This is a genomic window from Pirellulales bacterium (assembly GCA_035533075.1).
GTDB lineage: Bacteria > Planctomycetota > Planctomycetia > Pirellulales > JAICIG01 > DASSFG01.
Window position 1 is genome coordinate 115,344 of sequence record DATLUO010000193.1, and the last position, 56,177, is coordinate 171,520.

Consider the following 56,177-nt stretch of genomic DNA (forward strand, 5'->3'; position numbering starts at 1 on the left):
TCCCATGCCACTGGAGCAGACGCTCGACGTCGTGCTGCAGACGGCCCGCGGACTGGAATATGCCCATGCCCACGGCGTGGTGCATCGCAATATCAAGCCCGGAAACCTGCTGTTGAGCATCGACGGAGTCGTGAAGGTGCTCGACATGGGTCTGGCGCGCTACGACGACGCGGAGGGCGGCCCGCAGCTTACGCAAGCCGGCCAGACCATGGGAACGGTCGACTACATGTCGCCGGAGCAGGCCGCCGACGCGCGACTGGCCGACCCGCGTTCCGACGTCTACAGCCTCGGCTATACGATGTACCGGCTGCTGACGGGTCAGGTGCCCTACGCCGCCAAAAACGTGGTGATGAAAGCGCTGGCGCACGCCCAGTCGCCGATTCCGGCGTTGAGGGCCGCCCGGCCCGATCTTCCGGAATGGCTGGAAGCGGTTTATCAGCGGATGGTGGCAAAAACGCCGGGCGACCGATATGCCGGCATGAGCGAATTCATCGCGGCGGTCGAGGCCTGCCGCTGGGGCCGGAATTCGAGCGCAGCCGTCGCTGTGTCGACACCGCCCGCGGCCGCGGCTTCTCGTCCGTCCGCGGTCCCGGACAAGCCCCCCTATCGCAGGCGCCGCAACGATGCGACGGCGATTGTCGCCATCGGCGCGGCGCTGGTGATCGTCGTGGGCGGGCTGCTGGCGTTGTGGCTGAGCTAATTAGGGCCGCTTCCGGAGATAAATGAGCAGACGGCCCGCCTGGCGGTGCGCGGGCCACAAAGGGATTGGCGCAGCGGCGCCGAGACAGTCGGCGCCTCCGGCAGCCCCGTCGTCGAGAAGGCCCTCGATCAAAAGGTCATGCTGCGGTTACGCGAAACCCCGCTCCGCGATTTTTTGGAAACGGTCAGGCGTGCGCATAGTCTTCGAGTGGACATCGACGCCGAGGCATTTCGGGATGCAGACGTTACCGCCGATGCGCCGATCACCCGTGACCTTGATCCTCTTCACAATCCTAGGCGAAGAAGCGGCGAAGTTCAAACGTGTCCCGGCAAATCGAGGAGGCATCTTCATTTCCCTGTGGCCGCGACGATATACTGACCCGCATGCGAAGCCCGTCCGCCACCGTTCGCCTGCTCTTGGTCAGCGTGGTTTTGCCCGCCGTGTTCGTCGCGCTCGATCAGGCCGCCCTGCGATTCGGGGCCGCCCATCGTTGGTCGCCTGCGACCGGCGTGGCCGTGGGCAGTTGGTTCGTCGTGCAGACGGCTCTGCTCAGCTTTCTCGCCGGCTTGAAGCTGCCGCATTGGGGCTGGCGGTTGTTGCTGCTCGGCTGGAGCCTGGTGCTGGTCAACCTGCTGTTGGCCACCGGCGCGATGGATGATCGGTGGAACCAAAGGCTGCTGGCTTTGGCGTTTTTATCGGCCGAGTTTGGCGCCTCGGCGGCATGGCTGATTCTCGGAAGCGCGTCGTTTCCCAGCCGTCTGTGCCTCGTTGCCCTGGCCGGGGTACCCGTTATGTATCTCACCAATGTGCTGCACTTCGATCTGGCTCACATTCATTGGGGAGATGCCTGGGCGATCATTGTGGCGGCGCAAATCGCGGGCGCTTCAGGTTTGGTCGCGCTATTGAGAGTGGCCGGCTACCGGATCGAACGCGAGATTCAAGATCCCGCGGACACCAGCGGCGTGCCGGTGCAGTTTTCGATCCGGCACCTGCTCGTGGTCACGACCGTGGTCGCGATTCTGGTGCCCATCGTCAAGGGTTCGCTCCAGTCGTCGTCTCGTTGGATGGACACCCGGCAATGGCTGCACGCCGCGGCAGATGGCGGTGTGCTGGCGCTGATTTCACTGGCGGCGCTCTGGGCCGCCTTGGGCAGTGGCAACTGGCTGATCAAGATCGGCTTTTTCGCGCTCTTGGCGGTCGCCGCCGGTGGCGGCTTGTATTGGCTGGAACTGACGGCTTTATACCGCCAGCCCTATTCGCTTGCTCCGGTTCCGCTGACCCATGCGGGTTGGCGCTGGATCGCATGGACGTTGCTCACCGGTTCGTTCCTGGCCGGCATGCTGCTGGTGCTGCGTCCTACCGGCTTCCGGCTCGTGCGGCGGCGACGATGACCGGGAGCCATGTCGTGCGATTCCGACTCAAAACACTGTTCCTCCTCACCTTTCTGGTCGCTGTCGTTTGCGCGGTGCTGTTCACGCTGCCCGACGGGCTGGCGCTGATCGTGCTGGCGACGTTGGGAATGGCGACGCCGGGAGCATTGATCGCCGGCATCATCTATGGCCGCGGCGCGAAGCGGGCCTTCGCCATCGGCAGCCTCGCTGCGGGCGGGTGGGCGCTGTGGATCGCGCCGTACTTTTTCTACGCGGCCATCAGCGGCGAATGGGACGGTGCCGACATTACGCTCGTCAAATGGATGTTCGCCGGATTCTACGTCGCGCTCGCGGTGGCGGGACTGGCCAGCGTCGGCGTGCGACGGCTCTGCTATCAGGGCCGCAACGGCATCCGGCCGCCCCGCGACTGCTGCTAGCGCGCCTGGCCTCCGGAAAAGGGACCGCGGCAGATCGACGATACAATGGCAGTATGCTCTTGAACCGCGAACCGCCCGATCGAACTCGCCGCAACCGCTGGGCCATCGCTTGGACCGTGGCCGTGACGCTGGTCGTCGAGGCGACCACGCTTTATTTGCGGTTTGCGGCCGGCCGAACGGCCGGCGAGTTCAACCAGACCGCTCCCCTGCTGCTGCAAATCCACCACATGTTCTGGGGCCTGCCGCTTCTGGCCGCCTTGCCGTTTTGCTGGCGGCGACCGAAACTGAGCGGCGCGATGCTGGGGACGGCGCTCGGCTTTCTGCTTAGCGACCTCGCCTACCATTTTATCATTCTGCCGCTCGCGGTCGGCAACACGGGCTGGCATTGGCCGTAGTCCGGATGATCAACCATGCGAATAAAGAATCGCGACCGCGGGCAACGCGCGCCGCAGATCGTCAAGCCCGGCATCCGTCACGTGCGTGCCGTCGAGAATCAGCATTTGCAGCCGCGTCAGCCGCTTGAGGTGCTCAAGACCCGCGTCGCTGACCTTCGTGCCCGATAGATCGAGCACATCGACATCGGTCAGATCCTCCAACTCCGCCAAATCATCATCACTAATGCGAGTGCTGCTCAGGTTGACGTAAGACATGATGCTTCACCTTCAACGGACTTCAAGGGGCAAGGGAAACTCGACCAATTCCTCCCGCAGCGAATGTTGTTCGACCGTGGCGTCGAACCACTCGCACAACACCCGCAGGCAATCGGCCACCAAATCCTCCGGAGCGCTGGCGCCGGCCGTCACGACGAGCGTTTGCTTGCCCGCGAACCAATCGGCGTCCAGTTCCGCGGCGCCGTCGACCAGCCAGGCGGGGCAGCCGAATTCGCGGGCCACTTCGACCAAACGGTTGCTGTTCGAGCTGTTGCGGCTTCCCACCACCAGCACGGCGTCGGCTTCGGGCAACAGCCGCTTGAGCGACTCTTGACGGTTTTGGGTGGCGTAGCAAATGTCTTCTTTGGGCGCTCCGACGCACTGGGGAAACCGCCGTCGCAGCCGCTCGACGATGATTTGGACTTCGTCCACGCTCAAGGTGGTTTGCGTCAGATAGGCGATCTTGTCGGAGGCGGCGAATTCGAGTCGGTCGACGTCGTCCGGCGAAGAAACGAGGCGTATGCGCTCGGGAGCGTATCCCAACGTGCCGACCACCTCGTCGTGACCGTCGTGCCCGACGAGCACGATCGTATATCCCTGCTCGGCGAACCGCAGCGCCTCCAGGTGTACCTTGCGAACGAGCGGGCAAGTGGCGTCGATGACGTTCAACCCGCGGTCGCGCGCGGCCCGCTGCACGGCGGGCGAAACGCCGTGAGCGCTGTACATCAGGTTGGCCCCCTGCGGCACTTCGGCGAGATCGTCGACGAACACGGCGCCTTTGCCGCGAAAGCGTTCGACGACGTGGCGGTTATGCACGATCTCGTGGAACACGTACAGCGGAGTGCCGAACAGCGCCAGGGCGCGGTCGAGCGCGTCGACCGCCATGTGGACTCCGGCGCAAAAGCCTCGTGGTGCGGCCAGCAAGATTCTCATCAGCAGCGTTCTCCTGTGTATTACAAGGCGTTAGGCAGTAGGCGTTGGGCGTTAGGGCCTTGTTAGAGGACCGCGCCTAATGCCTAACGCCCAACGCCTAACTCCTCCTATACGGTGGGCCGGCGCTCGCAAGCTCGCTGGTCCCACCCTACGATGATTGGCCTAACTCACACACTCATAAAGGGCAACTAAACCTGGGTCATTGGAGGTACTGATCGGGGTGGCGGGCCGTGAGGCAGTTTCCTCGGGCATGACGAGGGGCAACCGCACGGTAAACGTCGTTCCACGGCCGACCGCCGTTTCGCAAGCGATCCTTCCGCCGTGCGCCTCGATGATGCCCTTCACGATGTCGAGCCCCAGACCGTTCCCTTCGTCGCCTTTCGTCGTAAAAAACGGCTCCCAGATGCGCTCCGCAACGTCGGGCGCCATACCGCAGCCGTTGTCGCGCACGGTGATGACGGCGTCGGAGCGGTTGGCATCGAGTTGAAGCACGATCTGGCCGTCCGCCCGCTCGCGAATCGCGTAGGCCGCGTTCTTCAGCAAGTTGACGAGCACTTGCTGCAGCTTGACGGCGTGCCCCTTGACCGACGGCTCGGCGTGGATGCGCAGCGAAAGCCGGCTGTGCGGCAACGTGTTGTCGTAGCGCAGGAAAGCCAGCAGCTCGTGCAGCACGCCGGCCAGCGAGAGCGGTTGCAGCTCGATCCCCGTCTGCTCGAACCGCACGAACGACTTCACTTCGTCGACAAGCTGCACCAGGCGGTCGTAGGTCTGCCGGGCAAGAGCCGCCGTTTGCACCAGCTCGTCGTGTTCCGCATAGCGCTCCTCGATCAGCTCCAGCAGCGGCAGCATGCAGAGTTGGTTGCCCATCTCGTGAGCGATTCTAGCGGCGGAGCGGCCCAGCGCGGCGCAGCGGTCGATGGCCACCAGCCGCTCGGTGAGCGCCATGTTGGCCACCGACAAGTCGTAGGCCTCGATGGCCCGCGAGAGCACCGACAAGATATCGTGCCGTTCCCAGGGCTTCTTCAGGAAGTAATACACCTGCCCTTGGTTGATGGCGTCGAGCATCGCTTTCGAGTCGGCGTAGCCCGTAAGCATCACGCGCTTGCTGAGCGGGTGCTGGCGGCGCAGGATCTCGAACAGCTCGGCGCCGGTCATGCCGGGCATCCGCTGATCGGCCACGATGACGGGGAACGATTGCCGCCCGAGCAGGTCGAGGGCCTTCGCCGCGCTGCTGGCCGTATGCACGTTGTACGTCGACTCGAACGTCGCCTCGAAGACGACGAGATTGTCGACTTCATCGTCAACATACAAGATGTCTCGTTTCATAATCGGCTCCTACCGTAGGAAAAAGGGCCCCGGCCGGTCGGCAGCCAAGGCCCGGGTCGCCGCCATGCACGCCGGCCTGGCGAGGAAAAGTGACAATGAATTCGGCACCGTCGCCGGGCGAGCTCTGGCAGGCGATCGTGCCGCCGAGCTTGTGCATGATGCCGTAGCTGATCGACAGGCCCAGTCCCGTGCCCAGGCCCGGTTCTTTGGTCGTGAAAAAAGGATCGAAAATGCGGCCCTTGACGTCGTCGGGAATGCCGGGGCCGTTGTCGCGGATGGAAACCCGGATCATCTCGCCGTCGCCGCGGGTCGTCACCAGGATGCGGCCTTCGCCTTCGATCGCCTGTTCGGCGTTGCTCAGAATGTTCATGAACACCTGATTGAGATGGCCGTGCGGCCCGTGGACCGTGTCGATCTGGCCATAGTCGCGCTCCAGCACGATGCGGTGCTTGACCTGGCTGAACAACAGGTTGAGGCACATGTCGAGCGATTCGTGCAAGTCGAAATCGTCGAAGTCTTCTTTGCCGGGGTGCGAGAAGGTTTTTAGATCGGCGATGATGCGGGCGGTGCGCGTGGCGCCGTTTTCGATGACCGTGGCCAGCGAAAACAGCCGCCGAAACAGCCGGTCGATCTCGTCGCGCGACTCCGGGCCGCACTCGAAAGGCTGGCCGGCCAGCAGCGGGGCGAGCGCGCCTTGCAAGCGGTGGGTGCTTTGGGTCAGCGGTTGGATGCCGTTGTAAACCGCGTTGATCGAGTTGTTGATCTCGTGGGCCAGCCCGGCCACGAGCTGGCCGAGCGAGCTCATCTTTTCGGAATGGATCAATTGCCCCTGCATCGCCGCCAGATCGTGGTAGGCCGCTTCCAGCTCGGCCAGCGACCGCTTCAGCGAGCGGCGGCTCTTGGAGAGTTGCCGCGTGCGCGTGCGGACCTTCGCCTCCAAATTGACGTTCAAGTCGCGGATCGTATGGTCGTTGGTCTGCAGCCGCTCGACCATCGCGTTGAACTGTCGGGCCAGCGAGTCGATTTCGTCGGTGGTGGTGGTTTGCAGCCGCTCGCTGAGCAACCCTTGTTGCACCCGTTTCATGGCGTCGACCATCAGCCGCACGCGCGAAGCGATGGAAGTGGCCAAAAGCCGCGAAAGCACCAGGCCGGTGACCGCCGCCGCCAGGGTCATGATGACCGTGTGCTGCCGCAGGTTGGCCACCGCCTGGGCCTGGTTGCTCGGATTGTTGATGATGTCCAGTGCCCGCTGGTTGGCCAGTCCGCCAATCATCACCGCGGTCAGCACCACGGCTCCGCCGACGCAGATATTGAGCCGCACGTGCAGCCGGCCGGCGGGCATGGCCTCGAAATCGACCGGCACGCCGCGCTCGACCAGGTAGCGCACCAACGGCGCCAGCCAGCGCTCTTCCATAAAGAACGCGATCAGCAACACCGCGGCGATGCCCAAGCAGCCGGCGATGCCCGTTTGCACCAGCGGGCCGATGGAAACACCGTCGAGGGCCCGCAGGGTGGCGCAGATCGGCAAAACGATGGCGATGGGATCGATCAGGCTCTCACGCCAACATTGTCGACCCGGAAAGAGGACGACTTCGGCTCCGACTTTTGCCGCCAGTTCGGCGTCGACGGGCTGGCCGTCGCGCAGCAAGTCGAGCGCGCGGCGTGCATGAGGCGTGTAATACAGACCCAGCAAGGCGCTGAGCACGATGCCCCACGACACAAACCACGCCGCGGCCACGAAAAAGTGCCGTTCGACGTCGGCCGGAAAGGAGAGCATCAGGGTCACGTAGTAGACGCTCAGCAGGCCGCCCAGCGAGGCCAGCAGGCGCGTGGAGAGCATCATCGCCAGGATGTAGGCGCCTCCGAGACGTTCAGGTTGAAAACGCTGCTGGAACATGATTCTGTTTCGCCGCGGCGACCCATCGCCGCCTTACTTCGCGCCTCGGCTGACCAGTTCGGTCTGTAAAAGTCGATCCAGGCCGCGTAGAGTGACTGCCAGGTCGACGGAGGTCACCTGCGGCAGCAGCCGTTGAAATTGGATTCTGTGCTCTCGCCAGCGGCGGTGAAAATAGGCTTCGTGGCCGCCGCGCGTGATGGCGGCCGTGATTTGCGCGGGCGATCCGTGCATCAACTGGTCCACCGTCAGGTCGTGGTTGGCCACGGCATGGGCAAAAACTCCGCTGCTGTAATCGCGGTCGTGGATTTCGCGCTGCCAGGTGGTCATCAGGTTGCCGATGCGGGCCATCCATTGCGCGTGCCACATCGCCTCACGCAGCCGGCCGAGCTCGGTCACGCTGAAATCGGGGCTGCACATCAAGTCGATCATCGCAAAGCCCAGCAGGCCCATGCCCTGTGGCGAATAACCATCATGTTCTACGACGTTAAGAATGTATGGGTTACTGTTGACCAGATGGGAATAGTGAACGGTGTTGAAGAGTTGCGTCAGGTCGAATTGCAGAAGCATCGTGTAGGGGTCGTAGCAAGGGTATCGCTTGGCGCGACGCCAGACCACGTCCCACACCTCGCAGGTAAATTCGCCGTAGCGCCGGTCGGCGGCCCCCAGACCCTGCAATTGGGGCCTCTCGTGGTGGGTCAGTTTCAATAGTTCATCGAGCAAATCCCCGCGGCCCTGCTGATCGGCCACGTCGTCGACCAGCACGTTGACCATGCCGGCCAGAACTTTCGTATCGCAGACGTCGGCCCGCAGCGCCGGCCGCACACAGTCGAGCGTCGTCAGCTCGACGCCCTGCAGGCACCACTTCCAGAGATAGCCACCGCGCTCCCCCACTTGCTCGTAAGCGGCGATCCACGACGCCAACTCGGCGCTGAATTGCTTGGCCAGAATCTCCTCGCGTTCCGCCTGGGCGGCCTCGGGCTGCCGCTGGGCGCCAAGCGGTTCCGCCCGATCGAAGCGCAACTGCCCGCCGGTAGCCGACGCATCGAGCGGTGTTTCGATGACCGTCAGCCCGTCTCGCCCCAGAGAAAGGGCCAGCAAGTCTTCGAAGTGCCGCAGGTCACGGGCGGCGACCGTGGTCTCGGTCGGCGACAGCGCCGGCAACAGGTGAGATTTCGCCGGCGAGCGTGGGTCTCGAAACACCACCGCCGTCGCAATCAGCTCGACCTCTTCGGGCAACGTCCCAAGAGCGGTTGCCGCAGCGGCCCATTGGCGTTCGGTCAGCAGCAGCACTGGCCGGCAGCCGCCGGCCGCCAGGCCGATCGAACGCTGCCAAACGTAAGCGTCGCCGGCGCCGGAGGCCACGTAACGCTGGGCAAGACGGCGCGCGAAGTCGGCCGTTGCCGCCGGGCGGAGGTCGACCATGACCACCTGCGGTTCGCCGAGCGCCATCGCGACCAGTGCCGATTCGACCGCGGCCGACGTCGCTTTTTCCGACAACGAGTCGGCGGCCGTGCCGGCCGCTTCCGGCGGCGCCGAGCGCTCCGCGAAGAGACGGCCTGGATTGGCCGTCGGCAAATCATCGTCGCCGCGCGTCGCTTCCGCGGAGCGCAGCCGCAGCATGACCGATGAGGCATGCCCCATGACTTTCAGCGCGTGAAAAATAGAAACCAGATCGTCGCCCGTGACGCCGCTCAGCAGTCCGACGTGAGGCAGGTCCGATCGCGAAAGAAGTTCTTCCAGCGTCTTGCGGCTCTGCGCCGCGTCGTACAACGGACCGGCGTCGTCGACCTCGCACCAGACGACGAGCAGCCGCTTGGCGCGGGCCAACAGCCGGATCTGCTCTTGGCACGCCGGCGACAACGACGAACGCGCGTCGGCGACGAGTACGATCCAATGATCGGCAAGCAGTACGTCGCGGGCCTGGACCACTCCCAAGGCGGTGGACAGAATCTCGGCGGCGCACGGTGCGTCGGCATCGCTGGCTTTTGGCCCTGGGTCGTTGAGCGGCGGAAAGTGGCCGCCCGAAGTCGCGCGATCGTGGGCCGGATCGAGCCGCAGGCCGCGGCCGGTGGGCACGGTGGGCAGATCGAGCATTTGGGCCGAATCGGCCACAATCCGGTCGCGGTCCAGATCGAAGGCGCGGCGCAGGGCGACGGCCAAGTCGGCCGCGGTGATCAGGCTGCCGCCGGCCGCCCCTTTTGCTTCGAGCAACGACGCCAGCCGGTCGTTCGACAGCGCGGCCGGCGCCGTGGCGGGCGCAAGGGGCGCGAAGTGCGCGCCGCGCAACGACTGCATCGCGTTAAACAGATGACTTACCGAAAGCTTACTCATAGCTGCACCTCCAGGCCATCGTGGCTGGTTGAGAACGGTTGCCAAGGGTCCGATTATCGAAGAAGACCCCGGCGTGCATCAACGAACAAACCCTTACAACCGGAAAAGGCTGCCAAGAATTTGCTCGGCGGGTTGCGATTATATCAGAAATGCGGAAGACAACAAATTATCCGATCGTATGAATAATCGCCAACGATCAAAAAAACAGTCATAAATTATTGACAAATGTTTCAATTCATGGCCTTTGGGGGGATTCGAAGGCGTTTTGTCGGCCCAATGGGGTGGGTCGGCTTGGGCGTGGCCAATTAATGGCCACACGGGGCATCGGCTCGCTGCAGCGCGTTTGGGCCGGATTATTGATGGCCCCCACTAACCCGAAGCGCAAGCGAGGCCGGGCAACGAACTTACCTCGCTTGCGCTTTGGGTTGGTGTGCCGGAGTTTCGGTCCGATCCCGAACCTACACTTGTACTGGAACCACGATCGCCGGTGGCCTATCTTGTCTCAAATGCGGACCACAGAGAACCGATGGATCCCCGAGCGCTGGGCCGCGCCCCTGGCCTACGCGCTGATGCTGGCCGCCGCGGTGATGGCCTTACTGTTGATCGTCCAATCGGGCGAGACGCTCACGGCGCCGGCCGCCGGGTATGCGGTACGCGCTCCCGCGGCGCCGGTCGCGGCCACCAGCAAAATCAGCCCCTTGGTCCACGTGCTGCTTCTGCTGGCTGTCGTGGTGGCCTTGGGCCGATTGATGAGCCGGCTGCTCGCCCGCTGGCGGCAGCCGCCGGTGATCGGCGAAATACTGGCCGGAATCGCCTTGGGGCCGTCGCTGCTGGGACACTTTTGGCCAGGTGCGTCGGAGTTTTTATTGCCGGCCGACGTGGCGCCGTACCTGAACGTGCTGGCGCAGCTCGGCGTGGTGCTCTATATGTTCGTGGTGGGCCTGGAACTGAACGCCGGTTTGCTGCGCGATCGCGCGCACGCCACGATCGCCATTTCGCACGCCAGCATTCTCGCGCCGTTCTTGCTTGGCGCGTTGCTGGCTCTGTGGCTCTATCCGCGGCTATCGAGTCAGGACGTTCGCTTCACGAGCTTCGCGCTGTTTCTGGGCGCGGCCATGTCGGTGACAGCGTTCCCCGTGCTGGCCCGCATCCTCAGCGATCGCGGGCTGACGAAGACGGGCCTGGGCGTGCTGGCTCTGTCGTGCGCGGCCGCCGATGATGTGACGGCCTGGTGCCTGCTGGCCTTGGTGGTGGGAGTCGCGCAGGCCAATGTGGCGGTCGCCATGTGGGTCATCGCGGGCACCGTGGGCTATCTGGCCGCCATGTTCGTCGTCGCGCGGCCGCTCGTCGGACGATGGCTGCGGCAACATGACGGGCCGCTCACTCCCACAAAAATGGCGCTCGTGTTCGTGGCGGTCCTGGCCTCGGCGATTACCACGGAGTTGATCGGCGTGCATGCCATCTTCGGCGCTTTCCTGCTAGGCGCCGTGATTCCACACGACTCGCGTCTGGCGAAGGAGATTGCGTTCAAACTGGAAGACGTTGTCACCATCTTGCTCTTGCCCGCGTTCTTCGCTCTCACCGGCATGCGCACGCGCATCGGCCTGGTGAGCGGCCTCGATGCCTGGCTGATCTGCGGCCTGGTGTTGCTGGTGGCCACCTGCGGCAAGTTCGGCGGAACGCTGGGGGCGGCGCGGCTGGCGGGCCTTTCATGGCGCGATAGCGCCGCACTCGGCGTGTTGATGAACACGCGCGGTTTGATGGAGTTGGTGGTGCTGAATATCGGGCTCGATTTGCACGTCATCTCGCCGACGCTGTTCGCCATGATGGTCGTCATGGCCGTCGTGACCACGATGGCCACCACACCCATCCTCACGGCCCAAAAAGTTGAAGCGAATTGGCGGTAAGACAGCTTCTTGGGCATCGGCCGGGGGGGTGACGGTGCAACGAGGCACCGAGGCGGCGGCCTAGGCTGCCTCGTTGTGCTTGCTCGCCGTGAGGGGCTAGCTCAATTCAACCAGCGAAGCGAGTTGTGCCTCGTCGGCCAAAACGGTGCGGACCTGCTCGCAACCAAAATACAGGCGCAAGAGCCGATCGAGTGCGCGTTGCTGAATCTGGCCGCCGGTTTCCCAGCGAGACAGGCTCGCCACGGCCACACCGAGATTCTTCGCGAGCTGCTCTTGTAAGCCCCAACCTCTCGCGGCTTTGGCGAATCCGTGCCGGCGTCAAGAGCCCCAATTGCGCGCGGAACGTCTCGCTGATGCGCCGGTTGGCATCGTCATCGAGCACGATCTCACCGCACGTTTGGCAACGGGCCACGGGCAATTCAAGTACGCTGACCTCGTAGGCACGACCGTCATGCTCAATCGTTGTCGAATAGTCAACCGTTGCTGGTTCGACGGTTCGTTCTCGGCACTTGCCGCATTTCCAAGGAAATGGCTTTTCTTCGGACATTTTTTTCACCCTCTCGGACATTTTTTTCACCCTCGCTGCTCATGTGCGCTCACGATCAAAACCGCCGGACAGTCGGGGGCATCATCAACTACGACTTCCAGGAGCGCGCGACCAACAAGCCCCCGCGCGCCACCACGCCCCGTGGTAAAAACGATGGCCTGACTATATCATACGTGTGACGAGCAGCTTCGAGCTCGCTGGTTCCGTGAGCGGAGCATGTTTAGCATCGAATATGCCGAAAGCGTTGCCGACGACTTGAATGACTTGCGGGCGTTTGACCGAACAAGGCTTCTCGACCGCATCGACCGGCAATTAAGTAGCGAACCCACACGCCAAACGCGAAACCAAAAGATCGTCATCGGCCTGCAGGCCCCTTGGGACCATGAAGAGCCGCTTTGGCAATTGCGGATCGACGAATTCCGCGTGTTCTACGACGTAGATGAAGCGGGTAAGCGGGTTATCGTACGAGCGATTCGCCGAAAACCGCCCCACAAGACGACCGAGGAAATCCTATGAAGACCGTCAACCTTAATCAGACGAACCTTGAGGCTTGCATCGAGGAAGCCCAGCGAGGCAGTCTGCTTATCCTGCGCAACGGCGCGCCCGCCGCGGTGCTGCTCGGCGTCGAGGGAATGGACCAAGAGCAAGTTGAATTGGGCCTGAGTGATCGTTTCTGGAAGCTTATCGCCGAGCGCCGGCAAGAGCGCACCCTCAGTCGCGCGCAATTGGAAGAAAAAATGAGTGGCCAAAGTTGATAGCCAGACTCGCTTCCACCATCGCCTGACTTCTCACGAAGTCAGCTACGGTGTCAAGGTGCCGCCGCAGGTTCTTCGATGCGCTCGAAGGTGAACTCGCCGCCGCGATAGTCGACGCGCACGCCCGTCTCGGGGCCCAACGTTCCCTTCAACATCTCCGTCGCCAGCGGGTTTTGAATCTGCTGCTGCACCACGCGCTTCAGCGGACGGGCACCATAGGTCGGGTCGTAACCGAGCTTGGCGATCTCGTCGAGCGCCGCTTCCGTCACCTCCAACTGAATTTCGTGCTGGGCGAGCTGCTTCTGCAATCGCCCGATCTGAATCTGTACGATCCGGTGCAGGTGCTTTCGGTCGAGCGGATGGAATACGATCGTCTCGTCGATGCGGTTCAGGAACTCCGGTAAAAAGCTGGCCTGCAAGGCGTTTTTTACCGCTTCGTCGATGTCTTCCTGACGACCGCCGGCGCGGGTAATCTCCTGGATCGCTTGGCTGCCGATGTTCGAGGTCATGACGATGATCGTGTTCGTGAAGTCGACCGTGTGGCCCTGATTGTCGCTCAATCGCCCGTCGTCGAGCACCTGCAACAGGATGTTGAACACGTCGCGGTGGGCCTTCTCGATCTCATCCAAAAGCACGACGGAGTAAGGCCGCCGCCGGACCGCTTCCGTCAGCCGGCCGCCTTCTTCGTAACCGACGTAGCCCGGAGGAGCGCCGATCAGACGGCTGACGGTATGCCGCTCCATGAACTCGCTCATGTCGAGACGGACCATCGCGTTCTCGTCGTCGAAAAGCACCTCGGCCAGCGCCTTGCAAAGCTCCGTCTTGCCCACGCCCGTCGGTCCCAGGAAGATGAACGAGCCGATCGGCCGGTTCGGATCTTGCAGGCCTGAACGACTGCGGCGGACCGCATTCGACACCGCCTCGACCGCTTCGTCTTGCCCGACCACGCGCTGATGGAGCCGCTCTTCCAGCACCAACAGCTTGGCGCGCTCGGTCTCCATCATGCGGCTCAGGGGGATGCCGGTCCAGGCGCTGACGATCTCGGCGATTTCTTCGGGGCCGACCTCCCGGCGCAGCAACCGCCGGCCGGTGGTCGCCGTATCGCGGCCGTCGCGGTCGGCGGGCGTCAATTCTTCCAGGTGCTTGAGCAGCTTCTTGCGTTCGACGTCAAGCTGATAGAGCCGCTGATAGAGCGACTCTTCGATCGGCATGCCGGCGGCCTGCTTCTCTTTGATCTGCGAGTTGAGCTGCTGGAACTCCAGCTCGACCTTGTCGAGTTGATTGCGGGTCTGTTGCACGTCGCCCAGGCCCATTTTCTCGGCTTCCCATTGCTCGCGCAGGCTGGCCAGCTTCCGCTTCAACTCCTGCATCTCGTCTTCGATCTCCGCCCGACGCTCGACGGCGTGCTCTTCGGTTTCTTCGGCCAACTGCCGGGCAGCCAATTCAAGCTGCGTGATCCGCCGCTGCACTTCGTCGATTTCCGAGGGGACGCTTTGCAGCTCCATCGCCAGCCGGCTGGCCGCTTCGTCGACCAGGTCGATCGCTTTGTCGGGCAAGAAGCGGTCGGTGATATAGCGGTGCGAGAGGTTGGCCGCGGCCACCAGCGCCGAATCGCGAATCTTTACGCCTTTGTGATGGGCCTCGTAGCGGCCTTTCAGCCCGCGCAGGATGGCGATAGTGTCTTCCACGTTCGGCTCGCCAACGTAGACCGGTTGAAAGCGCCGCTCCAGCGCCGCGTCTTTCTCAATGTGCTTGCGATATTCGTCGAGCGTGGTGGCGCCGACGCAGCGCAGCTCGCCGCGGGCCAAAGCCGGTTTGAGCAGGTTGGCGGCGTCGGCCGCGCCCTCGGCGGCGCCGGCGCCGATGACCGTGTGCAGCTCGTCGATGAACAGTACGATTTGGCCGCCGGCTGTCTGGACTTCTTTGAGCACCGCTTTCAGCCGCTCTTCGAACTCGCCGCGGAACTTGGTGCCGGCGATCAGGGCGCCCATGTCGAGCGCCACGACCCGCCGGTTTTTGAGCGTTTCGGGCACGTCGCCCTGCACGATGCGCGAGGCCAGCCCTTCGACGATGGCGGTCTTGCCCACGCCCGGCTCGCCGATGAGCACGGGATTGTTCTTCGTCCGCCGTGAGAGAACCTGGATCACGCGGCGGATTTCCTGGTCGCGGCCGATGACCGGGTCGAGCTTGCCTTGCCGCGCGCGTTCGACCAGGTCGATGCCGTACTTTTCCAGCGCCTGATACTTGGCCTCCGGGTTCTGGTCTTCGACACGAGCGCTGCCGCGGACCGCCTGCAACGCCTGCAACACTTCCTTGTCGGTAATGGCGTTCAGCTTCAACACCTGTCGGGCCTTGGTATCGACCTTGGTCAGGGCCAACAGCAAGTGCTCGACCGAAACGAAGTCGTCCTTCATCGTGTCGGCCTCGCGATGGGCCGCCTCGAAGACCTGCATCAGGCTGCCCGCGGGCTGCGGCGGAGCCCCGCCGCTGGCCCGCGGCAGATGGCCCAATTCGGCCTGCAAAATGCGATCAAGCTGTTGCCGGTCCGCGCCGATCTTTTCGATCACGGCGTTGAAAATGCCCTCGCCCGCGCCGGCCAGCGCGGCCAACAGATGAAGAGCCTCGATCTGCGGATTGCCCCGTTCGGCCGCGAGCTCTTGTGCCCGTTGTACGGCTTCCTGGGCTTTGATGGTGAATTTGTCGAATCGGACGGCCATGGGTATGGTTGGGTCTAGGTTGTTCGGCGAAGGGATGAGGGATGAGGGGTGAGGGGTGAGGGATTGGCTTTCTGCGTTTGTTGTGCAAAAGCCTTTCTACTAGAATGTCGTTTATGGCTACGATCGAAACATTGCTGACGGCTGAAGAGTACCTGGCACTTCCCGATAACGGATGTCCGACGGAACTGGTGCGTGGAAAGGTCATTCCCATGAACGTCCCCGGTTTCCACCATGGCGAACTGTGTGCCGGTGTGGCGGGGCCGTTATGGCAGTTTGCCAAGCAGCGACAGTTGGGACATGTCATTACCAATGACTCGGGAGTCGTTACCGAACGTGGCCCCGATACCGTCCGCGGTCCTGATGTCTCCTTCTACAGTTACTCGCGCGTCCCCAAGGGGGTGTCGCCTGCCGGTTACCCTAATGCCGTCCCCGAGGTCGCCGTCGAGGTTCGTTCGCCCACCGATCGCTGGCCCAAGGTACTGGCAAAAGTCAGCGAGTACCTCGACGCTGGCGTCGATTTGGTCTACGTCGTCGATGCCCAGTCGCGGACGGTCTTTGCCTATACCGCCGATCAGCCGGGCACGCCTTTGGGCCTCGGCGCCGAAATGACGTTCCCGCCGCCGCTCGACGGCTTGCGCATCGCCGTGCGCGACGTCTTCGAGCCGTAGGCCGCGTAAGGTGGGACAAAGTCGCCTCGGCGACTGCCGGCCCACAGTTATGTGCGTGAATCTAACGCGCGACCGAGCCAATAACGGTGGGCCGGCGCTCGCAAGCTCGCTGGTCCCCACCTTACGACGCCGCGCGAGGTTCCGCTTCAATCCAAAATCCAAAATCGAAAATCCAAAATCCTACTTCGCGTCCTTCACCTCAAACTCCGCATCGATCGCATCCTCTTCGCCGGCGGGCTTCGCGCCGCCGTCGGCGCCCGGCGCCGCGGCGCCGGCACGGGCCTGCGACTCGTAGAGCGTCTTGCTCAGCGCGTGCGATGCCTGCTCCAGTTCCGATACGGCCGACTTGATCGCCTGCACGTCGTCGCCCTGGGCCACCTCGCGCGTCCGCTTGATCGCCGCCTCCAACGGCGACTTGTCGCCCTCGCTCAGCTTGTCGGCGTGCTCCTTGATCAGCTTTTCCATCTGGAAGCACATCGACTCGGCCTGGTTGCGCGTTTCGGCCAACTCGCGCTTCCGCTTGTCTTCGGCGGCGTGCGACTCGGCGTCTTTCCGCATCCGCTCGATCTCGTGCTCGTTCAGACCGCTGGACTGCTCGATCTTGACCGTTTGCTCCTTGCCCGTGCCGAGATCCTTGGCCGACACGTTGAGAATGCCGTTGGCGTCGATATCGAACTTGACCTCGATCTGCGGCATGCCGCGCGGGGCGGGCGGAATGCCCTCCAAGTTGAATTGGCCCAGCAGGCGGTTGTCGGCCGCCATCTCGCGTTCTCCCTGGAACACGCGGATCGTGACCGCGGTCTGATTGTCGTCGGCCGTGCTGAAGACGTTCTTTTTCTCCGTCGGGATCGTCGTATTGCGTTCGATGAGCTTGGTCATAATGCCGCCCAACGTCTCGATGCCCAGCGACAGCGGCGTCACGTCGAGCAGCAATACGTCTTTGACCTCGCCCGCCAGCACGCCGCCTTGGATCGCGGCGCCCACGGCCACCACCTCGTCGGGATTCACGCCTTTGTGCGGATCTTTGTTGAAGATCTTCTTGACCAGTTCCTGCACCTTGGGAATACGCGTCGAGCCGCCCACGAGCACGACCTCGTCGATCTCGCTGGGCTTCATCTTGGCGTCGGTGAGGGCCTGCATCACCGGGCCGCGGCAGCGCTCGATGAGATGGTCGACAAGCTGCTCGAACTTCGAGCGGCTGATCGAGAACTGCAAATGTTTGGGACCTGAAGCATCGGCCGTGATGAACGGCAGGTTGATGTCGGTCGTGCTTTGCAGGCTCAACTCTTTCTTGGCCTTCTCGCAGGCTTCCTGCAGACGTTGCAGAGCCATCGTGTCTTTGCGCAGGTCGATGCCCTGTTCCTTCTTGAACTCGTCGGCCACGTGGTTGATGAGCACCTGGTCGAAATCGTCGCCGCCCAAGTGCGTGTCGCCGTTGGTGCTGATCACGCGGAACAGCCCTTCGTCGACCTGCAGAATCGAGACGTCGAACGTGCCGCCGCCCAGGTCGAACACCACGATCTTTTCCGACTCTTTCTTGTCGAGCCCGTAGGCCATCGCAGCGGCGGTCGGCTCGTTGATGATGCGGGCCACTTCCAGACCGGCGATCTGACCGGCGTCCTTGGTGGCCTGCCGCTGCGCGTCGTTGAAGTAGGCCGGCACGGTGATGACGGCTTTGTTGACCTTGTGCCCCAGATAGGCCTCGGCGGCCTCTTTCAGCTTGCGCAGAACTTTGGCCGAGATCTCCGGCGGCGTGTGTTCCTTGTCGCCAATCTTGACCTTCACGTAGTCCTGCGGCCCGCCGACGATGGTATAAGGCACGATCTTCTCTTCGGTAGCCACTTCACTGTGACGCCGGCCCATGAACCGCTTGATCGAATAGACCGTGCGCGTGGGATTCGTCACCGCTTGCCGCCGGGCAGGCTCGCCCACCAGCGTCTCGCCCTTATCGGTGAATGCCACCACGCTGGGAGTCAGCCGGTTGCCTTCTTGGTTGGCGATCACCTTGGGGTCGCCGCCTTCCATCACCGCGACGACGGAGTTGGTGGTTCCGAGGTCGATGCCGATGATTTTTTCGCCTTGTGCCATTAGCTTATGCTCCTCATGTCAGTCCGGTGCCCCGGCCCAGATCCGAGCGGGGACGTGGTGAATGGGCTCTCAACGTTGGGATAAGTTTACAGCATCCCTAAGCAAAGCCTATGCCGGCGGCGTAAACGCCGAAGCGGATGACGTAAACGTTTTCACAGAAAGAGGTTGCAAGTTACCGACGTTCGCTCGCCGCTGCCATCCGTTCGCTTCGGCCGGCCGCGTCTGCCATTTTGGCACACTCGGCACACGCGCAGGCGGCAAAGCCCTCATTTTCGGCCACATCCTTGACACTAGCTAACGTGGCTAGTACAAGGGCCACAGTAACCCCATGCTACTCTAGGTGTAGATCGTTGCCGGAACGGCATTTGAGAAGAGCGAAATGGCCAACCAGTCCGGTTCTCGCCCCACAAAAAAACCATCCCAGCGCGGCGACAGCGAGGCCGGGGCCAAGGCCGAAATCGAGCGGACCGACCGCGAATTAGTCAAACTGCTGAACCAGCGTGCCAAGGCGTATGCCCAGCTTTATAAGCATTCGCTGAAGGCCAACGGGCCTGTGCCGCCGCCCGAACCGGAGCCGGAAGCCGTCGGGCGGGCGCTGGCTCACAACAAAGGGCCGCTTTCCAACGATGCCTTGCGGGCGATTTTTCGCGAGTTGACGAGTGCCGGCCGGTCGCTGGAAAAACCGGTCCGGCTGGCGGTGCTCGGTCCGGCCTACAGCTACAGCCACTTGGCCGCCATCGACCGTTTTGGCACCAGCGTCGAGCACGTGCCGGTGGGGAGCATTGCCGCCGTGTTCGAGGAAGTGAACCGTGGCCAGGCGGCGTTCGGCGTGGTGCCGCTGGAGAATTCGACCGACGGCCGCATCGCCGATACGCTCGACATGTTCACGCGGTTGCCCGTGCGCATCTGCGGCGAGGTGCAACTCCGCATTCACCACTACTTGCTTGGCCGCTGTGCTCGTGCCGACGTCACGGAGGTGTATAGCCGGCCGCAGGCATTGTCGCAGTGCCGAAACTGGCTTTTGCGGCACCTGCCCACAGCGCGGACCGTCGAAGTGACCAGCACCTCGACGGCCGCGCAACTGGCGCAAGACAAGCAGGGCGCCGCGGCCATCGCCAGCTTCCAGGCCGGCGTCCACTACGGTCTCGACGTGCTGGCCGAGAAGATCGAAGACAACCCGGCCAACGTCACCCGCTTCGCGGTACTGGGGCACGAATCGGCGGCCCGCACGGGCCAGGACAAGACGGCGCTCATGTTTCAGGTGGCCCACAAGCCCGGCAGCCTGGCCGACGCCATCGCCATCTTCAAGCGAGGCAAGCTCAATTTGACCTGGATCGAATCTTTCCCGATTCCGCAGTCGGAAGGGCAATACCTCTTCTTTGTGGAGGTGGACGGGCACGAGAAAGACGCCCGGCTGCGCAAGGCGCTCGACACGTTGACGCGCAAGGCGTTGCGGCTGGAAGTGCTGGGGTCGTATCCGCGGAGCCAGCCGGTCGGCTAGCGCTCTAGTCTAAGCTCAGGCGGCCGATATAATTCGGCTGATCTTATTCCCTTACCGCAGGCGACGTACGGAGAGTCTTTCATGGAACGCGAGTTGACCGATCGAGCGACGGCCATTCATCAGCGGATCACCCAACTTCGGGACTCTCTTTGACTACGACAGCAAACGGGCCAAGGCGGCCGAGATTGAAGCCCGAATGGGCCAGCCGGGCTTCTGGGATAATCAAGAGCGGGCGCAGGCCACCGTGGGCGAGCTGAAGGCCCTGAACGCCATCATCAAGCCGATCGGCGAAATGATTGCCGCCAATGACGACCTGGCCGTCATGTTGGAAATGGCCGAGGAAGATCCGCAAATGGCGGCCGAGGTGCCTCCGGAGCTGGAACGGTTGGAGGGCCGGCTCGATGAGTTGGAGCTCAAGGCCCTGCTCGACGGTCCGCACGACGCCAACCACGCCATCCTTTCGATCAATGCCCGCGACGGCGGCATCGACGCCAACGACTGGGCCGAGATGCTGTTGCGGATGTACATTCTGTGGGCGCAGAAGAACGGCTACGAAACCGAAGTGCTCGACCGGCAAGACAACGAAGAGGCCGGCATCTCCAACGCCACGATCGCCGTCCGCGGGCCGATGGCCTACGGCTATCTGAAGGGCGAGACGGGCATGCACCGCTTGGTGCGCATCAGCCCGTTCAACGCCGAAGGGAAGCGGCAGACCAGCTTTGCCGCCATCGATGTGTCGCCCGAAATCGGCGAGTCGGCCGAGATTGAAATTCGCGACGACGATGTGCGCGAAGACGTCTTCCGTGCCAGCGGCGCGGGTGGCCAGCACGTGAACAAGACCTCGAGCGCCATTCGCCTCACGCACCTGCCGACGGGCATCGTCGTGCAATGCCAGAACGAGCGCAGCCAGCACAAGAACCGGGCCACTGCGATCAAAATGCTTCGGGCGCGGCTGGCGCGGCTTGAGGAGGAAAAGCGCGAGGCGGAGCAGGCCGCCAAGTATCAATCGCAGGCCAAGACGGGTTTCGGCTCGCAGATTCGCAACTACTTTCTGCATCCGGACCAGCGCGTGAAAGACGCCCGCACCGGCTATCTGGTCGGCAACTTTCAGAGCGTGCTGGATGGCAACGCGCTGCAAGGTTTTTTGGACGCCTTCTTGCAGTGGCGGGTGGGAAAAGAGGTGGCGGGGGCGGAGAAGTAAGCGGACGCTTTCGACCGGCTCAGGATTAGGAGGTTAATCGTGGTTGTCCAGCAGATCGTTTTGCAGCCGCGTCCAAATGGTTTCTAACTCGTCGCAAGAGAGCATCTGCAATTCTTCCCGTGGCAGAACATCCTGTCCCAGCGACTTTTGCAGCGTTGGAATGACTGTTCGCAGTGCCTCCGCGCGTCCGTCCGCGAGGCCCTTCTCGCGTCCTTCTGCGAGGCCCTTCTCGCGTCCTTCTGCGAGGCCCTTCGCCTCGGCTGCGTCGGCCGCCTCGGCCGCTTGCTGAACGGCTTGCTGAACGGCTTGCTGAACAGCTTGCTGAACGATTTGCTGAGCACGTTGTTCAGCGGCTCGTTGAACGGTTTCTTCATACGACGCCTTGTCGCGCCGCTCCTGCAGCCGGGCTTCATAGAGCTCACGTTCCGGATCGATACGCGAAATCATAAACAGGTCTCCTAATGCCCAGCGGAGCTCCGGCACGTCCAAGGTTACGGGCACGGTCTCCGCATCGAGGTATTCGCCATTCCGCAAGAAATAGAGCCAGCGGTCGAGCGGCGTCGCCAGCTCATCAATTCCTTTCTTGAACTTCGGTAATTCCAGGATATACAGCGCCAGTTGATCCGTAAAGAGCGTCTGACGGCGGCGCTCGCGCAGCTCGAAGATCGACTGGTAATCCGGCAGTTCCGGGAACAGCGGCGTATCGACAAAGCAAACTGCGATCGTCGGCCGCAGCTCCCGCCAGTTCTCGCCTTGGTGCAACTGTTCCTGGTAAAGTGCCGCCCAATAGAAGAGCGCTCGCTGGCGGAATGCGTCGTCGGCCAGCATTTGCATCTCGACCAAGAACTGCCGACCACTTTCGTCACGGGCCTTGATATCGACGATGCAAGTTTTGGCGGTTTCAAAGGCCTTTGCATTGAAGGGGTTGAGCAACTCCAGGCCGACAATGCCTTCGCCGGCGGCCGGCTCCAAAACCGCATTCAGCAGGCTGACGAGCGCCGGCTTGCTCTCTTCGCGGCCAAAGACGTGCTTGAATGCGTAGTCGACCTTGGGATCCGTCTGCGTTTTCATGGAAAGATGTGGATCGCGGTTCGTTGACGAAGTCGCACCCAGCTTAGCGACGGACGCGGCGCGGATCAAACAGGTCCGCCAGGCCTACCGTTATTTCATGGCCGACTTCCAGTTCATCCGGCGGCTCGCCCAGTTCACATGGATGAGCGAGCCAAGTGGCAAACTCCGCTTTGGCTTGAAAAGAGGGGTCGTTTGCTTCAATGGGAATAACATCTTCGCGATCGAGTCTGCCCAAGTAGTGTCGCGCGACCTCCGAATGGTTCACGTCCAGACAATACCTCGCAAGCATTTTTAAGCCGGCTTCGCGGCCAAGCGTTGCGACGGCCCAGGCGGCTACGATCTGCACGCCGGGGTCGATATGATCCATGGCCAGGGCCAGAAGTTGGTCGCGGGCGGGGTTGCTTATGAACGGCAGCGCATTGGCAGCGCTGCGGGCATAACTAAAGTTCTCCGTGTCTCGGTCTTCCAACCAGTCCTGCAACCGCTGCCAACCGCTTGCCGAGTCAAACGGATGCCGCGGCAACTCATCTTCCACGGCGGCCCTGTTCGCGCTATCGAGCAAGGCCACCGCCAGAAAAGCGGGCGGCAGCGGATCGCCCAACGCCTCGAACGCATAGTCGCGATCTGGATGGCCTTGGGAAAGCTCAGACAAGATCACGTGCCACTGGTAGTCATCGGGCTTGAGCGGTCGCTTTGCCGCTGCGACGATTCTTTCCGCCCCTTCGCGCGATCCATACAGGGCCAGAATCGTCAGCACGAAAAGCAAGTCTTCAGCATCGTCATCATCGACGCGGCGGATTCGGGCATCGAAAATACGAATTAGTTGCGGCAAACCCTCGTCGTACAGAACTTCAAATGCCGGAACATCGCCGCTCTCGACATCTCGAAACAGCCCAGTCAGCGCATGCAGCGGCGATGAAAAATGATTTCCATCCGAACGCAGGGGCAGCTTGTCAAGCGCCCCGCAAATCGCTTTGGCGTCCTTGCGCGAACGAATAGTGTAGTTGCCCAGTGTGCGTAGCTCCTCCGCCAGATCACCATCCTGTTTCATTCCTCGAGCTATCGCACGCTGCAGCGGGGTTCGGAACATTTCTGATCGCTCCTTTCGCTTCGACTGTGCCGCAGCCAACGCTTTTCGGCAGTTCGGCCGTTCGGCGTCTCCTTGGCAATCAGGGCCAGTGCAAGACACCATCACTTTACGCCACCCGACTCGGGATCTGCAATCCAAGGTAAACCGTGGGCGGCACGACGAGCCTCGCACAGACTCTGCTACGTTCACGATCTCCCTGCACCGCGGAAAATTCGGGCAGCCGTAAAACAACTGGTCGGTGTTCGATCCCTTTTGGGCGACTCGCCTCACCATCTCCACTCCGCACCTTGGGCAGACCGGACCGGCGGCGGCTGCGGGCGCAACGAAGCTGGCACCCCGGGTGCCGCGACGCGGTTCGATGAGGGCCGCCAAACTCGGCCGGTCGGTAGGCCGCCCGTGCCGGGACGCGGACAAGCGGCAGCCCAGCCACCTCGAAGACGCGATCGACAAACTCGTCGCCCTCCTGGCGATCAGCTCCTGGTAGGCGGCCATCCATTTCTAAAGTGGTTGGCCGCTGAAGAGGACGGTTCAGCTTTTGGCGGTCTTCACGCTTCTGTTCATGGCGGGCACCGCGTTTATCGGGCTTGTGCATCAGGTGGCCTGGCTGGCAGCGGCTCCCGAACCGCTCACCCGCTACCGGCTCTGGAAGAATTCCTACTTCAACTCCGAGTCGAACCTGAGGTTCATCGGCAACGGCTTCTACACGGCCAGCGACTACTACAAGCGGGTTCCGCCGAACGGCAAGGCTCCCGAATTGAAACAAGGGTCCGCGGACCTCTGGTGCCCATACCCAGTTGTGGGCCTGATCCGCGGTGCGTTCGCTCGAACATGCGGTTGCAGCCGGTTCGACAGGGACTATGCTTTACAGATCATCGGGGAGGGTTGATATGAACCGCTCAACATTACTTTCGGTCATCACGTGCGGCTCATGCCGATCGAAGTGCGGGGAGAAGTCAATTGGCTCGTCAACCGTACGCAAACCGGCTGGGCAGTCACGTTGCTGAATCCCGCCGGGCAAGATAAGCCGCAACAAGGAATCACGCCGACCGATTACCGCCAAAACCGTGTTGTGACCATTGTCTCGCACGTTCCTTTCAGCAACGCGCGCGATCGCTTGTTGCCCGACGACCCCCTGGAGATCGAAGCCGATCGTGTGGTGCTTGAAGTCCCTGCGGGCAGTGTCCGAATCGTCGAGATCAAGTAGACATCTCGGCAACCGCCACGCCTATTTCTTTTCAGGCGACTTTTGCGACGGCAGCCCCATCACGTCGAGGCTCTCGAAGTTGTTCACGTTCAACCGCTGCAGCTTCGGTTCATACAGGATCCGGTTCGCCGCGAAGTCGATGGGGTTCGAGCCGTTCTGCTGATCGCGATAGAACGTGGCGGCGCTGCGGCCGTCGCCGGAGAGCACCAGCAAGTCCTTGTTCGAGGCATACCGCAAGTTGCGGCAGCGCGACAAAAAGTCGGAGCCTTCGATCACGATGTTGCCTTCGCCGTACAATTCCACCGCCGGCTGGCTGTCGCCGGTCAGGCCGTTCTTGGCCACCGTGAGCTGGTCGCACTTGAGCACGAAGCCTTCCGTTCCCAGCCGCTTCGGATAGTTGGGGTCGAGCCACTGCTGCCAGCGGAGCACGGGGCCGTAGACGGCCGTCACCCGGCGGTGCAAGGTGACGATGTCGCGCCGCTGATTGCCGGTCAACTTTTCGACGAAGGTGGCATTCAAATAAACAAGCCGCGTGCGGTTTTTCGAGGGAGGCGCGGCCGGTTTTTTCTTGGAGCCGCCCGGAGTCACCGCCGGCGTGCTGCCGTCGTCGAGCCAGGTGCGCGTGATGACGCCGTCGCCGCGGGCCACGAAATCGCCCGTCGCATAGTCGAACACCAGATCGCGGGCCACCAATCGCTCCCAGGAAAGCACCCTGCCGCGTTGCCGTTCATGCCGGTCGAGGTCGACGTGTTGGCGGCACACGAGCCGCTGCACTTGCGGCCGCGTTCCATCGTTATCGGAGCCGAAGCGCACCTGCTCGCGGAAGGTCACCTGCAGCTCCGGCGTTTTCAGCACCGCTTCGTCGTTCCTGGCCACCACGTCCCGCTCAAAATCAGCCGTGAGGCCGTCGAACCGCATGCGGCCGTTCCAGTGGATCTCCAACTGCTGCGGCCGCGCGAGCTTGCGTCCCTGCATGTCTTCGTCGACGGGCAACACCAGCGTCCCTTCGCCCGGTATCCAGAGCTGGTTCTTGGCGCGGTCGAGATGGATGTTGCCCGCCTTTTGCTTGTCGCCGCCGATGAGCGTCATGCCCTGCGCGTCGACGCGTGCCGGCCGGCCGGTGATGCGGACTTTGGCCTCGCCCGGCGCCGGCTGCACCAGATGGATTTGCTCGCCTTGGATGACCATCAACTGTTCGGGCGGTCCTTCAAGGGGTTGGTGCTGCTTGGCCAGCGAGGGCAACTCCTTGCAAAGGGCGTCGCCGTCGAGCTGCACTTCCGTCACTTCGGTCTTGCCGGCCACGAAACGGGCCTGGACTTTGAGCACGTCGCCGGAGACGTTCCAGCGTTGATCGGGCGGGGCGCGCTCGGCCTTTTGCTCCGGCGGCGGTTCGGCCGGCGCGGCGGGATCCGCCGGGCCGCTGGCCACGACGGCCGGATCTTCGGGAGCGAACCAGATATCCATCTCGCGAACGATGCCGCTCAATTGCGGCGCGTTAGGACGGACGTGGCCGCGAGCGGTCATCTTTTCCGGCACCAAGCCTCCCTGGCCGGTTGGCCCGCCGAAAGACGGCGCCTGCGTGCCCGCCGCCGCTTTTCGCAGCCAAACGTGAATCTCGTCCGCCTCCAGAGAGCCGGTGTCGGTGCTCTCCACGTAAGCATTGCCCAGGATCGAAAGCACCTGGCTGCCTTCGTAGGGCTGAAAGGTCAATCGCGTCGTCCATTTCACAAAAAGCTTCTGGTCCGGATCGGCGGGCGGCGCGCCGCGCAGCCAGCCCTTGCCACGGGCATCGACCCGCCGCGGAGGCCCCGAAGGCGACTCCGGGTCGGACTCGAACTCCAACTCGCGGGCATGGATTTCGCGGAGCTGGCAGGTCGCGGGGTCGAGCTGGCGGAGCGTCGCCTCGTCGTTATCGAGCAGCTTGCCGCTGCGAGTTTGCACGTCGTATTCCAGCCGCCGCCCGCGGGCCTCGACGCCGTTGGAGCGCGAATCGAGGATCACCGGGTTGCCGTCGGCCGTGATGTAGCGCGGCCGCAACCTGGGCATGCCTTTGCCGCTGGTATCGCCGGCCGCGGTCTTGACCGTCGGGTCCGGCTCGAACCGCACCGACAATCGCTGGCAGGTCAGCCGGTCGCTGTCACCAACCGGGTTCAACCGCACCACTTCGACCCGCTCGTGGAACGTGGCCACGTAACGCCGCAGGTCGACGTGCAGCCGTCCCTGGCAACTAATCTCGACGGGCGGCTTGGGCGATGCAGGCTTGGCATCGGCGGCAGCGGTGGGAGCGGTGGGAGCGGCCGGCTTGGAGCCAGCCATAAACAAATCGCCGTCGGCCGTCTCCATGCGCATGTGGACATCGCGGGCCAACTCGAATGTCTTGGCCGGCCCCGACGAGGGCTGAGCGGCCTTCTCGGCGGCGGTGGTCAGCTCCAGCCGCATCTCGCGGCCCCGCCCTCGATTTGGCCCATAGAAGAATTCCACAAGCCGCGGTGTGGTGATGCAATCGTGGTCCAAGGTCACGTTTTCGGTGAGCAGCAACAGATCGTCTTCGGGGCCCGGCGAACGTTGCTCGCTGCGAATCGTCACCTTGCCGGGCATGTGGCCGCCCACGATCTTGCTGCCCATCTGCCCTTTCTTGATGTCGATCGGCTCGGCAAACCGCAGCGTGGCGCCGTCGGGCGAGCGAAGCACGATGGCCCGCCGCAGACGCTCTTCTTCATCGTCGAACTGGCCTTCGGGCAAGAAGATCATCGTACACGGGTTGAGCGTCACCACGTGCGGATCTTCGGGATCGGGGTGATAGTCTCGCAGCAACAGCTTGCCCTGGGCCGTCTCCAGGATTTTGGGCGAGGTCAGCTCCCAATCGCCGTCCTTGAACCAGCGGCGCAGGTCGGCCCGCTGATTGGCCACGCTGCCCAGGGCCTGCTCGCGCTCTTCCGCGGTGATCTCGCCGTGGTCGCCGGCCGCGTCTTCCGGCTCGATCAACGGCACGGCCGCCAGCGAATAGACGCAATAGGCCGCCACGACGACCACAAAGCTGCCGATGATGCGCAACGGTCGACTCATCAAGCTCCCGCTCAAGCTTCATACTTTTGGATGACGTCGTCCCACCGCTGCTGCGACTTGAGAACCAGTTCGACGGTTTCGCGCACGGCGCCCTGCCCGCCGGCAACCTGAGTGACGTAGGCCGCAGCCTCGCGCACTTCGGCACAAGCGTCGGCCACCGCCACGCCCAGTCCGGCGGCACGGACCGCCGCCAGGTCGGGCAAGTCGTCGCCGATGTAGCAAACCTGCTCCAGGGCCAGCCGGAACTGCGCGGCGATCTCGCGGAGCGCGGCCAACTTGTTCTCGGTGCCTTGCCGCACGATGTCGATGCCCAACTCGGCCGCGCGGACGTTGACGATGTGCGAGTTTCTGCCGGTCACGATTCCGAACTTGCCTCCGGCCCACTGCCACAGCTTGATGCCCATGCCGTCGCGAATATGGAAACGCTTGGTTTCTATTCCCTCGTTATTGAACACGATGCTGCCGTCGGTCAGCACGCCGTCGACGTCGGCAACAATCAGTTCGATGGAGTGGCAGCGTTTGGCGATCGTCATTTGGAGGGTTCGGGGTTCAGGGTTCTCTCCCTGGCATCATACCGACGACGTCCGTCACGTCGAGCAGTCCGACCGGAATGCCGGCCGGACCGACGACGGGCAGCTCGCTGATCTTCAGTTCCGCCAGAATCGCCAGTGCGTCGGCCAGCATCGATCCCAGCGGCACCGTGCGGGGGTTGGCCGTCATCACGCCGCAAATCGGCTGGTCGAATGCCTCGTAGCGGCGGGCCTCGAACAACCGGGCCAGATCGCTGTCGGTGAAGATGCCGGTCAATCGGCCGTCTTCGCCCACAAGCAGAATGGCTCCCGTGCGGCGCCCCGGCCTGCGAAGCTCGGCGAACACCTGACGCACCACGTCGGACTCGCGGGCGATGCGGCATTCCGACAACGGCCGCATCCGCTCCTCGACCTTGCTGAGCTGCCGCCCCAAACTGCCGCCCGGATGAACGCGGGCAAAATCATGATGGCCGAACGAAACCATGCGGCTGGCAACCAGCGCCAAGGCGTCGCCCAAGGCGAGCATGGCCGTGGTGCTGGCGCTGGGAGCCAGTCCCAACGGACAAGCTTCTTTGAGCGGTCCCAGCTCCAGCGTCACCGTCGCGGCACGTCCGAGCGAACTCGATTCGCGACTCGTGACGGCGATGATCGGCACGTCGAGCGCCGCCAGCGAGGGCAGCATTCGCAGCACCTCTTCCGTCTCGCCGCTCTGCGACAGCACGAGCATCACATCGTCTTCGGCCACGCGTCCCAGGTCGCCGTGCATCGCTTCGGTCGGATGAAGAAAGATGCTGCGCGTGCCGGTCGAGGCGAGCGTGGCCGAGATTTTTTGACCGATCAAGCCGGCTTTGCCTATTCCGCTGACGATCACGGTGCCGCGGCAGCCCAGCAGACAAGCCGTGGCCTGGCAGAACCGGGCGTCGAGCCGCCGGGCGACTTTTTCCAGCGCCTGCGCCTCGATGCGGATGATCTCGCGCGCGTAGCTGAGCTGTTCAAAGGGCGTCAAGTGGCTCAGCGGGGCCGCGGCTTCGGTCATGGCATTAGGCGTTGGGCATGAGGGGCCGCGGATTGTATCGGCCCAGACAAATCGGGGCAATGCCCAGTAACCGGGGTCCAAATCCCGTGCCGCTACCTTTCAGACCTCGCGACGGTGTCGCCCGTTGCACCGCTCCCGCGTGAGACGTAGGCTGGCGATTGTTTACCGCTGATGCCCGCCTCCCGCACTCCGCTCCAGAACGCGCAAAATGACACCCGCTCACCCGACAATTATCTATCGAGTTGCTGACCCTCCGGATGTTCTGCATCACCCGGACCATCGCCGCGACGGCAAGCGACGCGGTGCATCCACCGGGCCCGTGATGGTCGCCGTCGCCACGCTGCTGCTCCTCGGGCTGCTCGTAGCGGGCCTTGTCGAACGGCCATCCAGACGCGTCGCCACAGAGACCGGAGCGTTATCCGCCGAACTCTCGCCGATGATCTATTGCGCGGCCAGCAACCGAGGGGTCATGGAGGCGGTCCGGGCGGATTACGAGAAGGAATTCGGTATCCCGGTGCAGGTGCAGTACGGAGCTTCGCAGACGCTGCTGGCTTCGCTGGAAGTGTCGAAGAGCGGCGACCTGTATCTGCCCGCCGACGATAGTTTTCTCACGGCGGCGCGAGAGCGCAATTTGATCGTTGACGATTTTGCCCTGGCCGACATGAAAGCCGTTGTGGCAGTTCCGAAAGGCAATCCGAAGCAGATTGCCAAGCTGGACGACTTGCTGCGCGACGAGATTCGCGTGGCGCAGGGCAGTCCTGAAGCGACCGCCATCGGCAAACTGACCAAAGCCGCGCTCTCAGCGATCGGCCGGTGGGAGACGCTCGCGCAGCATACCACCGTGATTAACACGACCGTCAACGAAGTGGCCAACGACGTGAAAATCGGGGCCGTCGATGCGGGCATCGTCTACGGACCCGTGCTGCACGACTATGAAACGTTGGAGGGGATTTCGATTCCCGAACTGGCGTCGATTCAGTCGCGGGTGGCGGTGGCCCTGCTGAAATCGAGTACCCGTCCGCGGGCGGCCGTCCACTTTGCCCGGTATCTTAGCGCTCGCGACAAGGGGCTGGTGCGGTATAGGGAGTTTGGCTTTGAGCCGGTCGAGGGCGATCCCTGGAGCGAGCAGCCGGAGTTGACGCTCTATGCGGGGTCGATGCTGCGGCCGGCAATCGAGGAGACGATCACCGAGTTCGAGCGCCGGGAGGGCGTCAAGGTCACGCGGGTTTACAACGGCTGCGGCATTCTAGTCGCGCAGATGAAAGCAGGCGAGGTTCCCGACGCCTATTTCGCCTGCGATACCGAGTTCATGAATCAGGTGAACGACATCTTTCCCAGCCCGGAATCTGTGTCGCAGAACGAACTGGTGATCCTGGTCAAGAAGGGGAATCCGCACGGCATCGAGTCGCTCGCGGATCTGAGCAAGCCCGGACTGCGGGTCGGTATCGGACACGAGAAGCAGTGTGCGATGGGCTGGATCACGCAGCGGACGTTCGAAGAAAGTGGTCTGCGGACCGAGGTGATGAAGAACGTCGTGGTGCAGACGCCGACCGGCGACATGCTCGTCAACCAGATGCGGAGCGGCTCACTGGACGCGGCGGTGGCTTACCTGAGCAACGCGGTCGGCGCGGCCGAGTTTTTGGACGCGGTCCGCATTCAGGGCATTCCCTGTTCGGTGGCCACACAGCCCTACGGCGTGGCGAAGGGCTCAGACCATCGCCAGTTGGGCCAGCGTCTGCTGCACGCGATCCGAACCGAGTCGTCGAAAGAGAAGTTCACCAGCGAGGGTTTTCGTTGGCTGGACGGGCAGAAGTCCGCCGAGGAACGCCGATGAGCGACATTTCGCGGCCCGTTTCCCGGAAGGCCGGCAGCCGTTCTAACCATGTCTCGATCTAGGACGCGGCTTTGCTGACAGCCGAGGGACGAGCCGCGTCTGCCCGTGCCCTGGGAGCCGCAGGCGCCGTGGGTCGCTCGCTTACGACGAGACGGTCGACTCCGCCGGCGACCAGATGCTGCACGAGGTTGTAAAAGATGATCGGCAACATCGCCGTGGGATGATCGGCCAGCGCCATCGAAGCCAGCACCAGGCCGGTGCCGTTGTTGTTCATGCCCAGTCCGAACATCAGCGACGTTCGTTCGCCGCCGCCGACCTGCAGTAGGCGAGCGATCGCCGGCAAGACGCGTCGAGTGACGCAAGATAAGGAAAATCTTATCTTCGGCTCACGGTCCGTCCGCCAAGGAGAGGCCGCCGACCGCTTTCTCTTATTTCATTGCGGCTCGTGCCAGGTTTTCCGGCCTTGTTGTCGAACGCAGCCATGCCTTCACGCTCGTGCCATGAGAATTGATCCGCCCACGATTAACGCGCCGGCAGCCCAGTGCCGCCAGCTTAGCTCTTCGCCAAGGAAGATTGCCGCCAGAACCATTGCGACCACCACGCTGAGCTTGTCGATCGGGGCGACTTGCGATGCCTTCCCAAGTTGCAAAGCCCTGAAGTAGCAAAGCCAGGAAGCGCCGGTCGCCACGCCCGACAACGCCAAGCAGAGCCATGTTCGAGGGGTTACGCCGTGCAATGAAATCGGCCCTTGGCGCCAAGCGAGCAACCAGGCAAAGACCAAGATGACCACGGTGCGGATGGCGGTGGCGAGATTGGAATCGAGGTCCTTCACTCCCACCTTTGCCAAGATTGCCGTCGCCCCGGCAAATAGAGCGGACAACAACGCCCAGTGCAGCCAATTCATGTTCAGTGTCCAAGCGAACCCGTGATCCTGTCATGATAACGGATCCTGGGCAACACCGGACGGCGGGCACCGCCGCCGCGGCCGAAGGGCCGATTTCCCCGAGAGCGTTGGCAACGGCAATCAGCAGCTTGTCGCCTTTCACTTCAGCGCGCCGCCGGTGCCAGCGTGGTGTGGTCGCGAAGACGTTGCAGTACTCTGCACTTGGGAGTTTCTTGGAGGCAGATTTGTCCCCAGACGTCGAGTTGCAGCAAGCGGATCCGCAGAGCGCGGTCGGTGCCCTCGATCAGTTGTTCGAGCCGCGTGCCGTTCAACCGTAGCAAGTCGGCCAGGAACGAGTTCTCAAAGAACTTGTGCGAAATGGTGAGGCGTTCGTAGGCATCGGTGGGAAAGGGCCGCTTGGGCCGTTGGCTGAGCCGCTTTGGCAGGTATCGCTTGGCGAGTTGGCGAATGATCCATTTGTCGCAGAACAGCGGGTGCTGCGACCGGAGCGAGAGGGGCGAAAACCGCATCTTGTAGGCCGGAGGCAGGTTCTCCGCAAAGTGCAGCAGGTCGTTGCTCAAAAATGGAAAGCGAGCTTCAACGCCTGCGGCCATGCCCATGCTGTCATTGCGATGGAGCAACGTCCGTAAGACGTACTTCAGCAGTCCCGTCAGGGCACAACGACGCCGCGCCGCACTGCGTTGCGAGTTTGTGCCCTGCCAGGCGTCAAAGGCCGTCTGCCCCAGTTCAAGTTCCATCTGGCCGTCGATCTTTTCCAGGCCGGTTCCATCGCGCGACAAGGCTGCCGGCAATCCTTGGGCGTGACCAGCGGTTAATCGAGGCAGCCAGCGGTCTATGCGGCCCGGGATCCGGAGCCTGTTGCGACTCGTCGGCGCGAGCCATGGATATCCGAAGTAGCACTCATCGGAACCTTCGCCGCAGAGGACGGCCTTGACTCGCGCGGCGCGGACCAATTCGGCCAGCTTCAACATGGCGACCGATTCAGGGTGGAACGTGAACGGGAAGCCATAGTGTTCGATCACGTCAGGCATGCGCTCGATGAAGTCGGAATCGCACACCTTGACGGCCTGAAAGTCCAGCTTGAGGCAGCGTGCCAACGCCGCTGCTGCGCTGCGCTCGCTGAGCGGTCCTTCCACGTCGGCGTGGAAGATCGTGAAATCGCGACGATGCCTGGCCGCGATTGCCGCCAGCAGCGACGAATCGACGCCGCCACTGCACAAGACGCCAACAGGGGCATCGGCGAACAACTGGCTCCTCACGCTCCTCGTCAGCAACTCATCGGCGCGATCGACCACCCGTGCCGGCTTTTCGGCCGCCAAACTCTGTGCTTCGGCGTTGTCCGAAGTATCTTCCACGCGAACAAAGCGCGTGCGGCGGAGGAGTTCGCCGGCTCGAACGCGAAGCACGGCGCCGGGTGCAAGGCTCTCGATCTGGTCGAAGAACGAATCGCCGACAGTGGGGCCGCCAAAGCCCAGTAAATATGATGAGACGGCCAACATGTTCGGCCGTAGCGTCAGCCAGCGTTTCATGGCACGCGGGGTAGAAGCGAAGAGGAAAGCCTTCTCGCCTTGGTGGAAGTGAAGAGGCTTGATGCCCAGTCGGTCGCGTGCCAGAACGAGCGTTTGGTCCCGGCGGTCGTACAAGGCGAAGGCAAACATGCCCTCCAATCCAGCGAGCGTCGGCTCCACGCCGAAGTGAATCAGGGCTTCGAGCAGCACCTCCGTATCGCAGGTCGTTCGCCAAACGACGCCTCGCCGCTCCAGTCGCCGCTTCAAGTCTTCATATTGGTAAAGCTCGCCGTTATAGACCAGGCAAAACCGCCCGGTGCGGTCCCAAAAGGGCTGGCGGCTGCGCTCGTTTGGGTCGACTAAGGAAAGACGGGTGTGGACCAGGCCCACCCCGAGGTCGGAAAAGATCCCTAGTCCGTCCGGGCCGCGCTGCTCAAGCTCGAACGCAGTTTGCCGCAGCCGCCCCGCGTCCGGCACGGTCGACGCATCATGCTGCAGAATGCCAAAGATACCACACATGGTTCGGAACACGGCCTGTGGGAAATCCCGCTAAAGCCCCCTGCTACGACGCCCGGGGGAGCGGATGGTATTCAGATCAGCCCTCCCTGGCAACCACAATGCCGAGTTGGCAGCCCGCTCTTGCTCCAGGATCTGGCCGTTGCGACGGTCCTCGTGCTGCTGTCCGCATTCGGCTTATCCCGCGACCTCGTTGCCGGCAAACCATACCATGCCAACGACAAGAGCGCTGGCGAGCACCGCTGAATCACCAGACGCTGGGCAGCAGGCGTTTGGTCGACGCCATGTATGCGCGGTAGTCCTGGCCGAAGGCTTCAAGCATCATGCGTTCCTCGCGCCCCACGCGGAAGGCGAAAAGCAGCAGCATGGCAATACCTTCGGAGGGGCCTGCCAACCAGTTCGGAATCACCAGCGCCTGGCCCGACAGGTAGACGAAGAACGCCAGATACATCGGGTGGCGCACGCGGCGATAAACACCGTGCGTGACCAATTGGTGCTTCTCGCGCACTTCCAGCGAAACTGAAAAGTTGTCGCCGAGATCCGCGTGCGATCGGTGGAAGAGCCATAGCCCGGCCATCAAACAACCGCTGCCGACGCAGAACGAGACCGGGTGAAGTGGATAATCCGCCGACGAGAACACCGGCGTGACGATCCACAGAAGCGGGAAAAAATAGGCCGCGTAGTTGATGCCCAGCAGCAGGCCTTCCAGCCTGCCCTTGCGGCTCTTGAGAACGGGCAGCGTTCGACTTCGCTGTCCGTGGGGCGCCCGGATCAGAATCATCAGGATGTTTGCCAGAACCATGACCGCCTTGGCATATAAAGAAAATCTTATCTGCGCTTCATCGACCGTTTACGCACGCCGTGTAAAATGACACCGTCATCGGCCGGCGTGCGGCCGAACGGCAAGCCCACAGATTCTCAGCGAAAGGATTGCAGCCATGCGTTACGTTCTGGCCACGTCGGTGCTCACCTTGGGCCTCATGTTGTTGACGGTCGATGCTCGGGCACTTGCGAAGGAAGAAGACGTTCCGCTCGACCAAGTGCCCAAGGTGGTGCTCGAGGCGGTCAAAGCCAAATTCCCCGGCGCCAAGCTCACGGAGGCGGCGAAAGAGACTGAAGACGGCAAGACGACCTATGAGATCGGCTTGGAGCACAAAGGGCAGGAGTATTCGGTTTCGCTCACAGCCGCCGGCAAGATCACCGAGATCGAGCGTGAGATTGAAATCAAAGAACTTCCGAAAGCGGTCAGCGACGCGATCAAGAAGAAGTATCCCAAAGGCAAAATGGAAAAGGCCGAAGAGGTCACCGCCGGCGGCAAGACCACCTATGAAGTGGTCGTCGAGGCATCGGACGACAAGGACGTGGAAGTGACCGTCGACGCCAGCGGCAAGATCCTGAAAGAGGAAGCCGAGGAGGAAGAGGACGACGAGGACGACGATGATAAATAGCCGGGGCGGTCGCGCCTGGCCGACGGTCGGCGCCAATCGAGGCTCGTTTTTCATTCACCCAAATTCGTTTTGAAAAGGAGATTGTCGATGTTGTGTTTGTTTGATCGCGCCCAGCCTCACGCGCCGCGCCGATGTCCCTGGCTGTTGTTTGTGGCGGCCCTTCTAGTTGGCCCTCTGTCGATGCTCGATCCGCGCCCGGCATCCGCCAAGGGGCATCACGAAGAGGCCGAGCATCACGAGCGCCACGGCCGCCATGAAGCGCGCCATCATGAGGAGGACGAAGACGATGAAGCCGAGGGTGAACACCACGGCCGGCATGTTTACCACGAAGAGGCCGAGCATCACGAGCGCCACGGCCGCCATAAAGCGCGCCATCACGAGGAGAAGGATGATGACGACGACGAGGAGCACGGACGAGGCACCAAGGCCGAGCTCCATGCACTTCGCGAGCAGGTGGAGGATTTGCAGGCCGCAGTGCGAAAACTGAACGAAGCCATCGAGCGGCTCGCGCGGCGGCGCTAGCGGGTCGCGAGGAACCTCGTATGCTCCGCGTGCTCCTCGTCGAAGACGACCTGCAAATCGCCGACTTCGTCGTGCGCGGACTGCGCGAAGAGGGGCTTTGGGTCGACCACGCCCGCGACGGAAACACGGGCTGGGAGGCGCTGGCACGCGGCTCGTGGGACGTGGTGCTTTTAGATTGGTGGCTGCCGGGCATCGACGGTTTGACCCTTCTCACGCGATTGCGCCAGACGGGCGACGCCTCGCCCGTCTTGTTTCTCACGGCCCGCGACGCGGTGAGCGATCGCGTGATCGGCCTGGAGGCGGGGGCCGACGACTACCTGTGCAAGCCCTTTGCGTTCACCGAGCTGTTGGCGCGCGTGCATGCGCTTGGGCGTCGTCGTCCGGCCTGCGTGTCGCCGGTGTTGCGGGCGCACGGCGTCGAGCTGGACCTGGCCGCTCAGCGCGCGCGGCGGGGCGGCCAAGCACTCGAGCTGACGGCCAAGGAGCAGGCGCTGCTGGCGATGTTTTTGCAGCATCCCGAACAGGTCCTTTCGCGCACGCGCCTGTATGAGCAGGTGTGGCAAGAGCGTTATGACGGCATGTCAAACACCTTGGAGGTTCACGTGATGGAATTGCGGCGCAAGCTGGAAGCGCACGGGCCGCGGGTGATCCACACGGCACGGGGCCGCGGCTATTGGTTCGGCCAGACTGCGCAGCGAAGCGGCGCGACAGTCCCATGATACAGTCCCATCACACTCGCCCATGACAGTGGCCCATGACACTGGCAACCAGGCTTTCGGCTTTTTTTCTGGCGACGCTCGCCGTCGTGCTGGTGGGTTTTTCGGTCGCGTTGTATGGGACCGCCGCCATCTACTTCGATCGACAAGTCACCGAACGTCTTGAGGCGGCCCTGCGAAGTCTGGCCGCCGCAGCGGAGATCGAAAACGGCCGCCTGGAATGGGAGCCGCAGAACCGCTCCATACAGCTTGACGGTCGAGACGCGGCCGCGCCCGTTTCGTGGCGAGTGACCGATGAACTCGGTAGCTTGATCGATGGTTCCTCCGACGCGCACGGCGCGGGGCAGGCCTGGGCAGCAACGCCCAAGGCGTCGCTTTACGGAGATCGCCCCGTCATTGCTGATTCCGCCGACGGCGAGTGGCGCGTGGCGCGAGTAAGAATCACGGCTGCCGCTTCGACGGCGACGCCCGCAGTTGATGGTTTAAACCGCAATGGTTCGAAGACGCTCTGGATCGAAGTGGCGGCGCCTCTCGGCCCAACGCAGGTTCTCTTGTCACGACTCGTCTGGTTGGCCGTGGTCCTCTCGATGTCGCTCTGGCTTCTGGCCGCGGCGCTGGGGCGGGCCATCTGCCGCCGCGCGCTCAGACCTCTGACCGCGATGGCCGCCGCCGCACGCGACATGCGCGGCGACATGCTCTCTCGACGGCTGCCCGAGCCGAATGGGCACGACGAATGCCAGGACCTCGCCCGCGCGTTCAACGAACTCTTATCCCGCGTGGAAGAAGCGTTTGAGCGACAACGACAATTCACGGGCAACGCCTCGCACCAATTCCGCACGCCGCTGGCGGCGATTTTAGGTCAGATCGAAGTGGCACTGCGGCGCGAGCGGCCTGCCGACGAGTATCGCCGGGTGCTGGCAGCGTTGCAGCGGCGCGCCGGCGAATTGCGGCAGCTTGTCGAGGCGCTGCTGTTTCTCGCACGCGCCGACGGCGATGCCTTGCTTCCTGATTTGGGGCCGGTCGACCTGGCGCCGTGGCTGCGAGAGTGCCTGGATCGTTGGACAGCGCATCCGCGGGCCGGCGACTTCCGGCTGGAGCTTAAGGCGAAGAGTTGTCTGGCACGCATTCACCGGCCTCTGGCGGACCAACTCGTCGACAACTTGCTCGAGAACGCGTGCAAGCACAGTTCGCCCGGTACGCCCATTGTCGTTCGCCTCACTGAGAACGCCGCGGTGCTGCGGCTCGAGATCGAAGACCGGGGTGCAGGCATTTCGGCCGCCGACCTCCCGCACATCTTCGAACCCTTCTACCGTTCCGAGCAAGCACGGTCGCGCGGATTATCTGGCGCCGGCCTTGGGCTGACGGTTGCCCAACGCATCGCTACGGCACTCGGGGGAAAACTGTGTGTCGAATCACAACTCGGCGCCGGGAGCAGATTTGAATTCCTTCTTCCCCGGTGCGATCCCTTTTCATCGCCTGAGCCGCAGCCGTTAACGGCTCTCCAGGTTGATTGAGCCGGTCTCCGAAGCCCGAAGCCGAAGGTTGCAAGATCGAGTTCTATCGCAGATAATTCTCATGGCCGGCGTCTGCTGCACGCCATCCGCACGGAGTCGTCGAAAGAGAAGTTCACTCGTGAGGGTTTTCGTTGACTGGAAGGGCAGCAGTCCGCCGAGGAGCCGAGGAGGGAGATGCCGCTGGGTGACATGTATGGCCTGCTATAATAAGTGGCGGGTTTGGCCTTCTGACGGAGGTAAGAACATGGTCTTTGAAGGGCACGTTGAGAACGGCGGGGTCGTGTTTCAAAACCCGTTACCGTTGCCTGATGGCACGCCGGTGCGGGGCGAGTCTCTCGCCGTGCCTGGCTTTTGGCAATCGCCATCGATTGACGATCTTGCCCGGCAACAAGGCGTGCCCGCGCTGTCGACGCTTGAGGAACTGCTCGGAGGTTGGCCTGCCGACGAGGCGGATGACGATTTCGAGTCTTGCGTTCACGCCTGGCGTCAGCAAGAAATGGACAATCGCCCATGAGCAATGCTCTGCTGCTCGACACGGACGTCGCGAGCTATCTCTCTTCAAAAAAACAGGCCGTTCATGCAAATCATCCGCGCGATGAAGTCAAAAAGAAGCTGGCCGACGAGCGCATCACGTTCCCCGTACTCATCGACGACGGCAAGACCGCCGAGCGCATCGGCATCGGTTTTTCCGCCTGCCTGCTGGTCGACCGCGAAGGGAAAGTGCTGTCGGTCTACAAAGACTCTCTCGCCCCGCCCGCGCAGATTGAGAAATTGCTGGAAGAGGAAAGCGATGAGCAATGAACGACGAGTGATGAGTGGCGGCTAGCTTCGGCTATAATCTAGGTACTCGTTACAATCCCTTAGGAGTTGCTTCCATGCCCGTTCACGACTGGACTCGCGTCAGCGCGGGCACTTTCCACGACTTCCACTGCACGTGGATTCCGCTAATCAAGATTCGGCTCAACGACGGGCTGCTGCCTTCGGGCTACTACGCCCAAGTCGAGCGGGCCGCCGGTGAGATTACGCCAAAGATACAGTGTCGGTCAAAGCGCCCGATATCACGCTCAAAGGTCTGCGCATCGTCACCGGGCGGGTACACGATCGCCGCGGACAGCCGGTCGACGGCGCCACGGTGTTCAACTCGGGCGACGCGCACGAGCGGATCGAAGCGAGGAGCAAAGGCGGCGGAAAATTCCTCCTGACCGAGGTGACCAAAGGTGGCGTATTCTTGTTCGCCGAAAAGCCCGGCTACCGTTTTACGGGCGTGCGGTTGCCAGCCGATCAGGCTGAGGCAACCCTCGTGCTCACGCCGGTTGACGAACCCGCCGAACCCAAGACCACCTTGCCGCCGCTGCTCTCGCCGGACGAGGAGTACGCTCTGGCGCGTGCCGTGCTCGATCCCTGGCTCGAGCGGTTGGCGAAGTCCGGCACGCCGGAACAAAGGATCAAGGGCTTCGCGTCCTTGATCCAAATCAATGGTCTGGAGGCTTTCCAACGCCTCGATTGGTTAGGTGATGTGGACAAGCCTGTCCGTGATGGCGTTCGCTATAGCGCCATTTACTCTATCATAGCGCATCACGGCCGCATCTCCTGGGACGAGGTGCGTGGGATGATCGAGGCGGGCGACGACGAATACTTCAAGGCCGCAGAACTGATTGAGGCTTCCGATGCAATGGACGACGGCGAGCAGGCGATGCGGCTCGAATGGCTCGAATCGGCTGCGCTACACGCGCGTAAAGTAGCAGATCCCTCACGGCGCGTAAGGGTTTTGGGATGCGTGGCCGAACGCTTGTTTGTCCTCGGCGAAGTTGCGCGCGCCAGGCAGGTACTTGCCGAAGCCGAGAACGACGCGAAACCGCTGTTCCCTGATTATGCCGCGCAGTACGCCTTCCTTCGTCTCGCGCTGGCGGCGGTCCATGACGACGCGAACCGCGCGATCGACTGGCTTGCAAAAGCGGGCATTTATCTGAAGAATCACGGCGGCCGCGTGGCCGCAGGACTGCTGCCCGATAATCCCGGGCGGTCCATCGAAGCCTGGAAGCGGGTTACGGAGGCGATGCGCAAGGATCGAGCGCGAACGTCTGACGGCACCGAATACCGTGCGGCCGCGGAATTCTGCTATCGGCTGGCGCTCGTCGACCGCCCGCTTGCCGAACAGGTCGCCGCTGAAGCCGACGAGGCGATCGTGCGCTTTCGGGCAAAGGGCACCATTATTCTGGCGCTGGCCGAAACGCAGCCGGCCGAGGCCCGCCGGCTGTTGGCGGCGTTGGTGCGAGGGGAGCTTCCTCAGCTTCCCACCGAAGAGAGTTGGCTTTTGCCTCGGGAGTCGGCGCCGGCGATTGCGGCGTGGCTCTTGCCGGTGGCCGAACGGGTCGATCCCGATCTCTGCGGCGAACTGTTCTGGCGGTCGCTGGCTCTGCGGCTGCCGCGCCCCCGTCGAAACAATCTCAGCGATCAAGCTGAACGGGCCGACATCGAGTTGGCAAAGCTGCTCGCCAGGTACGACCGCGACATTGCACGGGCGCTTTTGGAACCGCTCGCTGGGAATGTTGGCAGCATGTTCTTCCTCGCGGCGGTACACGTCGATCCGCGCTGGGCCAAAAGCTTGCTCGACACGGTTGCCGACGCGCCATCGTCGATCGAGCTTGCCGACAGCTCGCGGTTCCATTTCGTCTGGACTTTGGCCCTGCCACTGCCCGAGCGCTGGAACGGGCGGAACGAGTATTGCGCAGGCTTCTGGGAGCCTTCCGCGAGGGACAGGCCGTTGCCGCCCTAGCCGCCGAACGTCAGGTGGATAATCGGGGGGGCATTCCTGCAGGAAACGTCCGCACATCTCGCCAACACCTTGCTGGTGCTTTATGCTGAAGAGGGCGAGGAAAAGCGGATCGTTGACGCGACGTTCTTGGCCGTACCAAGGTGAGAACGATCCGAATCGCCGCAAGGAGCCCTCTCAATGACTGAAGACGAATTACTGGAACGCATCACGGTTGATCCGACAATCTTCGGGGGCAAGCCGATCATTCGCGGCATGCGCATCGCCGTTGAGCATGTGTTGGGTATGCTGGCGGCGGGAGACAGCCCCGAGCGGCTGCTGCAAGAATATCCGTTTCTGGAGCCCGCCGACGTCCAAGCGTGCCTGGCATACGCGCATCGCTCTCTATCGGGTGACGTGGTTCAAGAGCGGATCGCCCGGGCAGCAACGATATGAAGTTCTTGCTCGATGTCTGCGTTTCATCGCGTTCGCTACAGGCATTTCTTATCGCTCAGGGACACGACGTGCTTTCTGCTGTCGCCATCGATCCGAAGGCCAGCGACGAGCGCCTGATGGCCTTGGCCCTTCAGGATCAGCGCATCTTGCTGACTGAAGACAAAGACTTCGGCGAACTGATATTCGTTCGCGGGTTGCCACATGGTCCGGTCGTCCGGCTGGTCGAACTAACTGTTGACGAGCAGGTCAGGGCCGTGGCAGAGTTGCTGGAGCATCGTGCGGCGGAGTTGATCGGGGCCGTTATTATCACTGTCACGCGAGCTCGGATTCGCGTTCGGAGACAGGACGAACTCGACGAGTAGGTCGTTATGACGCTGGGCCAACGGCTTGCTCGATGCCGTGGCCACAAAACACAAGGAGGCACAAAGACGGCCGGCAGTCACGTTCGCGCTTCCGTCGTCTCTCCGTGCCCTTTTGTGTTGTTTGTGGCGAAAGTGATTGCATCTGACGGAGCGGGCGACTCATAATGCTGTGAGAATCTCCATCCCATTGAGGCGAATATGGCAACGATATTCCGGCTGCCACGCTGGCGATTTGTTTTGTGGTCGGGCGTTTCAGCGTTTTTGTCAATTGCGAGCGCTTGCCTGACGACGATGGCACAAGAGCGGACGGACTCGGCCGCCTCAGCCGGCGCCGCGGAAAAAATGTCCGACTCGTGGTTGCGCGTAGTGCCGATCAAAACACCCGCGCCGGATAAGAACATCGGCCACTGGCGGGCGTGGGTCGAAGAAGATTGGTTGCTGGTCGAACGCCGCACCGGCAAGGGTGACATCGAGTGGAAGATCGTGCTGGCCAAAGTCGTCGGCGAGGAACCGCCGGAAATTGACGCCGATCAGTTCGGGGCGTTGCGGCTGAACTATGACAACGGCCGCTACTTCATTCGCGAATACAGCGGTTCGGATGCGGAGTCGGATTTCGGTTGCCTACGTTGCCGACGGCAGCCAAAGATGTCGGAAGAACGCTGGCCGACGATTCCTGCTCCGCCTCGCGACCGCAAAGCGCCGGCCGGGTTCTCCGGCAGCCGCCAGTGGTCGCTTAGCAGCAGGGTCAGCGGTTCGTGGTTGACGGTCACCGCTGGGCCGCCCGGCCAGGGAGGAGAGCAACGGTCGGTGGACTTTCTCTTGCGGCTGTACCACGCCGACCTTGAAGTGGACGCCCACGGCGGTTCGGGCGGCGGCGATTTTCTGCGACAGTTCTATGGCAAATGGTTCGTCGAAGACGACGGCGAGCTATTGGTGGCGAACTGGTTGCCGGCATCGCTGCTCGTCGAAGAATTGAACCAACATCCCCTTCTGGCCGGCCGATTCGCGACGAAGCGACTGGGCGGTTCTGCCGCGCCGTTGCTGGCCGGCGAAGTCTGGCTGAACTCCGACAGGCCGCCGACGTGGAAAACGCTGCGCGGCCAGCCGGTGCTGCTGGTGTTATTCGATCTCAAGCAGCCGTCATTCCTACCGCTCGTGCCGCCGCTATTAGGATTTCAAGAGATGTATGGCAAACAGGGGCTGGTTGTGATCGGCGTTCATGCAAACGACCAGCGAGACGATGTCGCAAAGAGGCTTGCCGACGAGCGCATCACGTTCCCCGTACTCATCGACGACGGCAAGACCGCCGAGCGCATCGGCATCGGTTTTTCCGCCTGCCTGCTGGTCGACCGCGAAGGCAAAGTCGTGTCGGCCTACAAAGACGCGCTCGCCCCGCCGGCGGAGATTGAAAAGCTGCTGGGGTCGAAGCGGCTGCATTAGAATCGTCAAAGATGCCGTGGCGGCCAAAGTGCCCGAGGACCACCTAGGGGGCGACCGGTCGGACTCGCACGCGCTGCCGCGTGATGACGATGAAGCAACCGGAAGGATTCGCTTCAACCACTGACCAACACTGCTCCAAGCGCCGCAGGCGCCGCTCGATGCTCAAATCTTTCAGCCTCAGCAATACGACGCCGCGCGAATTGAGCCGATCTCGGAACACGAGGTCGCCGAAGTCTTTGTCCGACGTCAGAATCAGCCGCTGTTCCGCTTCCGCTTCGCGCAGCCATTGGCTATCAAGCTCACCGGGACGTTCCTCCGCGGCATAGCGCACGTCATCGCCCCGATTGAGCAGCCAAGCCACAGTTTTGGCGGCGATGTTTTCGTCGGCTAGGTACTTCATCGCCGCGAGCCGTCAGTCGTAGATGCTTTGATCCATGCCCACTACGGCCGCGGCATACTGAAGGGCGGCACGGATGTGCTCGGGCTTCAATGTTGGATAATTGTCGAGCAGGTCGTCGAAGTTCACGCCGGCCCCTAGTTCCTCAAGCACATGTTGCACGGTCAGTCGCGTGCCCTTGAACACCGGCTTTCCCAGCATGATCTCCTTGCGTTCTTCGATTAAATCTTGCCACTTCATGCTCGATGCTCCATGAGAACGGCCCATGTCTTTCATTGTAACCGATTCTGCCGGAACAGCTGGCCGGCCATTTGCGCAACGATTTCACCGCGACTCTGCGCGTTGGAAGGTTCTGCTGCTCGACACCGACGGCTCGGCGCGGCAAAGAGCACGATTTCCGTCAAACTGCCTTGAAACGGCCGGGGGCCACGCGGCGCAAGTGCTTGTGTAGAAACGGCTTCGGCTGGCATCGTTGCCGAAACAAAAGGGGGGATTTCGTTGCGCTCCGCCGCGCGCGGCGGACGACCATAAAACTCGCCGCCGCGCGCGGCGGCACCGCGACGCCACGTGCCTTCCGGCCAGCAGGCGCGGAAGCGACACGCGTGTCGCCTCGACCACAGGAGAGAAGGCGGAGCGAGCCGAGCCGTATGCGGCGCCACGCCCTCAGCCCGGCCCGGGGCGCCCGCTTGAGGGCCGGGCAGGAGAGGGGCAAATGCGTCGCGCGCGACGCTTTTGCCGGCGCGGGCGTGCCTTGCGGTGGGAGGCGCCGACGCGACACGCGTGTCGCGTCGACTGGACGAGGGAGTTGCACATCTTCGCTGGCGCACGGGCTTTCGACTCTGGGCGGGCGAGACGCCTACACCACAATGCCGATCGCCTCATTCGCGACCGCGGCGACCTCAAGTTACAATGCGGATTGCCATGCCCCATCGACATCCGCCCGAATCGCCGCCGGCCCCGACGGCCGTAACCGCACCATCCAAGCAAGCCCATCGGGCGGGATCGGATCTGCCCTTCCTGGCCTTGATGGGCGGGCTGGGAGGCAGCTATATCCTGCTGATCCTCGCCATGCTGGCCGCGGATATGGTGTACACGTCGCCCGCACATTTCGCCGCCGCGCTGGCGAAACCGGAGATTCAGTTTGCCGTGCGTTTGACCCTCATCAGTTGTACGATTTCGGCGCTGCTGTCAATCTGGGTGGCCACGCCGCTTGCGTACTTGCTGTCGCGGTTTCAGTTTCGGGGCCGCTGGCTGATCGACACGGCACTCGACGTGCCGGTGGTGCTGCCGCCGCTGGTGATCGGGCTGAGCCTGCTGATTCTGTTTCATCTGCCGATCGCCGGGGGCAACCTGGAGGAGTGGTTTCAACGACACCTCCGCTTTCGGGTGACGTTTCAGAAGCCGGCGGTGATTCTGGCCCAATTTGCCGTGGCCTGCGCGTTTGCGGTGCAGACGATGCGGGTCACGTTTGACCAGATCGACCCGCGGGCGGAACAAGTGGCGCTCACGCTCGGCTGCCGGCGGAGCCAGGCTTTTCTGAAGGTCGTGCTGCCGCAGGCCTGGCGGGGACTGATTGCGGCCTTCACGATTGCCTGGGCCCGGTCGCTGGGAGAATTCGGGCCAATTCTGGTCTTTGCCGGTGCCACGCGGATGCGGACTGAAGTGCTCTCGACGACGGTGTTTCTCGAGCTCAGCGTCGGCCAGCTTGAGGCGGCTGTGGCGGTATCTCTGCTTATGGTCATGGCGGCGATGGCCGTGCTGGGAATCGTGCGGTTGGTGGGGGCGAAGGTACACTGATGATCGAGCTCCGCAATGTGTCGATTCGCTCCGGTTCGTTTGTCCTGAGCGATGTCACGCTGACCGTCCCCACGGGCGGATACGCGATTCTGATGGGAGGCACGGGGCAGGGGAAGACGACGATTGTGGAAGCGATCTGCGGGTTGCGGACGGTCGAACGGGGTAGCGTCATCGTCGGAGGCGTGGATGTCACCCGCTTCAAGCCCGCGGACCGCGGCATCGGTTACGTGCCGCAGGATCTGGCGCTGTTTCCCACGATGACGGTCCGCGAACATCTGGAGTTCGCCCTGCGGATTCGGCGCGCCGCACGGACGCTGATCCGCGACCGGGTGGCCGATCTGTCGCACGTGCTGGGAATTGAAGGGCTGTTGGAGCGGGACGTGCATCATCTGAGCGGCGGCGAGGCGCAGCGGGTCGCGCTCGGGCGGGCGCTGGCGTTTGATCCGCAGGTGCTGCTGATGGATGAGCCTCTCAAGGCCCTTGATGAAACGACCCGCGACCGGCTCTGCGAGCTGCTGCGTTCGGTTCAGCGCGACCGCGGCCTGACGACACTGCACGTCACGCACAGCCGAACCGAGGCGCGGGCGCTGGCGGACCACTTGCTGGTGATCGAGTCGCGCCGCGTGACGGAGCGTCCGCTCACGCTGCTGGCCACGCGCGAAGACCACGCCGATGGGAGCTCCAGCAGCTCGCCGGGCTCTGCGACTCGATTACACGAAAGGACCGCCTCATGAACATCCGCGTCGAATTTACCGGACAACTCCGGACGGCGTCTGGAAGGCTGTGCCGCGTGCGGATGCCTTGGAAATCAGGTAGAATCGAAGCGGGCCGATTAGCTCGCGACAGAGAACGCTATTGGAGGAACAATCATGACTGTCCTGGAACAGCAGCAGCCGCTCACGCTGCCGGTCCCATTATATGAAGATCCGCCCGGCGTTTTTCGTGTTGGGAAGAGCCGTGTGCTGCTTGAACTGGTGATCCGCGCATTTCAACGCGGACAGACACCCGAAGGCATCGTCCAGTCGTACGACACGTTGAGTCTGCGCGACGTTTATGCCGTCGTCAGCTACTACCTTGCGAACCCAGCCCCCATCGACGAGTACCTCGGCGCCTGCGATCAGAAGGCAGAAGCGATGCGCCAAAAGCTGCAGGCCGCGGGCATGACTGGCGGCGTCGGCAAGGAGGAACTGCTCGCCCGTGCCCGCACGAAAGGTCTGTTCCGTGATCAAGCTTCTGGCCGATGAGAACTTCGACGGGGATATCTTGCGCGCCCTCGTTCGCCGCATGCCGATCCTGGATGTGGTGCGCGTGCAAGACGTAGGACTGATCCAAACTCCAGATTCAACGATTCTGGCGTGGGCTGCGGCCGAAGACCGGATCCTGCTCACGCACGACCGCGACACCGTTCCCGGGTTCGCCTACGACCGAGTTCGCAGCGGACAATCCATGCCAGGCGTCTTTCTCGTTAGCGACCAAATGCCAAGAGGACAGGCGATCGACGAGTTGCTTCTGGCTGTCGAGTGCTATACTTCTGACGACTGCAAAGACTTAGTCCGTCATTTTCCCCTTTGAAAAATGCTCAATCGGTTCGGCGAACTGAACGCCGACACTCCATTCATGAAGCTCATCAAATCGGTTATACGCGGAGAAACCTTCGATGCGATCCCGATCGAACAATCCGGGTGATCTCCGCCGCCTGTTGGGTCGCTATGCTCCTGGTGACGTATCCGCTGCGGCGGCTCCTGCTTCCGCCGGCCAAAGGCGATCGCAGGCTGAAATGATTGGCGGCCGAACACATCGTCGGCGAGACGCGGGAACGATCTCGCTGGACGAGTATTCGCAAACGCGGCCCCCGCGCGGTTGACCAGCCTCGTTCGATGACCTAGCCTCAAGGACACCGCGCGCGTGCTCGCGCGGCGTGAGTGGATGACTTCCCGAGCGTCACGTGCCGACTTTTTCCCCGATGCAACAACCACTTTCTCGCCGTCACTGGCTGCTCGGCTCCGCGGCTGGCCTCGCGGGCGTCTCGCTGCGCGCTCTCCACGCAGAAGAGCCGGTCGCCGTGCCGACGATCGATGAGCGAATCCGCAAGCTGGCCGACGAAGCGCCGCTGGCGATGCAGTTCAAGGGCGGCAATGCCGAAGACTGCCTTCGCTGGCAACGGCAATTCGCCGCGCAATTGAGAACGCTGCTGGGACCGCACCAGCCGCCGAATGAGTGGACGACGGTGGTCGAACGCAGCGTCGAGTTGAAAGATCATCGCCGCGAAGAACTGCTGCTGGTCGCCGCCGGGCACCCGCCGCTGCCGGTCTATTTGCTCTTGCCGCGCGCCGCGGACAAGGAGCCGCTCGCCGGCGTGCTGGCGGTCCACGGCCACGGCAAGTTTGGTTACGATCCGGTCGCCGGCCGCGACGAGCTGCCGGGCGTGGCCGCAGCGATCGACGAGAGCAACTACGACTATGGCCGGCAACTGGTCCGCCGCGGCTATGCGGTGGCCGTCCCTTGCCTGACTCCCTTCGGCCGCCGCTTGGGAGACCGCTCCAGTTATGGTTCCCAAGATCCCTGCGGAATCAGTTACCTGCGGCTGCAACTGTTGGGCAAGCTGCTGATCGCCGAGAATCTGCGAGATTGCCTCTGGGCCCTCGAAATGCTGGCCCGGCATGAACGGGTCGACGCCAAACGGCTGGCCTGCGTGGGACTATCCTACGGCGGGCGGATGACGATGTTGACCGCGGCGCTGGAACCGCGGGTTCGCGCGGCCGTCGTCTCCGGTGCGCTGAACGTGATGCAGGAGCGGGTTGCCGTTCGCTACAGTTGCGGCGCGCAAGTCATCCCCGGCCTGCTCCAATACGGCGACACGCCGGAGATCGGCTCGTTGATCGCCCCGCGGCCCTGCGTCTGGGAGGCCGGTTCGCGCGACAGCCTGGTCAAACCTGACTGGGCCGAAAACGCGCTCGCGCGCATCCTGCGGGCCTACCGGGCCATGGGCGCCGAGGATCAACTCGAAGTCGATCGCTTCGAAGGCGGACACGAGTGGAGCGGACGCCTCGGCTTTCCGATGCTCGAAAAAGCCTTGAAATGAGGGCGTAGGTCAGGCTTTCCAGCCTGACACGCGTCATGGTTGCGGCGATTCTTGCTTGGCCAGGAAGACATGGGTCTAATTATGGCCTAGCGCCCTCAGTCCGGTAATCGCGAGTTCTAGGAGCCAGCAATGGAGCCGTATACGCCCCAACCCGATGGCGACGAAGAAGAGTGGCAACGGTGGCGAGCCGAGCGCGCTCGCCGCCGCGAAGAGAGGGCAAAAGAAGAGAGGGCAATACAGGAGCAATTGGGCGAGTCAAAAGGAGCAGCGATAAACGGCCTTCTCTGCGTGATCATCGCCATCGGGTTTGCGAACTTCACGTGCTTTTGGCTCGCGGACGTTGCCATCGGCGGCTCCGCAGCGAACGGCAAGGTCGAGGGCGGCAAATTCTACGCCGGCTCTCACGGCAAATACACGGAGGTATCGAAAGCGGTATTCGACTACAGCCGCATCCACGGATACTCGATCTGGACGACTAAATCAGATGCTAAAATGACCCGCTACCGCTTATGAGGACAACTTATTGAGCCTGCACTTCTTATTGCGAATCGTGTCTGCCACGCGCTTGTTGGCATTGATTGCGTTGACGTTCTCCGTGTACGTGTTACCGGCTGAGGCGGCAAGTCCGCAGCGGCCGAATATCGTGGTGATCGTCGCCGACGATCTCGGCTGGGGCGACGTCGGCTTCCACGGCGCGGCGTTGAAGACGCCGCACCTCGACAGGTTGGCGCGGGAAGGGATCGAGCTGCGGCAGCACTATGTCGCTCCGGTGTGCAGCCCGACTCGGGCCGCCTTCAACAGCGGCCGTTACTGGAGTCGCTTCGGCGTCACCACGCCGAACAACGAACGGGCGTTCCGCTTCGATACCGTCACGCTGGCCAGCGCTCTCAAGTCGGTCGGCTACCGCACCGCCCTGACCGGCAAGTGGCACCTCGGTTCGATGCCGCAGTGGGGGCCGAGCCGGTTCGGCTTCGACCACAGTTACGGCTCGCTGGCCGGCGGCTGCGGGCCGTACGATCACCGTTACAAGACCGGACCGTGTACGCACACCTGGCATCGCGACGACCAACTCATCGAGGAGGAGGGCCACATTACCGACCTGATTGCCCGCGAAGCCGTCCGCTGGATCGAAGATCAAACGGAAGCGCCGTTCTTCCTCTACGTTCCCTTTACGGCCGTTCACATCCCCGTCGACGAGCCGCAACGTTGGCTCGACTTGTACCCTGACATCGCCGGACCCTCTCGCCGTCAGTACGCGGCCTGCGTGTCGCACCTGGACGATGCGGTCGGCCGGATTGTCGAGGCGCTGGCGCGCGCCGGCCGGCGGCGACAGACGCTGCTGGTGTTCTTCAGCGACAACGGCGGTTATCCGACCGCGCGCAACGACGACCCGCTCTATCCCGACGGCGGCAAGTACGTCGCCGGGCCGGCCGGCGGCAGTAACGTGCCGCTGCGTGGCAGAAAGACGGAGCTGTACGAGGGCGGCATCCGCGTGCCGGCGCTGGTCAACTGGCCCGGCACGCTGAAGCCGGGGAAAGCGACCGCGCCCATCCATGTCGTCGATTGGATGCCCACGTTGTGTAGTCTGGCCGGTTACAAACCGGACCGGGACTTGAAGTGGGACGGCCAGGACATCTGGCCGGTTTTGACCGGCGCGGTCACCACGCGGCCGCGCGAGCTGTATTGGGCCGGGCCGGGTCACCGCACCGACGCCGTACGGCAGGGCGATTGGAAGCTGATCGTCCACCGCAAGCCGGAGGCACCGCCGGAGCTGTTCAACCTGACCCAAGACCCCAACGAGCAGACGAACCTGGCGGATGAGCAGCCCCAGCGCGTGGCGGCGCTCAAGCAGCTCCTCGCTCGTCTGGCCGAGCGCGATAACGACGCGCTGGCCGACGATAAGGAGCCGGAATAAATGCACGTTCGCGTCGAGTTCACCGGACAACTCCGGACGGCGATTGGTCGAGCGAACGACCATGTCGATCTGCCGGAGGGAGCCACGGTGGCGATGCTGCTCGTGCAACTGGGAGAACACTGCGGCGAAGAGGCGCGGCCGCACCTCTTGAACGCCTCGGGGCAACTGCAGCCAAGCCTGCTGGTGGCGATCAACGGGACTGCTTTTCCGTCGCGGCAGGCAGAGGCGACCGTTCTGCGGGAGGGGGATACCGTCGTGCTGTTGCCGCCGATCGCTGGAGGTTAGATGAAACCGCTGCCCGAATTGACTGCCGACGAACAGGGCCGCTACGAGTGGCAGTTGAGGGTGCGCGACTTTGGCCTGGAAGGCCAGCGCCGCCTCAAAGCAGCGACGGTGCTGGTCTCCCGCATCGGGGGCGTGGGAGGATCGGTGGCTCTGCAGCTTGCGGCGGCGGGCATCGGACGGCTGATTCTGGCGCATGCGGGCAATGCGCGGCTGAACGACCTCAACCGCCAACTGCTGATGACGACCGAGAGTGTCGGGCTACCGCGGGTTGAGACCGCCGCGCGACGTCTGCGGGAGCTGAACCCGCACGTTGGAATAGAGACGGTCGGGGAGAACATTAGCGAAAGTAATGCGGCCGATCTGGTCAGCCGATGTGACGTGGTCGTGAGTGCGGCCCCGCAGTTCGCGGAGCGGCTGCTGATGAATCGGGAAGCGGTGCGGCGGCGGAAGCCGCTGGTCGACTGCTCGATGTACGATCTGGAAGCCCGCTTGATGACGGTGCTGCCCGGCCGGACGCCGTGCCTGGAGTGCCTGTATCCGGAGCCACCTCCCAACTGGCAACGGCAGTTTCCCGTCTTCAGCGCGGTCTCGTGTATGGTAGGTTCACTGGCGGCGATGGAAGCGATCAAGGTGGTTGCGGGATTCGGCGCGCCGCTTGCCGGGCGGCTTCTGGTGAGCGACCTGCGCGACATGAGTTTTCGCACGCTGCCGATCGCTCGCCGCGAAGACTGCGCCGCGTGCGGTTCGGTCGCGCATGGCGGATAACGTGGCGAGTCCGCCGCGGCAGGGATAGAATGGGGGCGAGACACATTGCCGGAGGATTTTCGCATGGCGACCGTCGAAAAAAAACTGTGCTTCACGGCGAACGTCGGATCGTGCTGTTCGAAGCAGATGCGTTCAAGACGTTTGCGGAGGTGCTGGAGGAACTGCGGACTGCGTAGGCGATCGAAGGGTTTTCCTACCCCTTCCGGGTGTAAAAACGACAGATCTGTCGTTTTTGCACCCAGAAGAGTTAGTTTCTGGTGGACTTTCCCTTAAGCTCTGTGAACTGTTCACGCTGGGGTTGGAAAACTCGCACGACGATTCCTGACTCGCGGCACTATTCGCCTCGACGATATACTGGGAACGCTGCACAGCGACGACCCCGGAGCCTGATCTCGATGAAACGCCCCGCCACGATCTCGGCCGTACTCCTATTCCTGCTTCTGTCCGCCCTCCTTGTCCCCAGTCCTGCCCCGGCGGCCCAAGGGCCGCCGAACATCCTCGCCGACGATGCCGGCGGCAAACGTTCCGCAACGCCGCGGTCCGCGATAGAATGGGGATGCACCAACTACGTCGCGAACTTGGAGCCGTCACGATGCCTTCTCCCTTTCCAGGGATGAATCCCTACTTGGAGCAAAACGATACTTGGGAAGACTTCCACCATGAGTTTCTGACTCGAGCGCGGGCACAATTGGAACCTCAAGTTGGAGCGGCCTATTACGTGAAAGTCGAAGTGCGGCCGTATATTCACGAGCTATCTGCCGATGAGCGACGGTACTTCGGTCGTGCGGATGCCGCAGTGACGTCGCGCGCCGAGCGAGATCGCGGCGTTCCTGTGGCGGAGATCGAGTCGCCGGTGACGTTGACGATGCCCGCCGTGGAGTTCGCGCGTGAGTCGTGGCTCGAAGCGCATGACCGTCGCGATCGGCGAGTGATCACGGCGATCGAACTACTCAGTCCCGGAAACAAGGACCGAGTGGAACACCGCGAGGCATATCTGGCGAAGCGCAACGAGATTCTGGCGGGCCCGACCCACCTGGTCGAAATTGGCCTGCTACGCGGAGGCGAACGGCCCTCGATCCCGATGCTGCCGAAGTGCGACTACTACGCGCTGGTGAGCCGATGCGAGCACCGGCCCAATATGAGCTTCTGGCCGATTAGCCTTCGCCAGCGGCTTCCGGTCATTGCCGTTCCGCTTTCCGGAGCCGACCCCAATGCGCAGCTTGACCTTCAACGGGCGCTCGATGAGGCCTACGATGCGGCCCGCTACGACAAGTACATCTACGCGGAAGAGCCCCAGCCTCGGCTGTCTACGGCCGACGCGGAGTGGGCGCGGCAATTCGTACCGTAATGGGTTTTTGAGGTGCTCGATCGAAGCCGGTGTGTTTCCCCGGAGTCGCCATTCCTCGCGGATGACAAGGGTAATTCGGTCATCCTTCCTCCCTGGCCAGCAGATCGCGGAGGTAATCGCCATAAGAGTTCTTCAGCGGCGCGGCCAACGCTTCGAGCTGCGAGGCGGTGATGTATCCCTTCAGATAGGCCACCTCCTCCAGACAGGCGACTTTGAGACCCTGCCGTAATTCGATCGTTTCGATGAAATTCGAGGCCTGCAACAGCGACTCGTGCGTGCCCGTGTCGAGCCAGGCGAAACCGCGCGTGAAGCTCCGCACCCGCAGCTCGCCGCGCTCGAGGTAGTGTCGATTGACGTCGGTGATCTCCAGCTCGCCGCGGGGCGAAGGCCTGAGCGAGGCCGCAATGTCGAGCACCTGGTTGTCGTAGAAATAAAGCCCCGTCACCGCATGGTGCGACTTGGGGTGGGCCGGCTTCTCCTCGATCGAAATGGCCTTGCCCTGGCGGTCGAATTCCACCACGCCGTAACGCTCCGGATCTTTGACCGCGTAGGCGAACACCGTGGCTCCGGTGCGGTGGCTGACGGCCTCTTCCAGCATCGGCTGAAAGCCCTGGCCGTAAAACAGGTTGTCGCCCAGGATCAGGGCCACCGAATCGTGCCCCACAAACTCGCGGCCGATGACGAACGCCTGGGCCAGCCCTTCGGGCCGCGGCTGAACGGCATAGCGGACCGAAACGCCGATCCAGCCGCCGTCGCCCAGCAGCCGCTCGTAGGCCGCCACGTCGGCCGGCGTGGTGATCAGCAAAATGTCGCGAATGCCCGCCAGCATCAGCGCCGAGAGCGGGTAGTAGATCATCGGCTTGTCATACACCGGCAGCAGTTGCTTGCTGACCGATCGCGTGACGGGATAGAGCCGCGTGCCCGACCCGCCGGCCAGCACGATCCCCTTGTGAAGATAGCTCTCGCTCACGTTTTAACCCTCCTTGATCAGTCCCAGCCGTTGGCGCTGATAGACGCCGCTGGTCACGCGCTCGACCCAGCCGGGGTTGTCGAGATACCAGCGCACGGTTTGTTCCAGTCCGCCGGCAAAGTCGTGTCTCGGCGACCAGCCGAGTTGGGCCTTGATCTTGCCCGCGTCGATCGCGTAGCGGCGATCGTGGCCCGGACGGTCGGTCACGTAGGTGATGAGAGTCGAGCAAGGCGCGTGCGGCAGGCCGGGCCGCAGGCGGTCGACGAGCTGGCAGATGGTGCGCACCACGTCGAGATTGGCCCGTTCGCAGTTGCCGCCGATGTTGTAGACCTCGCCGACCTTGCCGCGCGCCAGCACGCTGCGAATCGCTTCGCAATGGTCTTCCACGAACAGCCAATCGCGCACCTGCTGGCCGTCGCCATAGACCGGCAGCGGCTTGCCTTCCAGGGCGTTGAGAATTATCAGCGGAATGAGTTTCTCTGGGAACTGGTACGGCCCGTAGTTGTTCGAGCAGTTGGTGGTGAGCACCGGCAGTCCGTAGGTGTGGTGATAGGCCCGCACAAAGAAATCGGCGGCGGCCTTGGAGGCGGCGTAGGGCGAATTGGGGGCGCAGCGGCTTTCTTCGGTGAAGGCCCCGGTTTTTCCCAGCGATCCATAGACCTCGTCGGTCGAGACGTGCAGGAAGCGAAACGCCTGGCGCCGGGCGTCGGCGAGCTTGTTCCAATAATCGCGGCAGGCTTCGAGCAATTCGCACGTGCCCACGACGTTGGTCTGCACGAACGCCGCCGGTCCCTCGATCGATCGGTCGACGTGCGACTCGGCGGCAAAATTGACGACCGCGTCGGGCTGAAAGTCGGCCAACAACTGAGCGACGAGGGTGCGATCGGCGATGTCGCCTTCGATCAGCACGTGCCGCGGATTGTCGGCCACGGAGGCCAGCGAGTCGAGATTTCCGGCATAGGTGAGTTTGTCGAGATCGACCAGCCGACCCGCGCCGGCCGACAGCCATTGGCGCACGAAGCAACTGCCGATGAAGCCGGCTCCGCCGGTGACGAGAATGGTATTCATAGGACCGCCATGATACCCGCGCGGGCGAAGGGAAACCAGCGTTCTGCCCTTTTTGATCCCGGCGAACTATAATTCAGCGAACCTGACTTCGCGGCACGACATCGACCACCTGGAGAACCACCGACATGAGAATGCTGACCACCGCAACCGCGTTGACGCTTGCTTGCTGGGCATCGCTTGCCGCCGGGGCCGAGTACAGCGTCGAAGCGATTGACGCACCGCCACCGGCCGAGGAGCTTAAGCCGGCGATCGCCGAGCGGCTGTCGGCGAGCGGCTTCAAGGTGCTCACCGGCCAGGGACGCACGTTGTGCGAGGTGTGGCCGGCCAAGTCGTGGCAGACGGCGGCCGACTTCGAGCCGACCGGCGCCGTGAACTATCCGTTCGAGGTGGGCGAGCTGCTGGGCGCGATTCGCTTTGCCCGCAACGGCGGCGATTTCCGCGGCCAGAAAATCCGCAAAGGCACCTACACCATGCGCTACGGCTTGCAGCCGCAGGACGGCAATCACGTCGGCACGTCGGACACGCGCGATTTTGTGGTGCTGCTGCCGGCGGCCGACGACGGCGATGCGAACGTGCTGGAGAAGGAAGCGCTCTTCAAGGAGAGCACCAACGCTTCAGGCACCGCACACCCGGCCATTCTCAGCTTGCTGCCGCCCGGCAAAGACGGCCAGGACCTTCCGCGCATCGTCCATCATGAAGATCGCGAACTGTGGGCCGTCGACTTTGCCGGCAAAGCGGCGAACGCCAAGCAGATCGTGGTTGAGTTGGTGGTCGTGGGGCATTCAGGCGAATAGGCTGGGCCGCGGTAGGGTAAGGCTATGGGCGATGGAGATGTGAGACGAGCGACGTTTTGTCGTGCTCTGCGGTGGTTGATCGTGCTCGCCGTCACCACGCAGGCGCCGCGTTGCTTGGCGGAATCGTCGGCGCCGGACAAGAAATACAGCACCGAATCGCTCCGCGGCAAGGTCGTCTGGCTGGCGGACGCCCTGAAAGAGCGATTCGACATCAAGACCGACGATGATGCGGCCCACGCGGTCGTGGCACTCGAAACGGCCGAGGGGCGTCTTCACCCGATTGTGAAAGACGCCCGTGGCCGGTGCTTTTACACCGACCAGCGCCTGCGCGATATCAAGATCGAATTGCTGGTCCGCCGCTACGAAGGCTCGCCGATGGTGCAGGTCGTGCGGGTCTATAGGCTCAAGCCCGACGGCAAGTACGAACTCGACTATTGGTGCGACGTCTGCTCGATCGCCATGTATGAACTGAAGCAGTGCGAATGTTGCCAGGGCCCGATCCGCCTGCGCGAGCGGTTGGTGGAAAAACGGGCAGACCGCGGCGCGAGGGACGCAAAGCCGTAGAAATCCTCAAACCGGTGCGATCGGTCGCGCCGCAGTTGCGCAAGCGACCCACCGGCACGCTGACGCGTGCCGCTCGCCAGACGCTAGCAAGGTCGCTACTCGCCCATCCACGGCTCGCTGGCGGGAACGCCTTCCATGCTCCCGCCGAACGTCGGCGCGGGTGCGGGGCTGGGCGACGCGGGCATCGGTTCGGGC

General features: G+C 63.0%; 56 protein-coding genes and 1 pseudogene (2 of these 57 cut by a window edge). 35 read left to right on the forward strand and 22 right to left on the reverse strand.

Annotation, left to right across the window (positions count from 1 at the left end):
- The 4 genes from VNH11_24110 to VNH11_24125 form a co-directional block, all read left to right on the forward strand.
- Positions 1 to 700, forward strand: the 3' portion of a protein-coding gene (locus VNH11_24110) for a serine/threonine-protein kinase (protein HVA49473.1). It extends 629 nt beyond the left edge of the window; the window shows 700 of its 1,329 coding nt (coding positions 630-1,329); the start codon falls outside the window, past its left edge; the stop codon is at positions 698 to 700.
- Between the two features lie 383 nt (positions 701 to 1,083).
- Positions 1,084 to 2,091, forward strand: coding sequence for a hypothetical protein (locus VNH11_24115; GenBank protein HVA49474.1), 1,008 nt, complete (start codon positions 1,084 to 1,086; stop codon positions 2,089 to 2,091).
- A gap of 14 nt (positions 2,092 to 2,105) precedes the next feature.
- On the forward strand, positions 2,106 to 2,507 hold the full coding sequence (locus VNH11_24120; protein ID HVA49475.1) for a hypothetical protein: 402 nt from the start codon (positions 2,106 to 2,108) through the stop codon (positions 2,505 to 2,507).
- A gap of 53 nt (positions 2,508 to 2,560) precedes the next feature.
- The gene (locus VNH11_24125) at positions 2,561 to 2,902 is read left to right on the forward strand and encodes a hypothetical protein (GenBank protein HVA49476.1); all 342 of its coding nucleotides are present in this window, start codon (positions 2,561 to 2,563) and stop codon (positions 2,900 to 2,902) included.
- Positions 2,903 to 2,911: 9 nt separating this feature from the next.
- Here the strand turns inward: VNH11_24125 and VNH11_24130 are convergent, their stop codons facing one another.
- The 5 genes from VNH11_24130 to VNH11_24150 all read right to left on the reverse strand — a co-directional run bounded on the left by VNH11_24130 (position 2,912) and on the right by VNH11_24150 (position 9,644).
- The gene (locus VNH11_24130) at positions 2,912 to 3,157 is read right to left on the reverse strand and encodes a hypothetical protein (protein HVA49477.1); all 246 of its coding nucleotides are present in this window, start codon (positions 3,155 to 3,157) and stop codon (positions 2,912 to 2,914) included.
- Between the two features lie 12 nt (positions 3,158 to 3,169).
- Positions 3,170 to 4,090, reverse strand: coding sequence for a 4-hydroxy-3-methylbut-2-enyl diphosphate reductase (gene ispH / locus VNH11_24135; GenBank protein HVA49478.1), 921 nt, complete (start codon positions 4,088 to 4,090; stop codon positions 3,170 to 3,172).
- 162 nt (positions 4,091 to 4,252) lie between these two features.
- Positions 4,253 to 5,416, reverse strand: coding sequence for a hybrid sensor histidine kinase/response regulator (locus tag VNH11_24140; protein HVA49479.1), 1,164 nt, complete (start codon positions 5,414 to 5,416; stop codon positions 4,253 to 4,255).
- A complete protein-coding gene (locus VNH11_24145) occupies positions 5,391 to 7,313 on the reverse strand; it encodes an ATP-binding protein (protein ID HVA49480.1) in 1,923 nt (640 codons plus the stop codon). Before VNH11_24145 ends, VNH11_24140 begins: the two co-directional genes overlap by 26 nt.
- Before the next feature lie 33 nt (positions 7,314 to 7,346).
- The gene (locus VNH11_24150) at positions 7,347 to 9,644 is read right to left on the reverse strand and encodes a hypothetical protein (GenBank protein HVA49481.1); all 2,298 of its coding nucleotides are present in this window, start codon (positions 9,642 to 9,644) and stop codon (positions 7,347 to 7,349) included.
- Positions 9,645 to 10,150: 506 nt separating this feature from the next.
- Between VNH11_24150 and VNH11_24155 the strand changes: the two genes are divergently transcribed.
- Entirely contained in the window at positions 10,151 to 11,551 is a 1,401-nt protein-coding gene (locus tag VNH11_24155) for a cation:proton antiporter (protein HVA49482.1), read from the forward strand.
- A gap of 96 nt (positions 11,552 to 11,647) precedes the next feature.
- Here VNH11_24155 and VNH11_24160 read toward each other — a convergent pair.
- Positions 11,648 to 11,815, reverse strand: a pseudogene (locus tag VNH11_24160) (hypothetical protein).
- 499 nt (positions 11,816 to 12,314) lie between these two features.
- Between VNH11_24160 and VNH11_24165 the strand changes: the two are divergent.
- Together VNH11_24165 and VNH11_24170 are read left to right on the forward strand one after the other, a co-directional pair.
- On the forward strand, positions 12,315 to 12,614 hold the full coding sequence (locus VNH11_24165; protein HVA49483.1) for a hypothetical protein: 300 nt from the start codon (positions 12,315 to 12,317) through the stop codon (positions 12,612 to 12,614).
- Positions 12,611 to 12,853, forward strand: a complete 243-nt coding sequence (locus VNH11_24170; GenBank protein ID HVA49484.1) for a hypothetical protein — start codon at positions 12,611 to 12,613, stop codon at positions 12,851 to 12,853. The genes VNH11_24165 and VNH11_24170 overlap by 4 nt, the downstream gene beginning before the upstream one ends.
- 53 nt (positions 12,854 to 12,906) lie before the next feature.
- On the opposite strand, the gene clpB is transcribed toward VNH11_24170, so the two are convergent.
- The gene (gene clpB / locus VNH11_24175) at positions 12,907 to 15,570 is read right to left on the reverse strand and encodes an ATP-dependent chaperone ClpB (GenBank protein ID HVA49485.1); all 2,664 of its coding nucleotides are present in this window, start codon (positions 15,568 to 15,570) and stop codon (positions 12,907 to 12,909) included.
- A 113-nt stretch (positions 15,571 to 15,683) separates the two neighbouring features.
- Between clpB and VNH11_24180 the strand changes: the two genes are divergently transcribed.
- Entirely contained in the window at positions 15,684 to 16,238 is a 555-nt protein-coding gene (locus VNH11_24180; GenBank protein ID HVA49486.1) for a Uma2 family endonuclease, read from the forward strand.
- Between the two features lie 180 nt (positions 16,239 to 16,418).
- On the opposite strand, the gene dnaK is transcribed toward VNH11_24180, so the two are convergent.
- A complete protein-coding gene (dnaK, locus tag VNH11_24185) occupies positions 16,419 to 18,326 on the reverse strand; it encodes a molecular chaperone DnaK (protein HVA49487.1) in 1,908 nt (635 codons plus the stop codon).
- Positions 18,327 to 18,705: 379 nt separating this feature from the next.
- Here dnaK and pheA point away from each other — a divergent pair, with 379 nt between their 5' ends.
- Complete coding sequence (gene pheA, locus VNH11_24190; protein ID HVA49488.1) at positions 18,706 to 19,827, forward strand: prephenate dehydratase; 1,122 nt, start codon at positions 18,706 to 18,708, stop codon at positions 19,825 to 19,827.
- A gap of 81 nt (positions 19,828 to 19,908) precedes the next feature.
- Positions 19,909 to 21,028, forward strand: a protein-coding gene (gene prfB / locus VNH11_24195) for a peptide chain release factor 2 (protein ID HVA49489.1) whose coding sequence is annotated in 2 segments (ribosomal slippage) — positions 19,909 to 19,977 and positions 19,979 to 21,028 — 1,119 coding nt in all. Because the reading frame shifts where the segments join, the coding sequence is not laid out codon by codon here.
- Between the two features lie 33 nt (positions 21,029 to 21,061).
- Here prfB and VNH11_24200 read toward each other — a convergent pair.
- Together VNH11_24200 and VNH11_24205 are read right to left on the reverse strand one after the other, a co-directional pair.
- The gene (locus VNH11_24200) at positions 21,062 to 22,099 is read right to left on the reverse strand and encodes an Rpn family recombination-promoting nuclease/putative transposase (GenBank protein ID HVA49490.1); all 1,038 of its coding nucleotides are present in this window, start codon (positions 22,097 to 22,099) and stop codon (positions 21,062 to 21,064) included.
- Positions 22,100 to 22,142: 43 nt separating this feature from the next.
- The gene (locus VNH11_24205; protein HVA49491.1) at positions 22,143 to 23,189 is read right to left on the reverse strand and encodes a hypothetical protein; all 1,047 of its coding nucleotides are present in this window, start codon (positions 23,187 to 23,189) and stop codon (positions 22,143 to 22,145) included.
- 535 nt (positions 23,190 to 23,724) lie between these two features.
- Here VNH11_24205 and VNH11_24210 point away from each other — a divergent pair.
- Entirely contained in the window at positions 23,725 to 24,075 is a 351-nt protein-coding gene (locus VNH11_24210; GenBank protein HVA49492.1) for a hypothetical protein, read from the forward strand.
- A 42-nt stretch (positions 24,076 to 24,117) separates the two neighbouring features.
- Positions 24,118 to 24,393 carry a hypothetical protein gene (locus tag VNH11_24215; GenBank protein HVA49493.1) on the forward strand — a complete coding sequence of 92 codons (276 nt, stop codon included), beginning with the start codon at positions 24,118 to 24,120 and terminating at the stop codon, positions 24,391 to 24,393.
- A 21-nt stretch (positions 24,394 to 24,414) separates the two neighbouring features.
- On the opposite strand, the gene VNH11_24220 is transcribed toward VNH11_24215, so the two are convergent.
- Genes VNH11_24220 through VNH11_24230 form a run of 3 tightly spaced genes read right to left on the reverse strand, consistent with a single transcriptional unit; the run spans position 24,415 to position 29,025 of the window.
- Complete coding sequence (locus tag VNH11_24220) at positions 24,415 to 27,459, reverse strand: hypothetical protein (GenBank protein ID HVA49494.1); 3,045 nt, start codon at positions 27,457 to 27,459, stop codon at positions 24,415 to 24,417.
- An 11-nt stretch (positions 27,460 to 27,470) separates the two neighbouring features.
- On the reverse strand, positions 27,471 to 27,992 hold the full coding sequence (locus tag VNH11_24225) for an HAD hydrolase family protein (protein HVA49495.1): 522 nt from the start codon (positions 27,990 to 27,992) through the stop codon (positions 27,471 to 27,473).
- Between the two features lie 16 nt (positions 27,993 to 28,008).
- On the reverse strand, positions 28,009 to 29,025 hold the full coding sequence (locus VNH11_24230; GenBank protein ID HVA49496.1) for a KpsF/GutQ family sugar-phosphate isomerase: 1,017 nt from the start codon (positions 29,023 to 29,025) through the stop codon (positions 28,009 to 28,011).
- 208 nt (positions 29,026 to 29,233) lie between these two features.
- On the opposite strand from VNH11_24230, the gene VNH11_24235 reads away from it, so the two are divergent.
- Positions 29,234 to 30,859 (forward strand): substrate-binding domain-containing protein, encoded by a 1,626-nt coding sequence (locus VNH11_24235; GenBank protein HVA49497.1) that lies wholly within the window; start codon positions 29,234 to 29,236, stop codon positions 30,857 to 30,859.
- Positions 30,860 to 30,917: 58 nt separating this feature from the next.
- Here VNH11_24235 and VNH11_24240 read toward each other — a convergent pair whose 3' ends face one another.
- From VNH11_24240 to VNH11_24255, 4 genes are all read right to left on the reverse strand, one after another.
- Positions 30,918 to 31,202, reverse strand: a complete 285-nt coding sequence (locus VNH11_24240) for a hypothetical protein (GenBank protein ID HVA49498.1) — start codon at positions 31,200 to 31,202, stop codon at positions 30,918 to 30,920.
- A gap of 144 nt (positions 31,203 to 31,346) precedes the next feature.
- On the reverse strand, positions 31,347 to 31,763 hold the full coding sequence (locus tag VNH11_24245) for an EamA family transporter (GenBank protein ID HVA49499.1): 417 nt from the start codon (positions 31,761 to 31,763) through the stop codon (positions 31,347 to 31,349).
- A 143-nt stretch (positions 31,764 to 31,906) separates the two neighbouring features.
- Positions 31,907 to 33,790, reverse strand: coding sequence for an asparagine synthase (glutamine-hydrolyzing) (asnB, locus tag VNH11_24250; protein HVA49500.1), 1,884 nt, complete (start codon positions 33,788 to 33,790; stop codon positions 31,907 to 31,909).
- Positions 33,791 to 34,034: 244 nt separating this feature from the next.
- Positions 34,035 to 34,589, reverse strand: coding sequence for a protein-S-isoprenylcysteine O-methyltransferase (locus VNH11_24255; protein HVA49501.1), 555 nt, complete (start codon positions 34,587 to 34,589; stop codon positions 34,035 to 34,037).
- 136 nt (positions 34,590 to 34,725) lie between these two features.
- Here VNH11_24255 and VNH11_24260 point away from each other — a divergent pair, with 136 nt between their 5' ends.
- From VNH11_24260 to VNH11_24305, 10 genes are all read left to right on the forward strand, one after another.
- Positions 34,726 to 35,235: a PepSY-like domain-containing protein gene (locus VNH11_24260; protein ID HVA49502.1), complete on the forward strand. Its 510-nt coding sequence runs from the start codon at positions 34,726 to 34,728 to the stop codon at positions 35,233 to 35,235.
- Positions 35,236 to 35,415: 180 nt separating this feature from the next.
- On the forward strand, positions 35,416 to 35,757 hold the full coding sequence (locus tag VNH11_24265; protein HVA49503.1) for a hypothetical protein: 342 nt from the start codon (positions 35,416 to 35,418) through the stop codon (positions 35,755 to 35,757).
- A 20-nt stretch (positions 35,758 to 35,777) separates the two neighbouring features.
- Positions 35,778 to 36,476 (forward strand): response regulator transcription factor, encoded by a 699-nt coding sequence (locus VNH11_24270; protein HVA49504.1) that lies wholly within the window; start codon positions 35,778 to 35,780, stop codon positions 36,474 to 36,476.
- A 35-nt stretch (positions 36,477 to 36,511) separates the two neighbouring features.
- Positions 36,512 to 37,987, forward strand: a complete 1,476-nt coding sequence (locus tag VNH11_24275) for an ATP-binding protein (protein HVA49505.1) — start codon at positions 36,512 to 36,514, stop codon at positions 37,985 to 37,987.
- 244 nt (positions 37,988 to 38,231) lie between these two features.
- On the forward strand, positions 38,232 to 38,501 hold the full coding sequence (locus VNH11_24280) for a hypothetical protein (GenBank protein ID HVA49506.1): 270 nt from the start codon (positions 38,232 to 38,234) through the stop codon (positions 38,499 to 38,501).
- Positions 38,498 to 38,788 (forward strand): hypothetical protein, encoded by a 291-nt coding sequence (locus VNH11_24285; protein HVA49507.1) that lies wholly within the window; start codon positions 38,498 to 38,500, stop codon positions 38,786 to 38,788. Before VNH11_24280 ends, VNH11_24285 begins: the two co-directional genes overlap by 4 nt.
- Positions 38,789 to 39,023: 235 nt before the next feature.
- Positions 39,024 to 40,763, forward strand: a complete 1,740-nt coding sequence (locus tag VNH11_24290; protein ID HVA49508.1) for a carboxypeptidase-like regulatory domain-containing protein — start codon at positions 39,024 to 39,026, stop codon at positions 40,761 to 40,763.
- 177 nt (positions 40,764 to 40,940) lie between these two features.
- Complete coding sequence (locus VNH11_24295) at positions 40,941 to 41,195, forward strand: DUF433 domain-containing protein (GenBank protein HVA49509.1); 255 nt, start codon at positions 40,941 to 40,943, stop codon at positions 41,193 to 41,195.
- Positions 41,192 to 41,557, forward strand: a complete 366-nt coding sequence (locus VNH11_24300) for a DUF5615 family PIN-like protein (GenBank protein ID HVA49510.1) — start codon at positions 41,192 to 41,194, stop codon at positions 41,555 to 41,557. Before VNH11_24295 ends, VNH11_24300 begins: the two co-directional genes overlap by 4 nt.
- Positions 41,558 to 41,899: 342 nt before the next feature.
- Positions 41,900 to 42,997: a hypothetical protein gene (locus VNH11_24305; protein HVA49511.1), complete on the forward strand. Its 1,098-nt coding sequence runs from the start codon at positions 41,900 to 41,902 to the stop codon at positions 42,995 to 42,997.
- A 43-nt stretch (positions 42,998 to 43,040) separates the two neighbouring features.
- On the opposite strand, the gene VNH11_24310 is transcribed toward VNH11_24305, so the two are convergent.
- Complete coding sequence (locus VNH11_24310; protein ID HVA49512.1) at positions 43,041 to 43,397, reverse strand: DUF5615 family PIN-like protein; 357 nt, start codon at positions 43,395 to 43,397, stop codon at positions 43,041 to 43,043.
- Positions 43,398 to 43,409: 12 nt separating this feature from the next.
- Entirely contained in the window at positions 43,410 to 43,634 is a 225-nt protein-coding gene (locus VNH11_24315; GenBank protein HVA49513.1) for a DUF433 domain-containing protein, read from the reverse strand.
- A 681-nt stretch (positions 43,635 to 44,315) separates the two neighbouring features.
- Between VNH11_24315 and VNH11_24320 the strand changes: the two genes are divergently transcribed.
- The 10 genes from VNH11_24320 to VNH11_24365 all read left to right on the forward strand — a co-directional run bounded on the left by VNH11_24320 (position 44,316) and on the right by VNH11_24365 (position 52,586).
- Entirely contained in the window at positions 44,316 to 45,191 is an 876-nt protein-coding gene (locus VNH11_24320; GenBank protein ID HVA49514.1) for an ABC transporter permease, read from the forward strand.
- Positions 45,191 to 45,925, forward strand: coding sequence for an ATP-binding cassette domain-containing protein (locus VNH11_24325; protein HVA49515.1), 735 nt, complete (start codon positions 45,191 to 45,193; stop codon positions 45,923 to 45,925). Before VNH11_24320 ends, VNH11_24325 begins: the two co-directional genes overlap by 1 nt.
- A 135-nt stretch (positions 45,926 to 46,060) precedes the next feature.
- Positions 46,061 to 46,435 (forward strand): DUF433 domain-containing protein, encoded by a 375-nt coding sequence (locus VNH11_24330; GenBank protein HVA49516.1) that lies wholly within the window; start codon positions 46,061 to 46,063, stop codon positions 46,433 to 46,435.
- Positions 46,413 to 46,763, forward strand: a complete 351-nt coding sequence (locus tag VNH11_24335) for a DUF5615 family PIN-like protein (protein ID HVA49517.1) — start codon at positions 46,413 to 46,415, stop codon at positions 46,761 to 46,763. The genes VNH11_24330 and VNH11_24335 overlap by 23 nt, the downstream gene beginning before the upstream one ends.
- Before the next feature lie 391 nt (positions 46,764 to 47,154).
- Positions 47,155 to 48,273, forward strand: coding sequence for a prolyl oligopeptidase family serine peptidase (locus VNH11_24340; protein ID HVA49518.1), 1,119 nt, complete (start codon positions 47,155 to 47,157; stop codon positions 48,271 to 48,273).
- 129 nt (positions 48,274 to 48,402) lie between these two features.
- Positions 48,403 to 48,786: a hypothetical protein gene (locus VNH11_24345; protein HVA49519.1), complete on the forward strand. Its 384-nt coding sequence runs from the start codon at positions 48,403 to 48,405 to the stop codon at positions 48,784 to 48,786.
- A 10-nt stretch (positions 48,787 to 48,796) separates the two neighbouring features.
- The gene (locus VNH11_24350; protein HVA49520.1) at positions 48,797 to 50,188 is read left to right on the forward strand and encodes a sulfatase-like hydrolase/transferase; all 1,392 of its coding nucleotides are present in this window, start codon (positions 48,797 to 48,799) and stop codon (positions 50,186 to 50,188) included.
- On the forward strand, positions 50,189 to 50,473 hold the full coding sequence (locus tag VNH11_24355) for a MoaD/ThiS family protein (GenBank protein HVA49521.1): 285 nt from the start codon (positions 50,189 to 50,191) through the stop codon (positions 50,471 to 50,473). It begins immediately after the preceding gene.
- Positions 50,474 to 51,238: a HesA/MoeB/ThiF family protein gene (locus VNH11_24360; protein ID HVA49522.1), complete on the forward strand. Its 765-nt coding sequence runs from the start codon at positions 50,474 to 50,476 to the stop codon at positions 51,236 to 51,238.
- 592 nt (positions 51,239 to 51,830) lie between these two features.
- Positions 51,831 to 52,586, forward strand: coding sequence for a DUF4058 family protein (locus VNH11_24365; GenBank protein HVA49523.1), 756 nt, complete (start codon positions 51,831 to 51,833; stop codon positions 52,584 to 52,586).
- Positions 52,587 to 52,665: 79 nt separating this feature from the next.
- Here the strand turns inward: VNH11_24365 and rfbA are convergent, their stop codons facing one another.
- Positions 52,666 to 53,556: a glucose-1-phosphate thymidylyltransferase RfbA gene (gene rfbA / locus VNH11_24370; GenBank protein HVA49524.1), complete on the reverse strand. Its 891-nt coding sequence runs from the start codon at positions 53,554 to 53,556 to the stop codon at positions 52,666 to 52,668.
- A gap of 3 nt (positions 53,557 to 53,559) precedes the next feature.
- Positions 53,560 to 54,624 (reverse strand): dTDP-glucose 4,6-dehydratase, encoded by a 1,065-nt coding sequence (rfbB, locus tag VNH11_24375; protein ID HVA49525.1) that lies wholly within the window; start codon positions 54,622 to 54,624, stop codon positions 53,560 to 53,562.
- Between the two features lie 125 nt (positions 54,625 to 54,749).
- Here rfbB and VNH11_24380 point away from each other — a divergent pair, with 125 nt between their 5' ends.
- On the forward strand, positions 54,750 to 55,418 hold the full coding sequence (locus VNH11_24380) for a hypothetical protein (protein HVA49526.1): 669 nt from the start codon (positions 54,750 to 54,752) through the stop codon (positions 55,416 to 55,418).
- 24 nt (positions 55,419 to 55,442) lie between these two features.
- Complete coding sequence (locus VNH11_24385) at positions 55,443 to 55,982, forward strand: hypothetical protein (GenBank protein ID HVA49527.1); 540 nt, start codon at positions 55,443 to 55,445, stop codon at positions 55,980 to 55,982.
- A gap of 95 nt (positions 55,983 to 56,077) precedes the next feature.
- Here VNH11_24385 and VNH11_24390 read toward each other — a convergent pair whose 3' ends face one another.
- Positions 56,078 to 56,177, reverse strand: the 3' end of a protein-coding gene (locus tag VNH11_24390; protein ID HVA49528.1) for a hypothetical protein. It continues 254 nt past the right edge of the window; 100 of the gene's 354 nt are visible here — the last part of the coding sequence; its start codon lies off the right edge, out of view; the stop codon is at positions 56,078 to 56,080.

Coding starts and splice junctions, on each gene's coding strand:
- VNH11_24285 (HVA49507.1), top strand. CDS start 38,498: ATGAGCAATGCTCTGCTGCTCGACACGGACGTCGCGAGCTATCTCTCT.
- VNH11_24310 (HVA49512.1), bottom strand. CDS start 43,397: ATGAAGTACCTAGCCGACGAAAACATCGCCGCCAAAACTGTGGCTTGG.
- VNH11_24145 (HVA49480.1), bottom strand. CDS start 7,313: ATGTTCCAGCAGCGTTTTCAACCTGAACGTCTCGGAGGCGCCTACATC.
- VNH11_24220 (HVA49494.1), bottom strand. CDS start 27,459: ATGAGTCGACCGTTGCGCATCATCGGCAGCTTTGTGGTCGTCGTGGCG.
- VNH11_24305 (HVA49511.1), top strand. CDS start 41,900: ATGTCCGACTCGTGGTTGCGCGTAGTGCCGATCAAAACACCCGCGCCG.
- VNH11_24265 (HVA49503.1), top strand. CDS start 35,416: ATGCTCGATCCGCGCCCGGCATCCGCCAAGGGGCATCACGAAGAGGCC.
- VNH11_24205 (HVA49491.1), bottom strand. CDS start 23,189: ATGTTCCGAACCCCGCTGCAGCGTGCGATAGCTCGAGGAATGAAACAG.
- VNH11_24150 (HVA49481.1), bottom strand. CDS start 9,644: ATGAGTAAGCTTTCGGTAAGTCATCTGTTTAACGCGATGCAGTCGTTG.
- VNH11_24230 (HVA49496.1), bottom strand. CDS start 29,025: ATGACCGAAGCCGCGGCCCCGCTGAGCCACTTGACGCCCTTTGAACAG.
- VNH11_24300 (HVA49510.1), top strand. CDS start 41,192: ATGAAGTTCTTGCTCGATGTCTGCGTTTCATCGCGTTCGCTACAGGCA.
- VNH11_24315 (HVA49513.1), bottom strand. CDS start 43,634: ATGAAGTGGCAAGATTTAATCGAAGAACGCAAGGAGATCATGCTGGGA.
- VNH11_24345 (HVA49519.1), top strand. CDS start 48,403: ATGGAGCCGTATACGCCCCAACCCGATGGCGACGAAGAAGAGTGGCAA.
- asnB (HVA49500.1), bottom strand. CDS start 33,790: ATGTGTGGTATCTTTGGCATTCTGCAGCATGATGCGTCGACCGTGCCG.
- VNH11_24200 (HVA49490.1), bottom strand. CDS start 22,099: ATGAAAACGCAGACGGATCCCAAGGTCGACTACGCATTCAAGCACGTC.
- VNH11_24275 (HVA49505.1), top strand. CDS start 36,512: ATGACACTGGCAACCAGGCTTTCGGCTTTTTTTCTGGCGACGCTCGCC.
- dnaK (HVA49487.1), bottom strand. CDS start 18,326: ATGGCACAAGGCGAAAAAATCATCGGCATCGACCTCGGAACCACCAAC.
- VNH11_24355 (HVA49521.1), top strand. CDS start 50,189: ATGCACGTTCGCGTCGAGTTCACCGGACAACTCCGGACGGCGATTGGT.
- VNH11_24235 (HVA49497.1), top strand. CDS start 29,234: ATGACACCCGCTCACCCGACAATTATCTATCGAGTTGCTGACCCTCCG.
- VNH11_24320 (HVA49514.1), top strand. CDS start 44,316: ATGCCCCATCGACATCCGCCCGAATCGCCGCCGGCCCCGACGGCCGTA.
- VNH11_24225 (HVA49495.1), bottom strand. CDS start 27,992: ATGACGATCGCCAAACGCTGCCACTCCATCGAACTGATTGTTGCCGAC.
- VNH11_24115 (HVA49474.1), top strand. CDS start 1,084: ATGCGAAGCCCGTCCGCCACCGTTCGCCTGCTCTTGGTCAGCGTGGTT.
- VNH11_24330 (HVA49516.1), top strand. CDS start 46,061: ATGACTGTCCTGGAACAGCAGCAGCCGCTCACGCTGCCGGTCCCATTA.
- VNH11_24170 (HVA49484.1), top strand. CDS start 12,611: ATGAAGACCGTCAACCTTAATCAGACGAACCTTGAGGCTTGCATCGAG.
- VNH11_24125 (HVA49476.1), top strand. CDS start 2,561: ATGCTCTTGAACCGCGAACCGCCCGATCGAACTCGCCGCAACCGCTGG.
- VNH11_24215 (HVA49493.1), top strand. CDS start 24,118: ATGCCGATCGAAGTGCGGGGAGAAGTCAATTGGCTCGTCAACCGTACG.
- VNH11_24255 (HVA49501.1), bottom strand. CDS start 34,589: ATGGTTCTGGCAAACATCCTGATGATTCTGATCCGGGCGCCCCACGGA.
- VNH11_24385 (HVA49527.1), top strand. CDS start 55,443: ATGGGCGATGGAGATGTGAGACGAGCGACGTTTTGTCGTGCTCTGCGG.
- pheA (HVA49488.1), top strand. CDS start 18,706: ATGGCCAACCAGTCCGGTTCTCGCCCCACAAAAAAACCATCCCAGCGC.
- VNH11_24140 (HVA49479.1), bottom strand. CDS start 5,416: ATGAAACGAGACATCTTGTATGTTGACGATGAAGTCGACAATCTCGTC.
- VNH11_24155 (HVA49482.1), top strand. CDS start 10,151: ATGCGGACCACAGAGAACCGATGGATCCCCGAGCGCTGGGCCGCGCCC.
- VNH11_24340 (HVA49518.1), top strand. CDS start 47,155: ATGCAACAACCACTTTCTCGCCGTCACTGGCTGCTCGGCTCCGCGGCT.
- VNH11_24360 (HVA49522.1), top strand. CDS start 50,474: ATGAAACCGCTGCCCGAATTGACTGCCGACGAACAGGGCCGCTACGAG.
- VNH11_24295 (HVA49509.1), top strand. CDS start 40,941: ATGACTGAAGACGAATTACTGGAACGCATCACGGTTGATCCGACAATC.
- VNH11_24280 (HVA49506.1), top strand. CDS start 38,232: ATGGTCTTTGAAGGGCACGTTGAGAACGGCGGGGTCGTGTTTCAAAAC.
- VNH11_24165 (HVA49483.1), top strand. CDS start 12,315: ATGTTTAGCATCGAATATGCCGAAAGCGTTGCCGACGACTTGAATGAC.
- rfbB (HVA49525.1), bottom strand. CDS start 54,624: ATGAATACCATTCTCGTCACCGGCGGAGCCGGCTTCATCGGCAGTTGC.
- VNH11_24130 (HVA49477.1), bottom strand. CDS start 3,157: ATGTCTTACGTCAACCTGAGCAGCACTCGCATTAGTGATGATGATTTG.
- clpB (HVA49485.1), bottom strand. CDS start 15,570: ATGGCCGTCCGATTCGACAAATTCACCATCAAAGCCCAGGAAGCCGTA.
- VNH11_24380 (HVA49526.1), top strand. CDS start 54,750: ATGAGAATGCTGACCACCGCAACCGCGTTGACGCTTGCTTGCTGGGCA.
- VNH11_24325 (HVA49515.1), top strand. CDS start 45,191: ATGATCGAGCTCCGCAATGTGTCGATTCGCTCCGGTTCGTTTGTCCTG.
- ispH (HVA49478.1), bottom strand. CDS start 4,090: ATGAGAATCTTGCTGGCCGCACCACGAGGCTTTTGCGCCGGAGTCCAC.
- VNH11_24365 (HVA49523.1), top strand. CDS start 51,831: ATGCCTTCTCCCTTTCCAGGGATGAATCCCTACTTGGAGCAAAACGAT.
- VNH11_24270 (HVA49504.1), top strand. CDS start 35,778: ATGCTCCGCGTGCTCCTCGTCGAAGACGACCTGCAAATCGCCGACTTC.
- VNH11_24260 (HVA49502.1), top strand. CDS start 34,726: ATGCGTTACGTTCTGGCCACGTCGGTGCTCACCTTGGGCCTCATGTTG.
- VNH11_24180 (HVA49486.1), top strand. CDS start 15,684: ATGGCTACGATCGAAACATTGCTGACGGCTGAAGAGTACCTGGCACTT.
- VNH11_24245 (HVA49499.1), bottom strand. CDS start 31,763: ATGAATTGGCTGCACTGGGCGTTGTTGTCCGCTCTATTTGCCGGGGCG.